Raw genomic sequence first — 54819 nt, 5'->3', positions numbered from 1 at the left:
CTGCGCGCCGAAATCAATTATGCGGTGTGCGAAAAGCTGTGCATTCCCGTCGAGGCCCGCGCCGAGCTCGGCTTCAACAGCGTCGCCTCGACCGAGGACGCCAATCTGCGTGCAGCGCTCGACACCGTGCCCAAGCCTGCCACCATCGGCGATCCCAACCCGCTCACCATCCGCGACGTCAAGCGTGACGGGCCCAAGAATGTCGTGGTCGACGTGGTCGCGCCCGATGCGCGCACCGTCAATCTCTACGTGGAAGGCCCGACGCCTGATTGGGCGTTGCCCATCCCGGCACCGGTCGAGCCCAGCCCACCTGGCGTGAAGCGATTTTCTTTCGAGCTCGACGGACTGCCGCCGGGCGCCAAGCCCGACGGCGCAGCGCTGAAGTTCACGCTGGTCGGACCGGAGAAGTCGTACGAGTTCAATACCAATTTGGAGTGATTGTCGTCCTGGACAAGCGGAGCGTAGATCCAGGACCCATTACCCCCAAGGCGTAGTGGTGGCGCGAAACTGCTAACCTCGAATCTTCGCCAAACCTCTCCCTGGGGTAATGGGTCCTGGCTTTCGCCAGGTCGACGTTGGAGTTGCAACACACTCCACCCAACCGAATCTTAACGAATGGTTGCTAATCCCCAAGGCTAGCGCAGAAGCCTTCCGCGGCATGCGCGTGTGCGCCTCGGGGACCCTTCGAATTGGCCGTGATGGATGCAGAACCCGCAACGACCGGACCTGCCGGCCTCATCGCGCGGCTGCGCGACAAATTGACGGGCGGGTCGAGCGAGGCATCGCTGACGCGGCGGCTGGCCGGCACCATCTTCGTCATCCGCATGATCAGCGCCGGTCTTGCCTATTTCTCGCAGGTCCTGCTCGCGCGCTGGATGGGAACGTCGGACTACGGCGTCTATGTCTATGTCTGGACCTGGGTGCTGCTGCTCGGCAGCATGATGGACTTTGGCATGTCGGCCTCCGCGCAAAAAATCATTCCGGAATACCGCGGCCGTGGCGAGCATGCGCTGCTCCGCGGCTTTCTCTCGGGCAGCCGCTGGCTGACCTTTGCCGTTTCCGCACTGGTGTCGCTCGGCCTTGCCGGTATCGTCAAATTGCTGTCGCCCTGGATCGATCCGGCCGAAGAGCTGCCGCTCTATATCGGCTGCATGACGCTGCCCGCTTTCGTCGTCGCCAACACCCAGGACGGCATCGCGCGTTCGCATGACTGGATGCAGCTCGGCCTGATGCCGCAATTCATCATTCGCCAGGCGCTGATCATCGTCATCACGGCCTGCGCCTTCCTGCTCGGCTATCATCTCGGCGCGGTCGCCGCGATGGTCGCGAGCGCCGGCGCGGTGTGGATCGCGATGACCGGGCAGATGGTGGTGCTGAACCGCAAGCTCGGCGGTCATATCGAGCCGGGCCCCAAGGCCTACGACATCGGCGGCTGGCTCGCCGTGTCGCTGCCGATCCTGCTGGTCGAAAGCTTCTACCTGCTGCTGTCCTACACCGACGTGCTGGTGCTGCAGCAGTTCCGCCCCTCCGAGGAGGTCGGCGTCTATTTCGCCGTGGTGAAGACGCTGGCGCTGGTCTCCTTCATCCACTACGCGATGTCGGCGACAACAGCGCATCGCTTCGCCGAATACAACGCTGCGGGCGACAAGGCGCGGCTGTCGGCCTACGTGGCGCATGCCATCAACTGGACGTTCTGGCCGTCGCTGGCGGCGACCATCGTGCTGCTCGCGCTCGGCAAGCCGCTGCTCTGGCTGTTCGGACCGCAATTCGTGGTCGGCTACGACATCATGTTCGTCGCCGCGATCGGCCTCGTGGTCCGTTCCGCGATCGGCCCGGTCGAACGGCTGCTCAACATGCTCGGCCAGCAGAAGATCTGCGCGCTGGCCTATGCGCTGGCGTTTGCGATGAACCTGGTGCTCTGCATCGCGCTGGTGCCGCGCTTCGGCGGCCACGGTGCTGCGGCCGCGACCTCGATCTCGCTCAGTTTCGAGACGGTGCTGCTGTTCTGGATCGTGCGACAACGGCTCGGCCTGCACGTGCTGGCGTTCGGACGCTAGCCATCGGCTCAAGGCGATTGGAAAGCCATCCGCCGCCTGATATAGTCGGATCCATGGCTGCAAGCGATCTGCGAAACCTTCTGGAACGTGCCCAGACTTGGCCTGAAGAGGCCCAGAAGGAGTTGGTTGCCATTGCAAGCGAAATCGAGAGTGAGCTGCTCGGCGGCGAGTATCTTGCAACGCAAGAGGAATTGCGAAGCATCGACGCGGCCTTGGCGTCGATGGATCGCGGCGAGGTCGCTACGGATGCCGAGGTTGCGGAGGCCTTCGCGAAATTTGGGCGCGGATGAAGGTCGTCTGGACGCGAGAGGCGCTTGCTGATCTCGCGGACATCGCGACCTATTATGCCAGCAACGCCAGCCCTGTGATCGCGGAAGCTGTCGGCCAGAGATTCGTTGACGTCGTGGAACGTGTCCGTGTCGCGCCTTTCTCGGCGCCACGCGTTGCGCACCGTTCCGAGGTTCGTGTCGCAGCGGTCGTCCGCTACCCATTCCGGATGTTTTACCGTGTCCGTGGCGACGTCATCCATATCGTCCACATCCGCCACACGTCACCGCGACCGGTCGCGGGGCTGAATGAGCCCGGAAAGCAATATGCCTAGTCTAGAGCGTTATCGGTTCTGATTGAATGAGAACCGAAGCTCTGGATTCCGGTTTTGACGTCTAACCGAAATGTCCGTTTCGCGAGAGGGCGATGAATTGGAGAAAACGCCTCCGCTCCGCCCCCCTGCAGGAGGATTTTTCTTATTCGGTGCAAGCGGTTGCGCCGCAGGGAAAGTTTATTCTACGTCATATTGCCCAACTGACGAGATAAACCTAAGATTCCCTGGACATGATCGATCCACTCTACGTCGCCTCCGGTTTCGGCGTCGGCCTGCTGGTCGGGATGACCGGCGTCGGCGGCGGTTCGCTGATGACGCCGCTGCTGATCCTGCTGTTCGGGATTCATCCATCGACCGCGGTCGGCACCGACCTGCTCTATGCCGCCGCCACCAAGACCGGCGGCAGCGTGGTGCATGGCTGGTCGCGCAGCGTGCACTGGCCGGCGGTGCTGCGGCTCGCCTGCGGCAGCCTTCCGGCGAGCGCGCTGACGCTGCTCGTGCTGTGGAAGCTCGACCTCAAGAGCGATTCCGAGCGCAATCTCGTCAACCTCGTGCTCTGCTTCGCACTGCTGCTGACTGCGACCTCGCTGATCTTCCGCAGATCGATCATGGAGCGCTATCGCCGGCGCCTGGAGCAGGTCGATGACCGCACCACGGCGATCGCGACCGTCGTCACCGGAATCGTGCTCGGCGTGCTGGTTTCGATTTCATCGGTCGGCGCCGGCGCGGTCGGCGTCACCGTTCTGCTGCTGCTCTATCCGCGACTGCCGGTGGCGACCATCGTCGGCTCCGACATCGCCCATGCGGTCCCGCTGACGCTGATCGCCGGAATGGGGCATTGGGCGCTTGGCGACGTGGATTGGGCGCTGATGGGCGTGCTGCTGTTGGGCTCGCTGCCCGGCATCGTCGTCGGCAGCTTTAGCGCGACACGCGTGCCCGAGACGGTGCTGCGCCTGACACTTGCCTGCGTGCTGTTCGTGGTCGCCGGCAAGATCATGTTCGCGGAGCTGCACCTGTCCTCGGCATTCGAGACGGCGCTGGCCTGGACGCACTGAACGGAGAACGGCGTCGTCCGATATCATCTTGTAGGGTGGGCAAAGCGAAGCGTGCCCACCACTTTTTTCCTCATTCGAACAAACAATGGTGGGCACGGCGCTGACGCGCCTTTGCCCACCCTACGGCACCGCCGAACTACTCCGCGGTCCAGCCGCCGTCGATCGACAGGTTGGTGCCGGTGATCTGCGCGGCATCGTCGCCGCACAGGAACAGCGCGAGGGCCGCGACCTGCTCGGAGGTGACGAACTCCTTGGTCGGCTGCGCGTCGAGCAGCACGTCGTTGATGACCTGCTCGCGCGTGAGATTGCGGGCCTTCATGGTGTCGGGGATCTGCTTCTCCACCAGCGGCGTCCAGACATAGCCCGGGCTGATGCAGTTGCAGGTGATCTTGCTGGTCGCGACCTCCAGCGCCACGGTCTTGGTCAGGCCGGCGATGCCGTGCTTGGCCGACACATAGGCCGACTTGAAGGGCGAGGCGACCAGCGAGTGCGCGGAAGCAGTATTGATGATGCGGCCCCAACCCTTCTTCTTCATGCCCGGGACGGCGGCGCGAATGGCATGGAAGGCCGAGGACAGGTTGATCGCGATGATCTGGTCCCATTTCTCCGGCGGGAATTCCTCGATCGGCGAGACGAACTGGATGCCCGCATTGTTGACGAGGATGTCGACCGAACCAAAACTCTTCTCGCCGAGCGCGATCATCCCGGCGATTTCGGCGGGCTTGGTCATGTCGGCGGGCGAATAGACCGCCTTCACGCCGAAATCGGACTCGATCTTGGTGCGCTCCTTCTCGATGTCCTCCGGCGAGCCGAAGCCGTTGATGACGACGTTGGCGCCGGCGGCGGCGAAGGCGCGCGCATAGGCGAGCCCGATGCCGCTGGTCGACCCGGTCACGACGGCGTTCTTGCCTGACAGACTTCCCATATTACTCGCTCCTTTTTGGCGGGGGCGCAGTGACGTCCCCCGTGAGATCGTAGGTCACCATGGTCTCGCCGGATTGCGGCCGCTCGAGCCAGTCCTTGTGGCGCATCGACAGATGCACGTCACGCACGCCGGCTTCCCAATGCTCGACCATGGCGACATGCGAGAAATCGTAATCCTTGGACGAGGATTCGTAGTTCTTGCTGCGGTAGATCAGGTGCACCACAGTCACAGTGCTTTCGCGCGATACCTTGGCAAGGAATTCCACGGAAGGGTCGTTCTTGAGATAATCGGGCAATTTGGAAATCAGGTCGCGCACGGCCCTGCGGGCGTTGTGCACCTGCTTGTTCTTGTCGGTGTTCATCCGCGTGCGGCTCGAGAAGCGGATGTCCTTCTCGCGCTCGGTCGCCTCGAGCAGCGAGGTCGGCAGATCGCCGCGAGCGCTGAAAAGGTCGATCTGGAAGATGAGAAGATCGCGGTCGGTCTCGGCGTCCAGCACGTAGTCGAGCGGCGTGTTGGAGGCGATGCCGCCATCCCAATAATGCTCGCCCTCGATCACAACGGACGGAAAGCCGGGCGGCAGCGCGCCGGAGGCCATGATGTGCTCGGGGCCGATTTTCTTGCCGAGCTTCCTGAACTCGAAATTGTCGAAATATTTGAAGTTGCCGGAAGTGACGCCGACGGCACCGACCGACAGCCGCGTCTTCAGATCATTGATGCGGTCGAAATCGACCAGACGCTCCAGCGTCTTCTTCAGCGGTGCGGTGTCGTAATAGCTCTCGGCCTGCGGGCTGCCGGGCGGCCAGAGCGGCGCGGGCGGAATGCGCGGCGTGAAGAAGCCGGGCACGCCGAAGGTCGCGATCAATGCGGCGCTGGTCGAGTTGAACAGCTCGCGGCTGTGGTCGCTCTTGCCGATCGGCTTCCACGGCACCGGCGCGGAGACCATCTCCCAGAATTCCTTGAGCCGCTTGACGCGCGTCTGCCCTTCGTTGCCGGCGATGATCGCGGCATTGACCGCGCCGATCGAGATGCCGGCGACCCAGTCCGGCTCGAAGCCGGCATGGCAGAGCGACTGAAAGGCGCCGGCCTGATAGGAGCCGAGCGCGCCGCCGCCCTGGAGGACCAGGACACGTTGCGCGTTCGCGGGGATTGTTGCGACTTCTGGACTATGATCAATCATGCGGGAACAGTAGCAGATGGCGAGCGACCGTGGCGACAGTCTGCCGCGGCGTCAATGCATCCCGGGATCAAGTCTGGCTTATCGGGCGTCCGTCGAGGCCAGGATCATGGTCCAGAACACCTTGTATTTGGTGCCGGGAGCATAGCCCGCCGCGATGCCCAATTTTGTGACACCGCTCTTGAGCATGTTGGCGCGGTGCGGGGGCGAGTCGCGCCAGCCGGAAAACGCTTCCGCCAGCGTATGATAGCCGGCCGAGACGTTCTCGACCGCAACGGTCGCCGGATAGCCGCCGGCGCTGAGGCGCTTGGCCAGCGGCGCGCGGACGTCATGGTCCATCTTGTTGGCGGCAGCCATGGCCTGGGACTGGGATTCGGCGAGACTCATCAGGGCAGGATCGATCACGACGGTCCCGAGCCCGTTATTCTGGCGGTATTGCGAGATCATGATCGCGGCCGCCTGCGCATCGAGCTTGGAGCCCGGAACGGACATATCGGCATACATGGACGGCTGCTGGACCGGTGCCTCGTTGCCGGCGCAGCCGGCGAGCAGCAAAAGAATGAGTATCGCGGCCGCGGCGCGCATGAACAGGAGCCCCCAAATCAGGGGCCGTTGTTGCATACCAACCGTGGCTGAAAGGTGAATATTGAGGAAAAATTGATCCGTCGCGCCTGCTCAGGTGCCCGCAAAGATCCGGTAGCGGCGGGGCTCCAGGCCGATCGTGTCGCCGGCGCGCAGTTCCCTGTCGCGGGGAGCGTCAATCTCGATGGTTTCTCCGCCTGATAGTGCCACCTCGGCTCGCTGCACGGGACCGAAATTCCGGACATGCCGCACGGCGCCCTCAAAGGCACCGCTGCCGGGCGGGCCAACCAACATGTCGTGTCGCCGCACGAACAGTCTTGACGCGCCAGGCGCATGCCCGTCTGCCGCGAGCCGAAGCGGCCGGTCGCCAAGCCTGACGACGCCCTCGGCGATCAGGACCGGAAGCTCGATGGATTCGCCGATGAAGCTGTGGACGAAGGCGGTCGCCGGGCTCTCATAGACGTCATCGGGCGAGCCGATCTGCTCGATCTTGCCCTTGTCCATCACCACCACGCGGTTGGCGACTTCGAGCGCCTCCTCCTGATCATGGGTGACGAAGATCGAGGTGACGTTGATCTCGTGGTGCAGCGAACGCAACCATTTGCGCAGCTCCTTGCGCACCTTGGCATCAAGCGCGCCGAAGGGTTCGTCGAGCAGCAGGATGCGCGGCTCGATCGCGAGCGCGCGGGCCAGCGCGATGCGCTGGCGCTGGCCGCCGGAGAGCTGGCTCGGATAACGGTCGGCGAGCCAGTCGAGCTGCACGAGATCGAGCAGCTCCTTGACGCGCGCGCGGATGGTCGCTTCGTCCTTGCGGATCGCGCGCGGCTGCACGCGCAGCCCGAAGGCCACGTTCTCGAACACCGTCATGTGGCGGAACAGCGCGTAGTGCTGAAATACGAATCCGACGTGCCGCTCGCGCGCGCCCTGCGCCAACGCATCCTCGCCGTTGAAGGACACCTCGCCGGAATCGGGCCAGTCGAGCCCGGCGATGATCCGCAGCAGCGTTGTTTTGCCCGAGCCAGACGGCCCGAGCAGCGCCAGCAGCTCGCCGTCATTGACCTTGAGGTCGACGCCGTCGAGGGCTTTGAAACTGCCGAACTTCTTGACGAGATTCCTGACTTCAATGCTCACTTGCGTCATGTCCTTCGTCGAGGTGATTTTCCAGAACGGTCTTGGCGATCAGCGTGATCAGCGCCAGCATCGCCAGCAGCGAGGCGATCGCGAACGCCGCGACGAACTGGTATTCGTTGTAGAGAATCTCGACCAGCAGCGGCATGGTGTTGGTCTCGCCGCGGATATGGCCGGAGACGACGGAGACCGCGCCGAACTCGCCCATCGCGCGCGCGTTGCAGAGCAGGACGCCGTAGAGCACGCCCCATTTGATATTGGGCAGCGTGACGCGGAAGAAGGTCTGCAGGCCCGAGGCGCCGAGCGAGATCGCGGCCTCCTCCTCCTGCGTGCCCTGCTCCTGCATCAGCGGGATCAACGCCCGCGCCACGAAGGGGAAGGTCACGAAGGTGGTCGCAAGCGCGATGCCGGGCACCGCGAACAGGATCTGGATGTCGTGATCGCGCAGCCAGCCGCCGAAATAGCCCTGCGCGCCGAACAGCAGCACGAAGACGAGACCCGAGATCACCGGGCTGACCGAGAACGGCAAATCGATCAGCGTGATCAGGAAGGTCTTGCCCGAGAATTCGAATTTTGCAATCGCCCAGGCCGCGACGAGACCGAACACGAGATTGAGACCAACCGAGATGGCCGCCACCACGAGCGTCAGCTTGATCGCGGACAACGCTTCCGGGTCGGCGAGCGCGGAGAGATAGGCGAGGACGCCCCTTGAGAAAGCTTGTGCGAAGACCAGGGCCAGCGGCAGCACGACGAACATGGTGAGAAAGATCACCGCCAGCGCGATGATGACGATGCGGACCGCCTTTGGCTCGGTGCGGAGATTGTTGCGTGCGGCCGCGGCATGCGCGCGTGCCCTGGCGTCCGGAGCCGAAAGTGAGACGGAATCTGCGATCTGCATCGTCATCGCATCCTCCTCAGCGCACAGGTATCCGGCTCTGCGCCCAGCGCTGGAGCCGGTTGACGGCGAAGATGATGACGAAGGAGACGACGAGCATGACGACGGCGATCGCGGTCGCGTCGGCATAGCGAAACTCCGATAGCCGGATCACGATCAGGAGCGGCGCGATCTCGGAGACGTTGGGCAGATTGCCGGCGATGAAGATCACCGAGCCGTATTCGCCGACGGCGCGGGCGAAGGCGAGCGCGAGGCCCGTGAGCAGCGCCGGCCCCAGCGAGGGCAGGATCACGCGAATGATGGTCTGCCAGCGACTGGCGCCGAGACTGCCCGCGGCTTCCTCAATCTCGGGGTCGATATCCTGGAGCACCGGCTGCACCGTACGCACCACGAAGGGGATGCCGATGAAGATCATGGCGACGAAGATGCCGACCGGCGTAAACGCCACCTTGATGCCGAGCGCGGCAAGCGGCGCACCCAGCCAGCCCTTCTCGGCGAACAGGGCGGTCAGCGCGACGCCGGCAACGGCCGTCGGCAGTGCGAACGGCACATCAACGATGGCATCGAAGATGCGCCGGCCCGGAAAGCGGTAGCGCACCAGCGCCCAGACGATGATGCTGCCCATTACCAGATTGACGCAGGCCGCCGCGAAAGCGAGTCCGAACGACACCCGCAGCGCGTTCAGGGTGCGGCGGCTGGAGAGGATGTTCCAGAATTGCTCGGGGCTCAGCTCAAGCGATTTCAGGAACAGCCCGGCGAGCGGAATCAGGATGATCAGGGTCAGCCAGGAAAGCGTCAGTCCCATGGTGAGACCAAAGCCCGGCAATGTCCGGCGTCGTGCTGCGATTACGCTCACCAGGCCCCCTGCTAAAGCCCCTCCGACGGCGCCCGATCAGTTCTTGTAAATCTGATCGAAGACGCCACCGTCGGCAAAATGTTCCTTCTGCGCCTTGGTCCAACCACCAAAAACGTTGTCGATCGTGAATAGTTCGACCTTGGCGAAGGCGTTTTCGTATTTTTTCGCGATCTCGGCATCGCGAGGACGATAGAAATTGCGCGCGGCGATCTCCTGACCTTCCTTGGTGTACCAGTACTGAAGGTAGGCGTCGGCAGCGTTGCGGGTGCCTTTTTTATCGGCGACCTTGTCGACAATCGTAACCGGCGGCTCGGCGAGGATCGACAGCGGCGGCGCGACGATCTCGAACTTTTCGGGGCCGAATTCCTTAAGCGCGAGATACGCCTCGTTCTCCCAGGCGAGCAGCACGTCGCCGACGCCGCGCTCGACGAAGGTCACGGTGGCGCCGCGCGCGCCGGTATCCAGCACCGGAACCTGCTGGTAGAGTTTTCCGATGAAGTCCTTGGCCTTGTCGGCCGAGCCGTATTTCTTCTGCGCAAAGCCCCAGGCGGCAAGATAATTCCAGCGCGCACCACCCGACGTCTTCGGGTTCGGCGTGATCACGGCAACGCCCGGCTTGAGCAGATCGTCCCAGTCCTTAATAGCCTTGGGATTGCCCTTCCGCACCAGGAACACGATGGTGGAGGTATAGGGCGATGAATTCTGCGGCAGTCGCTTCTGCCAGTCGGCTGCGGTGAGCCCTTTCCCGGCGATGGCGTCGATATCGTAGGCAAGCGCCAGCGTCACCACGTCGGCCTGCAATCCGTCGATCACCGCGCGCGCCTGCGATCCGCTGCCGCCATGCGACTGCTTGATCTCGACGCTCTTGCCGGTTTCCTTCTGATAGGCAGCCGCGAACGACTTGTTGAACTCGGCATAGAGCTCGCGCGTCGGATCGTACGACACGTTCAGCAGATTGATGTCAGCAGCGAGAGCCGAGCTTGCCAAAGAAGCCGTCACGAGGAGGCCTGCCGCGAGCGGGACGATACGGCGCATCATGTCCATCTCCATTTACCTCGACGACATCTGTGTCATCGATGGCATGCGGGCATAACTCGGGTCGAAACGCGCTCAAGTCAACGGAACCGGATTTCCTTGTTCGTAGCCGGGCAGCGCGACTGTGCTACGAAATCTTCATCGTATGGATGCCGCATTCTGTCTTCGCTCGGCCGCGCCAGCGACCGGCGCGTGCGTCCTCGCCTTCGGCCGTTCTGCTGGTGCAAGGCATACACCCAACCGACAGAAAACCGGAGGCGGCCAGTGGATGACGCGGCAATTTGGCGCGGACGAAAATCGCTTCGAGTTCCTCACGCGAGACATTGGCGAAGGGGTTGAACTTCAACCTTGTGCCATCGTCTTCGACCACAGGAATGTCGGCGCGGGTACTGCCCTGGAAGCGCTTGCGACCGTTGAGCCATGCATCGAACGGTTTCAGCGCACGCGCCAGCGGCTCGACCTTGCGAATACGGCAGCAGGCATCCGGATCGGAGAACCAGAGGTCGCGATCGCCATCCTCGCGCGCCAGCGTCTCCTCCGCCGGCTTGATCGAGCGGACATCCTTCAGGCCGAGCATCGCAATCAGCGTATCGCGATAGGCAAGCGTCTCCTCAAACAGCCAGCCGGTGTCGAGAAAAATCACCGGGATCGCCGGATCGACGTCGGCCATGACTTTCAACAGCGTCGCCGATTCCGTACCGAAGGACGACACCAGCGCGAGCTTGTCGCGACCGACCGCCTTCAAGGCCGCTGCGATGACCTCCGCGGGCGAGGCATCGCGCAAGGCACGATCAAGTTCCTGCGCCGAAGGCGGCGCAGAGCCGGATATGGGCGAAACCTGAGGCGCGATGACGCTCATGTGCCGACACCTTCGGAGTGGCGCAGCTGCATGCGCCGGTGCAGCGCGGTGATGCGGCCATCGCCGGTCGGCTGGTAGAACACCGAATAGCGCTTCGCGGTCTGCATGAAGGCTTCCGCGTCGGCCTGCTTCTTGACCTCGAAGGAATCGAAGCCGGCGCGCAGCATGAACACGAACTGGTCGCGCAGCACCTGGCCCGTGGCCCGCAATTCGCCGCGGTAGTTGTAACGCTCGCGCAGCAGCCGCGCCTGGCTGTAGGCGCGCCCGTCGCGGAAGGTCGGGAAGACCAGCGCGACCACGGCGATCTTGCCGAGGTAGGGCACCAGTTCGGCGATGTCGCGATTGTTCGGCCAGATCACGCCGACCTTGCCGGCCCGCTTGAGCAGCGTATCCACCTCGCCGATGAAACGCTCGGCCGGGACCAGGACATCGCCGCTCTCGGGTAGCGGCGTGTCGACGGCGAGCTTGACGAAGCTGTCGTCGGCGATCTTTCCGCCGTTAACGAGTGGCATAGACGCGCTCCTTGAAGGGTTCGACGCCGAGGCGCTTCACCGTGTCCATGAACAGCTCTTCGGGCCGCTCGCGCAGCGCCAGATAAGCTTCCACGATGTCCTCGACCACGTCGGCGACCTCGTCGAACTTGACGCCTGGACCGATCAGATTGCCCAGCGCGGCGCTCTCGTCGGCGCGGCCGCCGATGGTGATCTGGTAGACTTCCTCGCCGTTCTTCTCGACGCCGAGAATGCCGATATGGCCGACATGGTGATGGCCGCAGGCATTGATACAGCCGGAGATGTTGATGTGGAGCCGGCCGATCAGATTGGCGAGTTCGTGGTTGGCGAAGCGCCGCGTCAGCTCCTGCGCGATCGGAATCGAGCGCGCATTCGCCAGCGAGCAATAGTCGAGGCCCGGACAGGCGATGATGTCGGTGATCAGATTGACGTTCGGGGTTGCCAGCCCGAGCTTGTCGAGCGCCTTCCACAAGCCCGGCAGGTCGCGCTTGGCGACATGCGGCAGCGCCAGGTTCTGCTCGTGGCCCACGCGAATCTCACCGAAGGAATATTTGTCGGCGAGATCGGCGAGCGCATCCATCTGCTCGGCGGTGGCATCGCCCGGAGGCGCGCCGATCGGCTTCAGCGAGATCGTGACGATGGAATATCCCGGGTTCTTGTGCGGGGCGACCGAGTTCTTGCGCCATGCCTCGAAATCCGGATCGGCCGCGGCCTGGCGCAGTTCGTCCGGATTGTGCGGCAGCTTCTCGTAAGCGGGGTAGGTGAAACGCGAGCGGATGTCCTCGATCACCTCGTCGTCGATCTGGAGCGAGGAGTTGCGGATATGCTGCCACTCCTCCTCGACCTCGCGCGAGAATTTTTCGATGCCGAGCTCGTGCACCAGGATCTTGATGCGCGCCTTGTAGATGTTGTCGCGGCGGCCGTACTGGTTATAGACCCGCAGGATCGCCTCGATGTAGCTGAGGATGTCGCGGCCGTGGACGAAGTGCTTGATGGTCTTGGCGATGAACGGCGTGCGGCCGAGACCGCCGCCGACCAGCACCTCGAAGCCGGTTTCGCCCTTCTCGTTCTTGATCAGACGCAGGCCGATATCGTGGATCTTGATCGCGGCGCGATCGTGATCCGACGCGGTGATCGCGATCTTGAACTTGCGCGGCAGGAACGAGAATTCCGGATGCAGCGTGGTGTGCTGGCGGATCAGCTCCGACCAGATACGGGGATCCTCGATCTCGCCGGGCGCGACGCCGGCCCACTGGTCCGAGGTGACGTTGCGCATGTTGTTGCCGGAGGTCTGCATCGCATGGATGCCGACCTCGGCGAGATCAGCCAGCGCGTCCGGCAGTTCGGCGAGCTTGATCCAGTTGAACTGGATGTTCTGCCGCGTGGTGAAATGGCCGTAGCCGCGGTCGTATTTGCGCGCGACGTGGGCCAGCGCCCGCAACTGGTTCGACGCCAGCGTCCCGTAGGGGATCGCGACACGGAACATGTAGGCGTGCAGTTGCAGATAGACGCCGTTCTGAAGCCGCAGGATCTTGAACTCGTCTTCGGTGAGCTCGCCGGAGAGGCGGCGCTTCACCTGGTCGCGGAATTCCGAGACGCGCTCGTTGACGAGCGTGCGATCGATTTCGTCGTAAGCGTACATGAGAGAATGCCTTAAACCTGGACCGGCTGTCCGATGGTCACGCCGGTGCGGCGGATCTGTTCGCGCAGATTGCCGGGTTCGACCTTGCCGTCGGCGCCGACCTGTACCGGGGCGATATAGGGACCGATCGCGCCGACGTCATCGGCCACGGACTCGGCAAGCAACGCTTTCGCCTCGTCGGAGTTGCGCACGATCGCAGCTTCCGACAGGTCCGCGGACCAGCTCTTGGCGGCGGTACGGTACACCACGATGCCGTCCCAGGTGCGATTGGCGGTCACGACCGAGGGGCCGGCGATCTTGATCTTCTTCTGTTCAAGCGGGGAGGTCATTCGGCTGCATCCAATAGGTCAGAGATGATTTGCTTTGGGGTTTTCTCGGCGGTTTCGCGGCGAAGCGAGCCGGCATGCCGGACCACGTCGCCGATGATGAGAATGGCGGGACCGCCATGGGTCCGGCGCACCAGTTCGGGCAGGTCGCGCAGCGTGCCGATCGCGCCTTGCGCATCGGGACGCGTGACGCGGGCGAACACGCCGACGGGCGTCTCCGGCGAACGGCCGGCGGCCAGGAGACCGGCGCGTATGGCCGGCGCAGCCGTCATGCCCATGTAGACCACGACGGTCATCCTGGTGTCGGTCAGCGTCGACCAGTCCACGACTTCCGCGTCGCGCGCCTTGTGCGCGGTGAGGAAGGTGATGCGGGTGGCTTCATGACGGTAGGTGAGCGGCACCTCGAAATCGGCGGCGCCGCCGAGCCCTGCGGTGATGCCGGGAATGATCGAATAGGCAACGCCGGCGGCACGCAGGGCTTCGACTTCTTCGCCGCCGCGACCGAACACGAAGGGATCCCCGCCCTTCAGCCGCACCACGCGCTGGCCGGATTGCGCGGCCTCAATCATGCGCTTGTTGATGGCGTCCTGCCCGATGCCGGGCTTGCCGACGCGGCGTCCGACCGGCACGCGCGTGGTGTCGCGGCGGATGCGATCGAGAATCTCGGGCGAGACCAGCTCGTCATGGAAGACGATATCGGCGTCCTGGAGCGCGCGCAGCGCCTTGATGGTGAGCAGATCCGGATCACCCGGACCGGCGCCGACCAGCGCGACCGAGCCTTCCGGCTTGTCGGCCCGCGCGAACGCGGATGGATCGGAGATCGCCTTGAGCGCAGCGTCCGCCTCGCTTTTGCGGCCGGCCAGAACGGCGGCGCCGATCGGGCCGTCGATGATGCGCTCCCAGAAGCGGCGGCGCAGCGGAAACTCGGCAATACGTTCGTTGATGGATTTGCGGAAGCCGCCGATGAATTCGGCCAGCTCGCCGATGCGCGCCGGCAGCAGCGCCTCGATCTTTTCGCGCACGCGCCGCGCCACCACCGGCGACGTGCCGCCGGTGCCGACGGCGACGACGACATCGCCGCGATCGACGATCGCCGGGAAGATGAAGCTCGAATGCGCGAGATCGTCCATGACATTGACCGGCAGGCCGAGTGCCTTGGCGCGGGCCGACATCGCCACGCCGACATCGCCGGCGCCGGCGCAAACGACGGCGATGATGCCCGAGAGATCGGCGGTCAGCGGGTCGGCGGCCGCGATGTTGATACGCGCCGCGTCCTCGGAGCTCAGACCCAGGTCCTGATTGCCGTCGATCGCATGCACGCGGATGCGCGCACCGGCAGCGGCCAGAACGCGCAGCTTGGCGCGCAGAAGCTCACCCGCACCGATGAGGACCACCGGACCGGCCTTGAGATCGAGGAACACCGGCAAGAACCGCATACGATACTCGCTCCCCCCAGATCCGGGGTTGACTGGAATTATTTTCTATATATGTGTCGTTTCTAGCGCGCAAAGAGAAAATTTTTTCTTCTCTCTTGCACCGCAACTATAGAATTTTCGCCTCCAAACGCAAAGTGGCAGAGATGCATCTTCTCAAGGACAATTCCACCGCTGGCGGGCTGAGCAGCCCCGCTCTCGCCGAGCGCGTGCCCGCGCAAGAATTTTCTGCCGACCTGGCACCGAGCATGGACCATCTCGACCAGCTCGAGGCCCAGAGCATCTATATCTTCCGCGAAGCCTTCGGCCGCCTCAAGAAGATTGCCCTGCTGTGGTCGCTCGGCAAGGACTCCAACGTCATGATCTGGCTGGCGCGCAAGGCGTTCTTCGGCCGTCTGCCGTTCCCGGCCCTCCATGTCGACACCGGCAAGAAGTTTCCGGAGATGTATCGCTTCCGCGATCACTACGGCAAGAAATGGGATCTCGATCTACGCGTCGAGCCCTGCCCGCCGATTGATGCCGTCGACCCAACGTTGCCGCCGGCTGCCCGTTCCGCCGCGCGCAAGACCGAGGGCCTCAAGATGGCGCTCGCCAAATACGGTTTCGACGGACTGATCGCCGGCATCCGCCGCGACGAGGAGGCAACGCGCGCCAAGGAGCGCGTGTTCTCGCCGCGCGGCTTGGAGGGCAATTGGGACGTGCGCGATCAGCCGCCGGAGTTCTGGGACCATTTCAATGCGTCGCCGCCGCAAGGCGCGCATTTGCGCATCCATCCGATCCTGCATTGGACCGAGTCCGATATCTGGGCCTACACCAAGCGCGAGAACATCCCGATCATCCCGCTGTATCTGTCGCAAAACGGCAAGCGCTATCGCTCGCTGGGTGATCAGGACATCACCAATCCGGTCGCCTCAAACGCGTCGACCATCGACGAGATCCTGATCGAACTCGAGCAGACCAAGGTGCCGGAACGTTCCGGCCGCGCGCTCGATCACGAGACCGAGGACGCTTTCGAGCGCCTGCGTGTCGCCGGCTATCTCTGATCAAGGACGCGAGCGTCGTATGAACATGATCGTCACCCCCGCTTCGCCCGCCACCCCGAACGGCACCACGCGTCCGCAGGTCCGCATCGTCATCGTCGGCCATGTCGACCACGGCAAGTCGACGCTGGTCGGCCGCCTGCTGCACGAGACCGGCAGCCTGCCCGACGGTAAGCTCGACATGCTCAAGGCCGTCAGCGCGCGGCGCGGCATGCCGTTCGAATGGTCGTTCCTGCTCGACGCGCTCCAGACCGAGCGCGACCAGGGCATCACCATCGACACCACGCAGATCCGCTTCCGCACCAATTCGCGCGACATCGTGCTGATCGACGCACCCGGCCACGCCGAATTCCTGCGCAACATGATCACCGGCGCCTCGCAGGCCGACGGCGCGGTGCTGATCATCGACGCGCTCGAAGGCGTGCGCGACCAGACAAGGCGGCACGGCTATCTCCTGCATCTGCTCGGCGTGAAGCAGGTCGCTGTCGTCGTCAACAAGATGGACCGCGTCGACTTCTCCGCCGAACGCTTCAAGGAGATCAGCGACGAGATCTCGGCGCATCTGCAAGGCCTCGGCGTGAAGCCCACGGCCGTGATCCCGATTTCCGCCCGTGACGGCGACGGCGTCGCCGAGCGCACCGACCGCATCGACTGGTACAAGGGTCCGACCGTGGTCGAGGCGCTCGACCGGCTCGAGCCGGCGCGGCCGCTGGAAGCGCTGGCGCTGCGCCTGCCGGTGCAGGCGATCTACAAATTCGACGATCGCCGCATTGTTGCGGGCCGGATCGAATCCGGCAGCCTGGTTGCCGGCGACGAAATCGTGATCATGCCGGCCGGCAAGATCGCCAGGATCAAGACGGTCGAGAGCTGGCCGGTGACGCCGGTCGCAGGACGTCAGGGCGCAGGCCGCTCGGTCGGCATCACGCTCGACCGCGAGCTGTTCCTCGAACGCGGCGATATCATCGCGCATACGAACAGCGCGCCGCGCGAGACGCGACGGCTGCGCGCGCGGATCTTCTGGCTGCACGACAAGCCGCTGGCCAAGGGCGACCAGCTCCTGGTTCGCTGCGGACCGAAGGAAAGCCGCGCCACTGTCGTCGCAATCGAGAAGGCGGTCGATCCCGGCGAGCTGTCGAGCGTCGAGAACAAGGCGATCGGGCGCAACCATGTCGGCGAGATCGACATTTCCCTTTCGAATCCGATTGCCACCGATCCCTACACCGAGAATCCGCGCACCGGCCGTCTCGTGATCGAGGTGTCCGGGCGCATCGCCGGCGGCGGTCTCGTGCTGTCGGTCGACGCCGGTCAGCGCGCTCTGCCCGTCGACATCGTGCCGGTGGAATCCGCGCTGCGGCCCGACGAGCGCTCCGCGCGCTATCGTCACAACGGCGCCGTGGTCTGGCTCACCGGCCTCCCCGCCTCCGGCAAGTCGACTCTCGCAAAAGCGCTGGAGCGGCGGCTGTTCAGCAATGGCGGCTCGCCGATCCTGCTCGACGGCGATACGCTACGCGCCGGGCTCAACAGCGATCTCGGCTTCTCGGCCGCCGATCGCAGCGAGAACATCCGCCGTCTCGCCGAAGTCGCGACGCATCTCGCCCGCAACGGCCACATCGCCATTGTCGCCGCCGTCTCGCCCGCCCGCGAGGACCGCGCCACCGCGCGCCGCATCGCCGACACTGCGTTCCGCGAGATTCACGTCGCGACGCCGGCGGAAATTTGCGAGGAGCGCGACCCCAAGGGCCACTACAAGAAGGCCCGCGCCGGCACGCTCGCGTCGTTCACCGGCATCGGCAACGACTACGAGACGCCGCAAGCCGCTGAGCTCGTGATCGACACCTCGACGCGGACGGTCGCCGAGGCGGCGGACGAGATCGAACGGATGCTCAAGACGACCGGCGTGCTGTTCGACGAACTCGTGGACCTCGCCGCGAATATTTGAGCCGGGCTGCTGCCCCGACCCGTGCTGTCGTCCTGGCGAAGGCCAGGACCCATACCGCGTGATTTATCGGTTGGGACGGCAGCAGTACCGGGACGAGTCTTCGCCTAACTCCTCCCTGGGGTAATGGGTCCTGGCTTTCGCCAGGACGACGCCGGGGAGAGATCGCGCCGAATGCTTCAGCAGCGGGCATCAAGGGCACGGCGCGTCCGCGCTCCCCACCTCGTCTTGACATTTTGACAACTTTTGGGGGCCTTCTCACGGCCCCGATTTTGGGGCTAATAAGACCCCGAAAGCCGCTCCTTGGAGCGCATTTTGCTGCTGTCGGGTCAAAAGCAGCCAAAAACAGCCATTTCCAACAAGAAAGCCCATCATGAAACGCGTCGACGCCCACGGATTGAAGATCGCTCCCGTCCTGTTCGATTTCATCGCCAAGGAAGCGGCCCCGAAGACGGGGATCGCGCCGGATGCGTTCTGGGCCGGGCTCGCCGCCATCATCAAGGAGTTGGGGCCGAAGAACCGCACGCTGCTCGCGGTGCGCGACACGTTGCAGGCCAAGATCGACGACTGGCACCGCGCCAACAAGGGCAAGGCGTTCGACCTCAACGCCTATACGGCCTTCCTGAAGGAGATCGGCTATCTCGTCCCGGAGCCGGCGACGCAGAAGGTCGAGACCGAAAATGTGGACGAAGAGATCGGCAAGATCTGCGGCCCGCAGCTCGTCGTGCCCCTGACCAACGCACGCTACGCGCTGAACGCGGCGAATGCGCGCTGGGGCTCGCTCTATGACGCCTTCTACGGCACCGACGCGATCCCGCACGATTCATCCGAGAGCGGCAAGGGTTACAACAAGGCGCGCGGCGACAAGGTGATCGCCAAGGCCAAGGCCTTCCTCGATGCCGCCGTGCCGCTGGCGACCGGCAGTCACACCGACGTCACCGCCTATAGCGTGGTCGCGGGCCAGCTCGCGGTGAAGCTGAAGAGCGGCAACGCCACCGCGCTGAAGAACGCCGCGCAATTCGCGGGCTTCCAGGGCGACGCAGCCGCACCGAGCGCGGTGCTGCTCGCCAACAACGGCCTGCATGTCGAGGTGAAAATCGACCGCACCAGCGCGATCGGCAAGGACGATCCGGCCGGCGTCGCGGACATGGTCATGGAGTCCGCGGTCTCCACGATTCTCGACATGGAAGACTCGGTCGCGGCCGTCGATGCCGAGGACAAGGTGCTGGTCTATCGCAACACGCTCGGCCTGATGAACGGCACGCTCTCGGCCGATTTCGAGAAGGGCGGCAAGACGCTGACGCGCTCGCTCAACGACGACCGCAGCTACAAGACGCCTGACGGCAAGGGCGAAGTGAAATTGCACGGTCGCAGCCTGCTCCTGATGCGCAATTGCGGTCACCACATGTTCACCGACGCGGTGCTGGACGAAAAGGGCGAGGAGATTCCGGAAGGCCTGCTCGACGCTGCCGTCTCCGGGCTTCTTGCTGTCCATGACTTGAAAGGCAACTCCAAGGTCAAGAACAGCCGCACCGGCTCGGCCTATATCGTCAAGCCGAAGATGCACGGCCCCGACGAGGTGTCGCTGACCTGCGAGATCTTCGACCGCGTCGAGAAGATGCTGTCGCTGCCCGAGAACACGCTCAAGGTCGGCATCATGGATGAGGAGCGGCGCACCACCGTCAACCTCAAGGCCTGCATTCAGCGCGCCTCCAAGCGCATCATGTTCATCAACACCGGCTTCCTCGACCGCACCGGCGACGAGATCCACACCTCGATGGAGGCGGGTCCGATGATCCGCAAGAACGAGATGAAGGCGCAGCCCTGGATCAAGTCCTATGAGGACTGGAACGTCGATATGGGCCTGACCTGTGGCCTGCCCGGCCATGCCCAGATCGGCAAAGGCATGTGGGCCGCGCCGGACAAGATGGCGGACATGCTGGCGCAGAAGCTCGCCCATCCGCAGGCCGGTGCCACCACCGCCTGGGTGCCCTCGCCGACCGCCGCGACGCTGCACGCGCTGCACTACCACCAGGTCAACGTCACCGCGCGCCAGCAGGAGCTCGCCAAGGGCGGCCCACGCGCAAAGCTTTCCGACATCCTCACCATCCCGGTGTCGAAGTCGAACTGGGCGCCCGACGACGTCAAGCAGGAGATCGACAACAATTGCCAGGGCATCCTCGGTTACGTCGTGCGCTGGATCGACCAGGGCGTCGGCTGCTCCAAGGTGCCTGACATCCACGACGTCGGCTTGATGGAGGATCGTGCCACCTTGCGCATTTCCAGCCAGCACCTCGCCAACTGGCTACACCAGGGCGTCATCACCGAAGCGCAGGTGATGGAATCGCTCAAGCGCATGGCGGTCGTGGTCGACAAGCAGAACGCGGGCGATCCCCTCTACAAGCCGATGGCGCCCGCCTTCGACGGCACGGCCTTCAAGGCGGCTAGCGACCTCGTCTTCAAGGGGCGCGAGCAGCCGAACGGCTACACCGAATACATCCTCACCGCCCGCCGCCGCGAGGCCAAAGGGGCGGGATAGGCCCGAATAGGCGAGCACCAAAAGCCCCGGCTCACGCCGGGGCTTTTTTGTTGGCGCAGCAGCCCGGATGGAGTGGAGCGTAATCCGAAGCCGCTATCGATTGGGGCAAGACCCGGATTGCGCTGCGCTCCATCCGGGCTACGAAAGCGCGGCTAGAACACGGCCAGATATTTCAGTAGCGACACGATGCCGATGATGATGACGACGACGCGCGCGATCTGCTTGGCGCGGCCGTCCATCGGCAGCATGTTGATGAGATAAAGTACGAGAATGACGACGAGAAAGGTGACGAGTACGCCGACCAGCATCGCTAGGACCCCCCTTTAGGCAAAATTGCTGACCCTCTCCTAACGCGCAACTCCCGGCTTGGTTCCATCGACGCAACCCTCTGCAACTTCTAGTAAATACGTACTTCTACGATCAGCCGGCCGGCCTAAAACTTTACCCTTTTCCTTTGAGATGCGGAAACCGTTTGGGCCGTGAGCCGCAAACGGCATGCGATTGCCTCGTCTTACGGGCCCCTTTTTCTGTTGTTGCCGGGGCGACTTCACGAACTTTGTATTGGGAATTGGGGGGACTTCGATGCTGAATCGTCTGACCGTATCCGCGCTGCTGAAGGCGGTGATCGCGATCACGTCGGTCTGCGTGGTGATCGTGCTCTCCCTTACCGCCTACGAGTCCTGGGATCGCCTGAAGACCGCCAATCGCATCTCGCAGATCGCCGACACGTCCGCCGATCTGTTCAAGGCGATGCACAATCTGCGCACCGACCGCTCGACCACGGTCCGCCTGCTGAACGCGACCGAGCCGATGGACGGCGAAATCGAGAAATATCTGCGCGCCCTGCGCGATGCCCAAATGCCCGCCATGGCGCGCTCGCGCTGCTGCCGGCCATGGACTTTCCGCAATCGGGCACTCTGGTACCGGAGCTCGCGCGCCTCTATAAGCTGCTGATCGAGGAGCAGAAGCAGTTCTGGGAGGATGTCGCCAAGCCGAAGGACCAGCGCCGCGCCAGCCTGCCCAAGGAATACATGGAAACGACGCAGGGCCTGCTCGACACGCTCGACAAGCTCTCGAACACGTTGGCCGCCACCGTCAATCACCTGGACGCCGCGATCGACCAGTTGCTGTCGATCAAACAGAACGCCTGGCTGCTCCGCAACACAGCAGGCGAAGCTTCGCTGATCGTCTCGACCGGGCTGGCCGCCGGCAAGATCACGCCGGAGGGCCGCTACGCCTATACCCAACATGTCGGCGGCACGAGCGCGATGTGGAAGGCGCTGGAGTTGTCGACGGCCGGCATGCAGTTGCCGGCGGGGCTCGCCTCCGCGATGGCCTCCGCCAAGACCTCCTATTTCGAGCCGCAGTATCTGGCCTTGCGCGACCGTCTCGCGGACGCGCTGGTCAAGGGTGAGAAGCCCGAGATGACGGCGAACCAATGGAGCCCGCTCACGGTCGGCCGGATGGCGAGCGCGGTCGCAGTGGCAGAAGGTGCGCTCGATGCTGCCAAGATCCACACCCAGGAGCAGCGCGGCGCCGCAGAGCGCGCACTGATCGTACAGCTTACGCTGCTGGCGCTCGCCGTGGGGCTTGCCGTCGGCGCGATCATGCTGGTCAGCCGCCGCGTCATCACTCCGCTCAACACCATCCGCGACGCCATGCTGAAGGTCGCCGGCGGCGACCTTGCTGTCGACAGCGGCTATCTCGATCGCAACGACGAGATCGGCGCGCTTGCCGGCGCGCTGGAGACCTTCAAGCAGCAGGCCAACGAGAAGCTCACGATCGAGGCGCAGGAGCGCGAACGCAATGCGGGCGCCTCCGCGCGCCAGCGCGCCGTCGAGACCTATGTCGGCGAGTTCGAGGGCGCGGTGCGCAAGACGCTCGGCGAGTTGAGCGAAGCCTCCGGCGAGATGCGCAAGACCTCGGGCGATCTCTCCGCGGTGTCGCGGCAGACCAACGACCGCGTTCAGGTCGCGGGCAAGGCCTCCAACGACGCCTCCATGAGCGTCGACAGCGTCGCCGCCGCAGCGGAAGAGCTCAGCGCCTCGATCAACGACATCAGCCAGCAGGCCGCGCATGCCGCGGGTATCGCCAGCCGCGCCGTGACCCAGGCACGCGAGACCGACGGCACGGTGCAGGGACTTCAGAAGTCGGCCGGTCGCATCGGCGAGGTCGTGGGCCTGATCAACACCATTGCGCAGCAGACCAATTTGCTCGCGCTCAACGCCACGATCGAGGCCGCCCGCGCCGGAGAAGCCGGGCGTGGCTTTGCCGTGGTCGCCTCCGAGGTGAAGTCGCTGGCGAGCCAGACAGCCAAGGCGACCGAGGAGATCTCCGAGCAGATCGCCGACATCCAGAAGGTCGCGGGCGACGCCATCAGCGCGATCCAGACCATCGGTGGCATCATCGGCGAAGTGAACGAGGTCGCGACCGCAATCGCTGCCGCCGTGCAGGAGCAGGGTGCGGCCACGCAAGAGATCACCCGCAGCACTCAGTTTGCGGCGCAGGGCACCAAGAACGTCTCGGACAACATCACCGGCGTCAAATCCGATGCTGACGCTGCTGCCGCCGCCGCCGACAACGTGAAGCATGCCTCCGAGATGCTGGAGAGCCAGAGCCGCCAGCTCGGCCATGAGGTCAGCGACTTCCTCGGCAAGATTCGCGCAGCGTAGCGTGGGTATATGGGAACGACGAGCCACACATGCCGGTGTCGTCCTGGCGAAAGCCAGGACCCATAGCCACCCCACTCTGCAAGGGGCAGGCTGGTGGTCAGCGGTGTGGGGGCAACACCGGCATTTGGGGTAATGGGTCCTGGCTTTCGCCAGGACGACCTTGAGGGCTACTCCTTCGCCACCACCGGCACTTGGCGGAATCTTGCGCGCACCGAATCCGGCAGCGGGGAGAAATTCATCGCGACACCGCGGCGGTCGTTGGCATTGCGGCTGGCGACCACCAGGCCGTCGGCGCCCGCGACGATGTCACCCTTGCGCAAGGTGGGATCGTCGTCGACCTTGACCTGAGCGAGCCCGACCGGATCCTTGCCGTTGCAGGTGCAGCCTGAGACAATCTCATTGCGATAGCGGAACGCGTTAGGCAGGTCGGAATAGGATTTCCCCTTCTCCGTGGTCGCGTCGTCGATGTTGCCGCCATAGACCAGCGACGTCTCCGAGGCCGGGCAGAAGCTCTTGCAGGATTGCGCCTTGCTCTCGGAATCGTTTCCCTGCGCCGGGAAGTAACGTCCGTCGCAGCCGCGCACGCAATAGGCCGTGCCGCCGCCATAGGACGCCCGTTGACGCGGCGCGTCGTAGCGTGGCGTGTCATCGGTCTGGAACGGCATGCGAATCTCGGGCGCCGGTCGCCCGCGGAAGCCGCCGAACAGCGCCGAGAAAAAGTCCTCCGCATGGGCCGATGGCGTCAGCGCGAGGCCGACGGAGGCAACGGCGACGAACGCCACCGCGCCACCGGCGAGTTTGCCGATCGAACGTCTCTTCATGTGACCTCACACGATCCTTAGTTCACGGCCGAATTCGAAACGTTCAGCGCCTGCCGGCCCGAGGGCAGCGCCGTCACGGCCGGGCGCTTGCGCACGGAATCGCTACCTTTCGCCATCAGCGGCGCGTTCTTCGGCAGCACAACGACCTTGGCGCCGACATTGACGCGGCCGAACAGGTCGGTGACGTCCTCATTGGTCATGCGGATGCAGCCGGACGAGACGAACTTGCCGATCGTGGTGGGATCGTTGGTGCCATGGATGCGGTATTCGCTCGACCCGAGATACATCGCACGCGCGCCGAGCGGATTGCCGGGGCCGCCAGCGACGAAGCGAGGCAGATAAGGTTGTCGCGCAATCATCTCAGCCGGCGGATGCCAGTCCGGCCATTCCGCCTTGCGGCTGACGCTCTGCACGCCCGACCAGGTAAAACCCTCGCGCCCGACGCCGACGCCATAACGGATGGCGCGGCCCTGGCCGAGCACGTAATAGAGATAAGTATTGTTGGTATCGATGACGATGGTACCGGCCGGCTCGCTGCGGTCGAAGCTGACAATCTGCCTGCGCAGGCGATCGGGCAGCGCGGCATCCTCGTCGGCGGCCTGCGCGTTCGGGCTTGCATAGCCCTGATTCGCATAGCCTTGGTTCGCATAGCCTTGGTTTGCATACCCTTGGCTCGCATAACCCTGCGAATAGCCCTGGTCCTGCGGGTAGGGCTGATGCGGATAGGTGTAGCCCAGCGTCTGTGCGCTCGCGGCGCCGAACGGCACTGCCAGCAAAGCGGTTGCGAACGCGAATGCGGTGATGCGGCGCGGCGATATGCGGCGTCGGACTGCAGAGAACTTCGTCATGTGCTGCCCCGTTGGATGCCTGCATCAGGGTGATGCGCTGGTTCGATCAACGCGGCCGAGCCGATACAAGTTCCGCTGCGGGATGCAGCAGCAACGTCACAGTCAAGCGAGCACCTCTTCACGAAGCCGCGATGGAACCCGCAGGGCGCTTGGACGTTCTCCCGTGATCACAGGCGCGAGGACCGAAGACTCCGTGCCGGAGAGGTATTGTGCGCGTCCTTCCCAGTGAACGTATAATTCCCGGCAACGGCGAAGGCACTCCGCTTCCCGAGAGCCACGGCGAACTCCCCCCGGTGATCCGCCGCACAGAGCTCGTCGCCTTCTCGCTCGCCGGGCTGCTCCTCATCGCAATCGTCGCGGTACTCTATGTCGGTAAGGCGTTCTTCCTGCCTGTCGTGATGGCGTTCGTCACCGGCACGATGCTCTCGCCGGCAGCGACCTTTCTGGAGAACCGGAAAGTGCCGCGCGGGCTTGCCGCCGTCTTGATCGTGTTCGCGGTGACCGCCGTGGTCGGCTTCATCGTCGCGCTGATCGCCTCGCCGGCGATGGAATGGAGCTCGCGCCTGCCCGAACTCGGCACCCAGCTGAAAGACAAGGTCCACGTGTTCGACCGGCCGCTGGCGCTGTGGCGAGAGCTGCAGACGATGCTCGGCGGCTCGGAGGGATTGCCGAGCTTCCAGATGCCGAAATTCGATTGGGTGCAGCCGACGATCGAATTCCTGTCACCGACCTTTACCGAATTCCTGCTGTTCTTCGTCACGCTGATCCTGTTCATCGCCAGCTGGCGGGACCTGCGACGGGCGATGATCATGACCTTCAGCGATCATGAGGCACGGCTGCGCACGCTTCGCATCCTCAACGAGATCGAGGTCCATCTCGGCAACTATCTCTTGACCGTGACCCTCATCAATGTCGGCGTCGGCGTCGCCGCCGGCATCGTCTGCGCGCTCACCGGAATGCCCAATCCGGCTGGCCTCGGCGCGCTCGCGGCCACCCTCAATTTCATTCCGATCATCGGACCGGTGGCCATGTTCGCCATTCTGGTCGTGGTGGGACTGGTCACCTTCCCGACCGTCAGCGGCGGCCTGATGGCGGCGCTCGCCTTTGGCGGCATCACCTTCCTGGAGGGACATTTCGTCACGCCGACCATCATCGGCCGGCGGCTGGCGCTCAATGCGCTCGCGGTGCTGCTGGCGCTGGCGTTCTGGACCTGGCTGTGGGGCCCGATGGGCGCGTTCCTGTCGTCGCCGCTGCTGATCGTCGCCCTGATCCTGAAGGAGCATCTGTTGCCGCAGGATTCGCCGCAGCTCCCGCAGGACTGACCGGTTTCCGTGAACGGAACTTACCCGACGACGAAACGTTTCCCGGCTGTCTCAACCGTCAACAGCTCGGAGCCCCCGATGTCCACCACCAATGCCGAAGCCGGGATGAGAGACTGGACCGACAAAGCCACCCGAGAACGCCTCGAGAAGGATGTAGCAGCCGTGAAAAGCGATATCGCCGCCCTCACCGATCAGATCACCGACGCGCTCAATACTTTTGCCAACTCCTCCGGCAAGCAGGCCCGCCGCGGCTATCGCCAAGCGCGCGAAAACGTGGATTCCGCGATCGACGACATGTCGGAGCGCGGCAGCGCGATGATGGGCGCGGCACAGGAGGCCTACGGCTCGATCGAGGAGACGCTGGAGGACGCGATCAGCCAGCGGCCGCTCGCGACCGTCGGGCTCGCGCTCGGCATCGGCTTTCTGATCGGCGCGGCCTGGCGCCGCTGAGGTCGCGAATGGGTATCGAGACGGTGGCGCAGCGGCGCCGCCGGCGCCGGCTTGTGGGGATCTGAGGAGCAAGACCATGTTTCAGCGCATCATCGACGGGATCAGCGCATCCACCGGCAGCGCTGTGCGGCTGACCTCGTTGGCGGCAGGCGCGGCGTTCGCGCTCTTCATCACCACCTGCTTCCTGTGCGCAGCGGCGTTCATCTCGGTGCTCGAGAAATATGGTCCGGTGCAGGCCTGCCTTGCCGGTGCAGGCGTTTTCTTTCTCCTGACCCTGACCGCGGCGGTGAGCTATTGGGTCTACAAGCGGCAGCTGCGCAAGCAAGCTTATATCGCGGCCGAGCGCGCCACGAAGTCGGCGGCCTCGAGCATGCTCGCGGACCCCATGCTGCTCGCCACCGGACTCCAGATCGTTCGCGCCATCGGGATCAAGCGGCTGTTGCCGATCCTGGCGATCGGCGGTGTCGCCCTCGGAATCATGGCGAGCCGCGCCGGCGTACCCGACGAGGCCTCGGCCGAACCTGCCGAGTAGCAGCTACGGCGGGTTAGAAAATTTCGTCAGAAGTCCCGCGAACGCATCTATCGAATCGGCACCAGTGGCCCCGCGCCGATTTTGCGCCGTTGCCTGCGCCATCACGCAAACGCTACTCGGATAGGCAGGCGGTTGCCGGTAAAAGCAGCGCCCCTGATTCCAAAAAGCCATTTTTTCGATGAAACCGTCCGTCCAGGCGAACCTCGCCGCATTCCATCACGACCCTCGTCTCTATTTGACGCTCGGCATCGCCAACTGGTCGGTTTTCGTCGACCACATCCCGAACAACGTCGTCAATTTGCTGACGCTGCGCAACTTCGGCTTCAGCGGCGCCGCAGACTTGTTCGTGTTCGTGGTGGGCTATGGCGTCGCGATCATTCACGGCAGGATCGCACTGGAGCGCGGCTACGTGGTCGCGGCGACGCGCATCTTTCGCCGCGTCTGGCGGCTGTATGCCGCTTATGTCGTGCTGTTCGTGATCTATATCGACACCATCGCCTATGTCGCCTCGCAATCGAAGGCGCCCGAGATCATCCACGAATACAACATATCGGGAATTCTCGAGCACCCGCTGCGCATCCTGGTGCGTGGCCTCGTGCTCCAGGAGGAGCCGCTGAATCTCGACCTGTTACAGCTGATGATCCCGCTGATGGCCTTCTTTCCGTTCGCGCTGTGGGGCCTGTTGCGGCGTCCGAACCTGATGCTTGCGGCATCGGTCGCGCTGTACGTTGCGGCGCGCTGGTTCGACTGGAATTTCCGGGTCTATCCGGACCAGGAGTGGACCTTCAACCCGTTCTGCTGGCAGATGCTGATGGTGCTGGGCGGCTGGTTCGCCGTGACCGGTGCGTCGGGCCGCGCGCTGCATGGCCTGTCCTGGCTGCGCGTGCTTGCGGGCGCCTATCTCGTATTCGCAATGGCGATCACGCTGATGCGCCACTCGCCGGCGCTTGCCGCCTACTTGCCGAACATCGTGCTCGACAATATCACGCCGACCGACAAGGAAAACCTCGCACCCTATCGCGTGGTCCACTTCCTCGCGCTCGCTTTCCTCGCGACATATCTCGTCCCGGCCGATCATCCCGCCCTGCAATGGAGACCGTTACGGGCGGTCATCAGATGCGGCGAGGAATGGCTCGCGGTGTTCTGCGTCGGCGTGTTCCTGTCCCTCGCCGGCCATCTCGTCCTGATCACCGGCGCCAATCTGGTGGTGATGCAGATCGCCGTGAGTCTGGCCGGCTTCGCGGCGATGGCCGCGGTCGCATATTACATCGGCTGGTCGAAGCGGCAGGACCTGCCCGCGGCCTTGCGGCAGCAGACCTAACTCGACACCTTCCGATTCCGCTAGGCCGGCCGTCACGGCTGGGCTATGCGGAGCGGCAGCGGATTGCGCGAGGAGGCCGGCGTGGTGATGGCGAATGGCGGGAGTGAGGGAGCCGACAGCGCGCCCCGGCGCGGCCGGCCGAGGTCGATCGAGACCACCAACGCCATTCTCCAAAGCGCCTATGCGCTGATGGCCACCACCGGCCTTGCCGCCACCACCATCGACGCAATCGCGCGCCACTCCAGCGTCTCCAAGATGACGATCTACAAATGGTGGCCGTCCCGCGAAGCCTTGCTGATCGACGCCTTCCTTCACCATGCCGCGCAGATGCTACCGCTGCCGCCTGCAAGCTCGGGCAGCCCCGCCGCGCGCGCACGCCGCCATGCCGCGGCCTACGCCGAAGCGCTCCAGGGCGAGTTCGGCAAGGTCCAGCTCGCCGTCATCTCCGAATGCATCTCCAAGACCGGCTCGGCGGAGCTGTTCTACGCCCGCTACCTGCAATTCCGCCGCGACGCACTGATCGAGATGATCGCCGCAGGCCAGAACGACGGCAGCATTCTGGCGGAAGCGCCGCCCCAGGATCTCTACGACGCGATTTATGGCAGCCTGTTCTACCGCTACGTCTTCGGCATCGCGCCGATCACGCCGGCCTACGCGCGGACTCTGGTTGACCTCGTGCTGCGCCCGAAGAGTTAGGGCGTTTTCCGCGCCGGCCGGATCGGTGCTGACAGCTTGTCGGTGCGGTCGCGCTCGGTCATGTCCTCGACCGTCTCCATCGGCGCGGTCAGCTCGTAGACATAGGAAACGTCGGTGAAATAGCGCTTGGCGGTGCCGCCGAGCGCCTCGGGCGCGACGCGGTCGAGCAGGATCAGGCCGAAATCGGAATCGGGGCGGCGCGTCGCTTCGCTGGTGTTGAACTCCTCCCAGCGGAAATAGAAGACCTCGCCGGCCCCCTCGTTCGTCACCGTCCAATTGGCCGTGATGTGCGGATGCTTGCCGACCAGCGACAGGCCCTCGTCGGAGTGCGAGGCGAGCTCGAAGAACAGCAGCGACAGGCTCTGCGCTGCACGCGCGCTGACTGCGATATCAGGACCGGTGACGGCGATTCGGTCGGCATGCGGGATGGCGCGCGCCTCGAACAGGCCCTTCAGCTTGACCCCCTGCCACTGGCTCTCGCTGAGCAGTGAGACGACGTTGGACATGGCGTGGATGCGGCCGATCAGGAGCTCGCGCGCGACATCGATGTCCGAGCCATGGCGCAGCGTGCGGGTCACGATCGACTGGATCACTGCCAGGATGTTTTTGACCCGGTGGTTGAGCTCGTCGATGACAGCAGTCAACCGGCGCTCGAAGCCGATTCTGACCTGGATTTCCCGGCTGAGCCGCAAATTGTTGTAGGCGACATAGCCGAACAGGCCGCACACCATCGCGGTGATCGCAAAGCCGATCGCCGCCACGATGATCGCAGTCTGCTCGGCGCGGCGCGCCGAATTGGTCTTGGCGTAATAGCCGAGCTGCCAGTCGCGCCCCCCAAAGCTCACCGTGCGCGTCGCCGACGGCGCCGGCCCATCGGCCGCCGTCGTTCGGGCCGAGACGACGCCTTGATCGTTGGCGACGAGTTCGCCACCCTCCCGGCGCGGATCCTTCAGTGCGACTGCGAACAACGACATGTCGTCGTTGGTCAGCATCAGGGAAGAGAGCTCGTAGGAAAATGTGATGAAGCCCGCCGGCTCCGTCGCGCCCTCGGGGATGACGGGAGCGGCCACAATGATGCCGATCGGCCCGCCGCTGCGCAGGAGGGCAACCGGTTCTGAGGCAACCGATCTCTTCTCCACTCTGGCGCGCGCCAGCATGGCGCTGCGCACCTGATCCTGGTCGTAGCTGCGGCCGGGCAGCCCCTTGGTCTCGTTGCTGCGCGGCTCGAGATCCATCAGCACGTCGATCGGCTGGGTGACACCTGCGGGATCGATCGGCTTGTCGTCATAGGTGCGGATTCGCGGATTGGGGAAGCCGGCGCTCGCGATGGCGGCCTGTGCTGCGGCAAGTTCGTTCGGCTTCAGGCGGGCGACCCAGCCCGCCACCACGAAATCGGTCTTGAAGGCGTAGATGGCCGAGCGCAGCGGCTCGAGCATGTTTGGCTTGAGCACCGACGGCGCCCGGAACAGGCCGGAGGCAACCCGCGCGAGCAGTTCGCGCTCGGTGAGCCGGTCCTGGACGAGGCTCGCATGGACGTCGATCGCGCGCGCCAGCGCGATCCGGTCCAGCGCCAGCTCCTGGTCGTGGACGCGATAGGCCGCAAGCCCGGAGAGCAGGGCTCCGAGAAGAGCAATGAAGCCGATGATGAAACCCAGCCGGACCACGCGACTACTCAGGCGAAAGCAGGAGGTCGGCAATAAACACGGAGCATATGGACGCCGCTCGAACGGGCACGTGCCGAAACAGGGTGGACCCCAATGGCCGGGATAATGAAGGAGGAGACATCGGTACGCAACTTGGTCGCCTGAGAAGCTTAAATCGGCCCGCCGCTGGTCCGGCCGGGACGGATTTGCTCCGGGCACCGGAGGTAATCAATTGCCGTGACCGAAATTTGTTCCGTGGACACGGCTCTGCCCATGGCGTTAACGGGGGGAAACGCCTGCGTTAGGTGGTCGCGCCGGTCAGCCGGCCCGTTTCAAGCCGCCTTTGGCCTCAATGAAGCCGATGATGCGGTCCAGCCCCTGGCTCTTCTTCAGGTTGGTCATGACGAACGGCCGCTCGCCGCGCATGCGCCTGGCGTCCGTCTCCATCTTTTCCAGGGAGGCGCCGACATGGGGCGCCAGGTCGATCTTGTTGATGACAAGGAGGTCGGACCGGGTGATGCCGGGGCCGCCCTTGGACGGGATCTTGTCGCCGGCCGCCACGTCGATGACGTAAATGGTGAGATCGGCGAGCTCGGGGGAAAAGGTGGCAGCGAGGTTATCGCCGCCGGATTCGATCAGCACGAGATCGAGCCCGGGAAACTTGGCGCGCATATCCGCCACCGCGGCGAGATTCATCGAGGCGTCCTCGCGGATCGCGGTGTGCGGACAGCCGCCGGTCTCGACCCCGGCAATGCGATCCGGCGTCAGCGAACCCGAGCGCACGAGAAATTCCGCATCCCATTTGGTGTAGATGTCGTTGGTGATCGCCGCGATGTCGTAGCGCTCGCGCATGGTCTTGCAGAGCAGGTCCATCAGCGCGGTCTTGCCCGATCCGACCGGACCGCCGATGCCGACGCGCAAGGGACCGTGAGATGTAGGCATTGAGTCTTTCCTATCGTCGTCCTGGCGAAAGCCAGGACCCATTACCACTGAACCCGATTGTCACGGCACGCTGGAGCCGCATCTGTGCATAGCCACGCGCACTCGTGGTTATGGGTCCTGGCTTTCGCCAGGACGACGGCGGAGAGCAACTCACCCTGCTCATGACCGAAACAGCCGCGTATATTGCGTCTCGTGCCGCAGGCTGGCGAGGTCGGCGCGAAACGTCGCGCCGCCGACATCGTCCAACGTCGCATTCAGCGCACGATGTGCCGTCGTGGCAACCGCGGCTTCCAGCTTCACCAGCACGCGCTGGCTGTCGGTCTGGCCGAGCGGGATGAGCCGGCTGGCCGCGGAAATCCAGTTCGAGACCAACGCATGCAGGAAGGCGTGCAGCGTCGGTGCCAGCGGCACGCCGTGCATCGCGGCGACCACGCCAACGGCAACGGGATAGACCAGTGGCGTGCGGCATGCCGCAACCATGGCATCCAGCCCGTCGGCATCCCACGCTGCGCGGGCCATGTCGATGAAGGCACGGCCCTGCGATGTCGTCTCCAGTTGCCGCTCGCGCGACGGCACGAAGGCCGCGGCGAGCTCGGCGATATCGCTCAAGGTGTCGCCCTCGCCCGCTTCAGTGGCGCGATAGGCGTGGACCAGAAAAATCGCATCGCAGAAGCCCGAGCCATCGCGAAGCATCGCGTCGAGCCAGTCCGCCAGCGACGCGACGTCGGTGATGTCGCCGGCCTCGACCGCCCATTCGATGCCGCTGGAGTAGGAAAAGCCGCCGACGGGAAACGCGGGCGACAGCCAGGTCATCAGCCGGTACAGCGCCGCCGCCTCGCGCTCCGCGAGGTCGCGGGCCGCGACCGGCTCATTTGTGGTCATGAGCATGCTTGTGGCCGTGGTGATGATCGGGGTGATCGCAGTGCTCGTCGTGCTGGTGATCGTGACCGTCGCCATGTGCGGCATGATCATGATGGTGATCATGATGGTGATCATGATGATCATCGTGGCCATGATCGTGATGCGCGTGGTCGTCGTGTCCATGCGCATGACCGGCATCGGCATAGGCGCCGCCCTCGGGATCGAACGGCGCCTCGATCTCGATCACGCGCGCACCGAGGCCCTTCACCATGGCTTCGATGACGTGGTCGCGGCGGATGCGCAGGCCCTTGGCCATGATCTGCGTCGGCAGATGGCGATTGCCGAGATGCCAGCCGACGCGAATAAGGTGGTGCGGATCGTGGCCGCGAATCTCGAGCAACGGCTCGGGCGCGGCGACCACCTCGACCAGTCGGCCGTCCTCCAACACCAGTGCATCGCCGCCGCGCAGGGCGACGGCATTCTCCAGGTCGAGCAGGAACTCGAGCCCCCGCGTTCCCGTCATCGCCATCCGGCGGCGGTGTCGATCGTCGAAATCGAGCACGACCGTATCCGCCGGCGCTTCCGCGAAGCGGTGTTGTCCCCTGACCTGCGTCGCCCGGATCATGCGCTTTTACCCCGTTAGCGTGTCTCGACCTTCTCGGGCGTGATCACTTCGATCTTCGGCGGCGCCGTAAAACACTTCACCGCGACGCGGCCGAACGTCTTCATGTGCTCCATGGCGCGATGCGGCACCAGTGCTTCGGCATTCTCCCACTGCTCGACGAACACCATCTTGGCGGGATCGGTGACGCTCTCATGCAGATCATAGGCGATATTGCCGGGCTCTTTCCGCGTCTCCTTGATGCAGGCGGTGGCAGCTGCAATGAATTCGGCGCGCGTTTCAGGCTTGATGGTCAAGGTGGCGACGACGTAGATCACGAGAAATCCTCCCGGCTTTTCTTCTGGGCTTCAGATACCCGGCGGGACCTTAGACCAGGCGGGATCGAACGCAAAACCCGGAAAAGCTGCCCCCGGATATGCGACCAGGACATGTTCCTGAGACATGCGTTGAGGCGCTATTTCAGTACATGAAATATCGCTGCGCCATCGGCAGCACCTCGGCGGGGGCGCAGGTCAAAAGCTCGCCGTCGGCGCGGACCTCATAGGTCTCCGGATCGACTTCGATATTGGGCGTGGCGTCGTTGTGAATCATGCTCTTCTTCGAGATCCTGCCGCGGGTGTTCTGGACCGCATAGAGCTTCTTGTCGATGCCGAGCTTACGCGCGAGGCCGCCGGTGATCGCGGCCTTCGAGGTGAACACCACTGAGGATGCGGTTATCGCCTTGCCGAAGGCGCCGAACATCGGCTGATAATGCACCGGCTGCGGGGTCGGGATCGAGGCGTTGGGATCGCCCATGGGAGCGGCGACGATCATGCCGCCCTTGACGACACAATCGGGCTTGACGCCGAAGAAGGCCGGCGACCACAGCACGAGATCGGCGAGCTTCCCCTTCTCCACCGAGCCGATCAGCTTCGAAACGCCATGGGCGATCGCGGGATTGATCGTGTATTTGGCGATGTAGCGCTTGACGCGGAAATTGTCGTTGTCCTTGCCCTTATCCTGCGGCAGCGAGCCGCGCTGCTTCTTCATCTTGTCGGCGGTCTGCCAGGTCCGGATGATGACCTCGCCGAGGCGGCCCATGGCCTGGGAGTCCGACGAGATCATCGAGAGCGCGCCGAGATCGTGCAGGATGTCCTCGGCCGCGATGGTCTCCTTGCGGATGCGGCTTTCCGCGAACGCCAGATCTTCCGCGATCGAGGGATCGAGGTGGTGGCACACCATCAGCATGTCCAGATGCTCGTCGATGGTGTTGCGCGTGAAGGGCCGCGTCGGGTTGGTCGAGGACGGCAGCACGTTCTTGAGCCCCGCGACCTTGATGATATCGGGGGCATGACCGCCGCCGGCGCCCTCGGTGTGGAAGGCGTGGATGGTGCGGCCCTTGAAGGCTTTGATGGTATCCTCGACGAAGCCGGATTCGTTCAACGTGTCGGTGTGGATCATCACCTGGATATCGTAGTCGTCGGCGACCGAGAGGCAGGTGTCGATCGCGGCCGGCGTCGTGCCCCAGTCCTCGTGCAGCTTCAGCGCACAGGCCCCGGCCTTGATCATCTCGACCAGCGCGGCGGGCCGCGAGGCGTTGCCCTTGCCAGAGATGCCGAGATTGACCGGGAAGGCGTCGAACGACTGGATCATCCGCCCCATGTGCCACGGCCCCGGCGTGCAGGTCGTGGCGAACGTGCCGTGCGAGGGCCCGGTGCCGCCCCCTAACATCGAGGTGACCCCAGACATCAGCGCGTGCTCGATCTGCTGCGGACAGATGAAGTGGATGTGGCTGTCGAAGCCGCCGGCGGTGAGGATCTTGCCTTCACCCGCGATTACGTCGGTGCCCGGGCCGATGATGATGGTGACACCCGGCTGGATGTCGGGATTGCCGGCCTTGCCGATGCCGGCGATCATGCCGTCCTTGATCGCGACGTCGGCCTTCACGATGCCCCAGTGATCGACGATCAGCGCATTGGTGATGACGGTGTCCGCCGCGCCCTGCTTGTTGGTGACCTGCGACTGACCCATGCCGTCGCGGATCACCTTGCCGCCGCCGAACTTCACCTCCTCGCCGTAGGTGGTGAAATCCTTCTCGACCTCGATGATGAGGTCGGTGTCGGCCAGCCGCACCTTGTCACCGGTGGTCGGGCCAAACATGTCGGCATAGACCGAACGCTTTATTTTGACGGACATCACAAGCCCCGTTTGCGTTTGAATTTTGGACCGGTGCTCACAGCGAGGTCCTCGCTGTGAGCACCGTGTCGTCGAATGTCGTATCGAGCCAAGAGTTGCCGCCCCGGCAACCGGCGACAACCTGCTCGGCCCAGTCGGTGTAGTCGACGAGATCGTCACGTTCCTCGGCCGTCGGATCGGAATGCACGCGCGCGCCGATATTGCTGATCTTGTCGGCGATCTTGATCAGCCTGGCGCCAGCCGATTTCTTCGGTGCGTCGAGCACCTGACGCCGCCGCCGCTCCGGCTTAGGCAGGCTCATATCGTCGGTGCATTCCTCGACAAGCGACGCGACACGGTCGGAGAATTTTTGCGCGAGCTCCTCGCGCGTGGTGTCGGTGTCCTCGATCGCATCGTGCAGCCAGCCTGCGGCAACGAGTTCGGCGTCGGCGCCGTCGGTCGCGGTGGCAAGCAGGTTCGCGACCTCGGCGAGGTGGTTGATGTAGGGCTCATGACCACGGCCCTTGCGCGCCATGCCGTTGTGACGGCGCGCGGCGAGCTCGGCGGCTTCGGAGACGAGGCGGACAGGTGACAGCATGGCAAAGTCCTCCGTTTTCGCCTCAACCATGCCGCGCCACGCTCGTTCCTGTGGATTTCACAGCTTCCCCATCACGTCGCCGCGGAAGCCGTAGATGGTCTTCTTGCCGGCCACCGCGACGAGCTGAACGTCGCGGGTCTGGCCGGGCTCGAAGCGAACGGCGGTGCCGGCGGCGATGTCGAGGCGCATGCCGCGGGCTTTCTTGCGGTCGAACTTCAGCGCCGGGTTGGTCTCGAAGAAATGGTAGTGCGAGCCGACCTGGATCGGGCGGTCACCGGTGTTGGCGACCGTCAGCGTCACGGTCTTGCGGCCGGCATTGAGCTCGATCTCGCCGTCCTGGATGAAGAGTTCGCCGGGAATCATTCTATCCTCCTCGTCATTCCGGGGCCCGCGCAGCGAGAACCCGGAATCTCGATCAACAATCTTTGGATTCCGGGTTCGCCCTTCAGGCGCCCCGGAATGACGAATTCAAAACTACCTGATCGGCTCGTGCACGGTGACGAGCTTAGTGCCGTCCGGAAAGGTCGCCTCGACCTGGATGTCGTGGATCATCTCGGGAATGCCCGGCATCACCTGGTCGCGCGTGAGGACCTGCGCACCCGCTTGCATCAGCTCGGCGACGGTGCGGCCATCCCGCGCGCCTTCGAGGATGAAATCGGAGATGAGCGCGATCGCCTCCGGATGGTTGAGCTTGACGCCGCGATCCAGCCGGCGGCGGGCTACGATCGCCGCCATCGAGATCAGAAGCTTGTCCTTTTCGCGCGGAGACAGGTTCATACGAAATCTCTTCCGTTCACTTCGTCAATTCAGCCAGAGCCGCGGCAGCGCCGCACCGGTGCGCGCCAATACGGCCATCATGTCGCCACGCAGGCGCGCCGCATCTTGGGCACAGAACCGCGCCATTGCAAAGCCATTCCAGGCGGACATCCCGACCTCACCGGCGAAGGATTCCGAGGCCTCGCGGAGACGCTCGATCAGGGCCTCGTCGCCGGGCACGATCAGCGCCGTCCCGATCGCAGCGCCGCCCTTCGCCACCGCCGATCGCGCAAGCTTTGCGCCGATATTGCCGTCGAGCCTGACGGTCTCGGCGAACACTAGCTTGCCGCCGCGACGCAGTCGCCAGCGGTCGACGAACTCGCCCTGCTCCATCCGCTCACCCATCGCGGTACGGCCGAACACCACGATCTCGCACAGCAGGAGCGAGGCAGTCGCATCGAGGTCTATGTCGAAGCGACGGCGCACGCGCGCCCGGTCGAACAGGATCGTCTCCTGCGGCAGCCAGCCGAGATGTGCGCCTGCGGCAACCTTCAGCGCTATATTGAGCTCCGCCGCCTGCCCTGGCGCGCGATAGACCTTTTCCGCGGCCGCCGTCGTCAGCGTCAGCTTCGCACCATCTGCGGCCGCGATTTCGATGTCGAAGCGATCGCCGCCGGCGACGCCGCCGGCCGTGTTGACGAACACGCCGGAGAGCCCCTCGTCCTCCGGCGAAGGGAAGCGCACGCGCAGGGAGCCGGACTCATGCAAGATCCCGCGACGTGTCACACCGTCGCGCGCGTGGACGTCGAAGCGCACCGCTCCGCGGGCACGGTTGGCGTCGAACACCGAAGATGTCGCTAAAACGTCGCTGCGCATCCGCCTCCCCAGCCGGTCGCGGCAGAATGGCCTACAGCGCCATCTGGCGGCTGATTTCGCTCGCGTCGAGATTGGAGCGGTCGCAGGTGAACTTCACCGCGCCGCGATCCATCACCGCAAAACTGTCGCCGAGTTCGCAGGCAAAGTCGAGATATTGTTCGACCAGCACGATGGCGATGTTGCCGAGATTGCGCAGGTACGAGATGGCGCGGCCGATATCCTTGATGATCGAGGGCTGGATGCCCTCCGTCGGCTCGTCGAGCAGCAGCAGCTTTGGCCGCATCACCAGCGCACGCCCGATCGCGAGCTGTTGTTGCTGGCCGCCGGAGAGATCGCCGCCGCGCCGGCCGAGCATGGATTGCAGCACCGGGAACAGCGAATACACGTCGTCCGGAATGTGCTTGTCCTCGCGCCTGAGCGGGCCGAAGCCGGTCTTGAGATTCTCCTCGACCGTCAGAAGTGGGAATATCTCGCGCCCCTGCGGCACGAAGCCGATGCCCTTGCGCGCGCGCTCATAGGGCTTCAGGCCCGTAATATCGTTGCCGTCGAGCACGATCGCGCCCGATGAGATCGGGTACTGCCCGACCATGGCGCGCAAGAGCGAGGTCTTGCCGACGCCGTTGCGCCCGAGCACGCAGGTCACCTTGCCGGGCTCGGCCGCGATCGACACGCCGCGCAGCGCCTGCGCCGCGCCGTAGAACAGGTTGATGTCCTTGACCTCAAGCATCGCTCACCGCCCCAGATAGACTTCGATGACCCGCTCGTTGGACGAGACCTGGTCGATGGTGCCTTCGGCGAGCACGGTACCCTCGTGCAGGCAAGTGACCTTGACGCCGAGTTCGCGCACGAACGTCATGTCGTGCTCGACCACCATCACGGTGTGGGTCTTGTTGATTTCCTTGAGCAGCTCGGCGGTGAGATGCGTCTCGACGTCGGTCATGCCAGCGACGGGCTCGTCGACGAGAAGCAGTTTTGGATCCTGGGCGAGCAGCATGCCGATCTCAAGCCACTGCTTCTGGCCGTGGCTGAGGCTGCCGGCGAGACGGTTGCGGGCCTCGGTAAGGCGGATCGTTTCCAGCACCTTGTCGATCTGCTCGGATTCCGCCCGGCTGCCGCGCCAGAACAGCGTAGCCTTGACGCTGTGGTCGACATTGAGCGCGAGCAGCAAATTGTCCTGCACGGTCTGGCTCTCGAACACGGTCGGCTTCTGGAATTTGCGGCCGATGCCGAGCTCGGCGATGCGGGTCTCGTCAAGCCGCGTCAGGTCCGTGACGCCGTCGAACAGCACGGTGCCTTCGTCGGGCTTGGTCTTGCCGGTGATGATGTCCATCATCGTGGTCTTACCGGCGCCGTTCGGGCCGATGATGGCGCGCATCTCGCCGGGCTCGAGCGTCAGCGAGAGGTTGTTAATGGCGTGGAAGCCGTCGAACGAGACGTGCACGCCGTCGAGATACAGCATTGCGGAGGTCGCGCGGGTGTCCATGACGTTCATTGCGCCTCCTCCGCCATTTTGGGTTCGGCGACGCCATCTTCGGCCGCGGCGCTCGCAATGGTCGCGGCGTCGCGCCTTTCCTTCGACGAGTCCCACCAGGCGTTGAAAGTGCCGACGATGCCCTTGGGCAGCAGCAGCGTCACCAGAATGAACATCGCACCCAGCATGAACAGCCAGTACGGCGCGAGCATGCCGGAGGTGAAGAACGTCTTTGCGTAATTGACGACGACGGCACCGAGCGCAGCGCCGACCAGCGTACCGCGGCCGCCGACCGCAACCCAGATCACCGCCTCGATCGAATTGCCGGGCGCGAATTCGCTCGGGTTGATGATGCCGACCTGCGGCACATAGAGCGCGCCGGCGACGCCTGCCATGCAGGCCGACACCGTGAACACGAACAGCTTGTAGGATTCGACGCGGTAGCCGAGGAAGCGCGTGCGCGATTCGGCATCGCGCACCGCGATCAGCACCTTGCCGAGCTTGGACGAGACGATGGCGCGGCAGATCAGGAAGCCGGCGATCAGCGCCAGGCAGCTCAGCGCGAACAGCGCAGCACGGGTGCCTTCGGCCTGCACGTTGAAGCCCAAAATGTCCTTGAAGTCGGTCATGCCGTTGTTGCCGCCGAAGCCGAAATCGTTGCGGAAGAAGGCCAGCAGCAGCGCATAGGTCATCGCCTGGGTGATGATCGACAGATACACGCCCGTGACGCGGGAGCGGAAGGCGAGCCAGCCGAAGCAGAAGGCGAGCAGGCCCGGCACGATCAGCACCATCAGCGCGGCAAACCAGAACATGTCGAAGCCGTACCAGTACCAGGGCAGCTTCGAATAGTTCAGGAACACCATGAAGTCAGGCAGGATCGGGTTGCCGTAGACGCCGCGGCTGCCGATCTGCCGCATCAGGTACATGCCCATCGCGTAGCCACCGAGCGCGAAGAAAGCACCGTGGCCGAGCGAGAGGATGCCGCAATAGCCCCAGATCAGGTCGATCGAGAGCGCCAGGATGGCGTAGCAGACATATTTGCCCCAGAGCGCGACGAGATAGGTCGGCACTTGCAGGAACGAACCCGCGGGCAGCAGCAGGTTGGAGAGCGGGATCAGGATGCCGCAGGCCACGACGACCGCAAGGAAGATCGTCGCGCCGCGGTCCAGCGATCGCGTCAGCATGTGAGGGGTCATGCTTCCACCGCACGGCCCTTGAGCGCGAACAGGCCGCGCGGCCGCTTTTGAATGAACAGGATGATGAGAACGAGGATGGCGATCTTGCCGAGCACGGCGCCGGCGACCGGCTCCAGGAATTTGTTGGCGATGCCGAGCGTGAAGGCGCCGACCAGCGTGCCCCAGAGATTGCCGACGCCTCCGAACACGACGACCATGAAGCTGTCGATGATGTAGCTCTGGCCGAGATTGGGGCTGACATTGTCGATCTGCGACAGCGCCACGCCGGCGATGCCGGCAATGCCCGAGCCGAGGCCGAAGGTCAGCGCATCGACCCGCGAGGTCGCGATGCCCATCGAGGCCGCCATGCGGCGGTTCTGCGTCACCGCGCGCATCTCGAGCCCTAGCGCCGTGTAGCGCAGCATCGCGAGCAGAATGACGAACACCGCGAGCGTGAAGACAAGGATCCAGAGCCGGTTATAGGTAATCGTGATCTGGCCGAGCTCGAACGCGCCGCTCATCCAGGAGGGGTTGCCGACCTCGCGGTTGGTCGGGCCGAACATGGTGCGCACCGCCTGCTGCAGCACCAGCGACAAGCCCCACGTCGCCAGCAGCGTCTCCAGGGGACGGCCATAGAGAAAGCGGATGATGCTGCGCTCGATCACGACGCCGAGCGCGCCCGCCACCAGGAAGGCGAGCGGCACCGCGATCAGCAGCGAATAGTCGAACAGGCCGGGATAGCGGGTGCGGATCACCTCCTGCACCACGAAGGTGGTGTAGGCCCCGATCATCACCATCTCGCCATGCGCCATGTTGATGACGCCCATCACGCCGAACGTGATGGCAAGCCCGATTGCAGCAAGCAGCAGCACCGAACCCAGCGAGAGGCCGTACCAGGCATTCTGCACCATCGACCAGACCGCGAGCGAACTCTGGATCGAGCCGATTGCGCTCGCGGCAGCCTTGGTCACCGAGGCCGGCTGGTCGCCCATGCCGGTAAGCAGCGCCATCGCCTCCTGGTCGCCGCGCGCCTTGATGGTGGCAACGGCTTCGAGCTTCTCGACCTCGGTGGCATCAGGCTTGAACAACAGGATCGCCGCGCGGGCGTCGCCCAGCGCAGCTTTGACGGATCGGTTGGTTTCCTTGGCGAGCGCGCCATCGACGGCTTCGAGCGACGTCTCCTCATGCGACTTGAAGACGGATTGCGCGGCCTGCAGCCGCGCTCCGATGTCCGGTGACTGCAGCGTCAGGCTGCCGATCGCGGCATCGACGCTGCGGCGCAAGCGGTTGTTGAGGCGGACCGCGCTTGCACTGTCGGGCACGCTCGCCACAGCCAGGCCGGTCGCGGCATCGATCGACTTGCCGTCGGTGCCGGTGACGTAAACCTTCTTGCTATCCGGGTCGGCCATGAGTCGGCCGTCCTGAAGCGCGCTGATGATGGGGAAAGCCAGCTTGTTGCCGCTGCCCGCGACCACGCCGATCGCCTCTTCCGTGTCGGAATAATCGTCGTTGGCGAATTTGGCGACCGCATCCTCGAACGGGCCGGCCAAGGCCGGCAGTGCGAACGCGATCAGGAACAACGAGAGCAGGAGCGAACAGAGGCGGGCGGACAAATTGGCTGGCACTGTGAAAGACCCCGGCAGAAAAGGGTGGAGAAGGCGGCGGGATCGCCGCCTTCTCCGATCGTGCAATGGAGCGTCAGATCCGGATCAGGAGCCCGAACCGAGGCACTTGTTGGTCTTGGTGTTGAAGTTGCCGCACTTCTTGCCGACCCAGTCGCCGACCAGGTCCTTGGAGCCATCGAGCTCCTTCGACCAGGCGTCGCCTGCGACAAGACCCGGGGTCTTCCACACCACGTCGAACTGGCCGTTGGCTTTGATTTCGCCAATGAACACCGGCTTGGTGATGTGATGGTTCGGGAGCATCTTGGAGGTGCCGCCGGTCAGGTTCTTGGCTTCGATGCCCGGGAGCGCATCGATCACCTTGTCCGGATCGGTCGACTTCACCTTCTCGACCGCCTTGACCCACATGTCGAAGCCGATCACGTGCGCTTCCATCGGATCGTTGGTCACGCGCTTCGGGTTCTTGGTGTAGGTCTGCCACGCCTTGATGAACTTCTCGTTCTCCGGCGATTTGATCGACTGGAAGTAGTTCCAGGCGGCGAGATGGCCGAGCAGCGGCTTGGTGTCGATGCCGGCGAGTTCTTCCTCACCCACCGAGAACGCGACGACCGGGATGTCCTTCGCCTTGATGCCCTGGTTGCCGAGCTCCTTGTAGAAGGGAACGTTGGCGTCGCCGTTGATGGTCGAGACCACCGCGGTCTTCTTGCCGGCCGAGCCGAACTTCTTGATGTCGGCCACGATCGTCTGCCAGTCGGAATGACCGAACGGCGTGTAGTTGATCATGATGTCTTCCTGGGCGACACCCTTGGACTTCAGATAGGCTTCCAGGATCTTGTTGGTGGTGCGGGGATAGACGTAGTCGGTGCCCGCGAGCACCCAGCGCTTCACCTTCTCGTCCTTCATCAGATAGTCGACGGCGGGGATCGCCTGCTGGTTCGGCGCGGCGCCGGTGTAGAACACGTTGCGCTCGCTCTCCTCGCCCTCGTACTGCACGGGGTAGAACAGGATGCTGTTCAGCTCCTTGAACACCGGGAGCACCGACTTGCGCGACACGGAGGTCCAGCAGCCGAACACCACCGAGACCTTGTCCTTGGTGATCAGCTCGCGCGCCTTCTCGGCGAACAGCGGCCAGTTCGAAGCGGGATCGACGACGACGGCTTCGAGCTTCTTGCCGTTGACGCCGCCCTTCTTGTTCTGCTCGTCGATCAGGAAGAGGATGGTGTCCTTCAGCGTGGTTTCGCTGATGGCCATGGTGCCGGAGAGGGAGTGAAGCACGCCGACCTTGATGGTGTCGTCCGCGGCTTTCGCACCAGAAATGGAAGCCAGACCAAGCATCAGTCCGGCGGTCGCGGCGAGAACGCCACGGCGGCTAAATGGCGCCGCTATATCGTGAGTGGATTTGCTATGCATGAGTGTCTCATCTCCCTGACGCAGACGTGAAAAACGCTGCGAAACGGCCCCAACGGCCGCCTGCGATTAACGGATTCGCAAGAACCGTGCCATGGATTAGACACCAACTAAGCCATTGGCTTTGTTGCTAAAATGGACGGAAAACAAAGCCTCGCCATGACCGCGCCGCCTAAACACTGAGCAAATCGAATGTATGCGAATGTGGCAGACGGGCTATTTTTTGAGCAAATTTGCCACTCTGGCTAAATTTCCGGCATAACTATTTCTGCACCGCGATCGCCATTTGGGGTGAGCCTGCCTTGAAAGCGCCGCCTCAATGTTCCATATGGAGGGCGAGGTCTCTTGCGAATCAGAGACCGTTGCGAGCCGCGTGTTCTTAAGCCCTTACGGGCGTCTGGCTTGCCCCATCCCATCAAGCCATCCGACACCCCAAACACGCAGGTGTCCCTCTCGACACCCTTTTGCGCGCGCCGCGCCGAATGCGCCGGGCGCCCGCTTTTGACATGGAAAGAACCCATCTTTTGACTTCGTTTCAGGATTTCGGCCTCGCCGAACCCATCGCTCGTGCTCTCACCGAAGAGAACTACGTCACCCCCACCCCGATCCAGGCCCAGACGATTCCGACCGCGCTGACCGGCCGCGACGTCGTCGGCATCGCCCAGACCGGAACCGGCAAGACCGCGTCCTTCGCGCTGCCGATCCTGCACCGCCTGCTCGAGAATCGCATCAAGCCGCAGCCGAAGACGACCCGCGTCCTGGTGCTGTCGCCGACGCGCGAGCTGTCCGGCCAGATCCTTGACAGCTTCAACGCCTATGGCCGCCACATCCGTTTGTCCTCGACACTCGCCATCGGCGGCGTGCCGATGGGCCGTCAGGTCCGCTCGCTGATGCAGGGCGTCGAGGTGCTGGTCGCCACCCCCGGCCGTTTGCTCGATCTCGTGCAGAGCAACGGACTGAAGCTTGGAAGCGTCGAATTCCTCGTGCTCGACGAGGCCGACCGCATGCTTGACATGGGCTTCATCAACGACATCCGCAAAATCGTCGCCAAGCTGCCGATCAAGCGGCAGACGCTGTTCTTCTCGGCCACCATGCCGAAGGACATCGCCGAGTTGGCCGACGCCATGCTGCGCGACCCCGCCCGCGTCGCGGTGACCCCGGTCTCCTCGACCGTGGAGCGCATCCAGCAGCGCATCATCCAGGTCGACTTCTCCGCGAAGCCGGCCTTACTGGCCAAGCTGCTGAAGGACGAGCCGGTCAACCGAGCCCTGGTCTTCACGCGCACCAAGCACGGCGCCGACAAGGTCGTAAAGACACTCGAGAAGGCGGGAATCCCCGCCAGCGCCATCCACGGTAACAAGTCGCAGAACCATCGCGAACGGACGCTAGCCCAGTTCCGCACCGGTGAAATCCGCACGCTAGTCGCCACCGATATCGCCGCTCGCGGCATCGACGTCGACGGCATCACCCACGTCATCAATTTCGACCTCCCCAACGTGCCCGAGACTTACGTGCACCGCATCGGCCGCACCGCGCGCGCCGGCGCCGAGGGCACCGCGATCTCGCTGGTCGCGGGCGGCGAGGAACTTGCCTATCTCCGCGACATCGAGCGGTTGATCAAAGTGACGCTGCCGCGCGAAGACCACCGCACCGACGCGGGCCGCCGCGATGCGGGTCCTCCCCCGTCCCAGCAACGTCAGGGCCGGCCCAGCCGCCCAGGCCAGCGTCCGCACGGCGCACGGCATGGCGACGGGCGGCGTGCCGACGAAAGGCATGCTGACGGTCGTCACCACAGTGCCGCCAAGCAGGGCGACGGAAGGCCCGGCGAGGGACGTCATGGCGACGCCAGGCGTGCTGACGCACGGCCCGGCAGTGGCCCGAAGGCTTCGAAGACTCCTCGTCGCGACCACACCGGAGGCAAGGCGCATTCTTCGCCAAACGGCCGTCCGGAACAGCGTTCCGCGCATAGCGCCGGGGCGTCTGATGGGATACAAGGCGTTGCCTTTTTGCGCCGCGAGAGTCGGCCGAACGGCCAACCGAACCGCAAACCCCATTCGCACTAGCCGTCCACGACCTGGAGAAATTCATGGCTAAGGAAGAGCTGATCCAGTTCGAAGGACTGGTCACCGAAATCCTCCCCGACGCGCGCTACCGCGTGCAGCTCGACGCCGGACACGAGATCGTCGCCTACACCGCCGGCAAGATGAAGAAGAACCGCATCAAGACTCTGGCGGGCGACCGCGTGACGGTGGAGATGTCGCCCTATGACCTCGAAAAGGGCCGGCTGATTTTCCGCCACAAGGACGAACGTCCGAGCGGGATGGGCGGACCTCCGCGTCCCGGACAGCGCGGCGGCCAGTTCCGCCGCCGCTAGGGGCTCGGCGCGCGAGCGCGAACCTAAGATTCCGACCTGCATGCTGATCCGCCGTGACCATCACGGCGGATCAAAAAATCGTGCACGTCAGCATTGTTTTGGAGCTCTGTTTCCAATAAAATGAACTAATCGATTTTCGGCCGGACGACATTAGCATCCACCGGTACAGCCGGTTCAGACACGCTGACGACCCTTCCAAAAATTCGATCTAACCTGTCCGCGCAAGCGGGCTCTGACATTGTGTTATCTGAGAAGGGACTACCCCCATGAGCATGGGAACCGTGAAGTGGTTTAACGCGACCAAAGGCTTCGGCTTCATCCAGCCCGACGATGGCGGCCAGGACGTGTTCGTCCACATCAGCGCTGTGGAACGTGCGGGCCTCGGCACGCTGCGCGAAGGTCAGAAGATCTCCTACGAGATCGTGGCCGACCGCCGTTCCGGTAAGTCGGCAGCGGACAACCTTCGTTCCGCCGGTTGAGCCTACCGCTTACGGCCCCGATCGGCTCGAGCGAACAAATCAAAAGAAAAGGCCGGGCGCGATGCCCGGCCTTTTTTCTAGTTTAGGGGGCACGGCGACGGTACACCGTCGTAAGGAACGCAGGTGACCTGGCGCGGCCGCGTGTAGGAGACATCGCTCAGCGTGATGCCCGACTTCAGGACGAATTTGACGGAAGGCGTGTAGAGGTAACTCGCCTCACTGTAAATGAGGTAGGTCTTCGCGATCAAGAGCGTCGGCGGAATCATCGAGGTGACCGTGGTATCAGGCGCCAGAGACGGAGGCGCGTCCGTCACCGTGGCCTGCGTCGCGCCGTTCGCAATGGTGGCGGACTTGCTCCATTTAATCGTGGCGACTTTGCTTGAGTCGATATAGATCTGGGCAACCGTACCGTTCACGAGCGTAGCGTCATACGGCATGATCATCGATATGCTTGCCGTGAACGTGTCCTGCATGGCCGGACCGTTGGTCGCGATCGACTGCGACGTCAAGTCGGACAGCGTCCGTGCAATCATCGTAACTTTGCGATCGATCGCCACGGCCGATGAAAATTCGACGGTACCGAAGAACATCACCAGCATCAGCGGCACGATGACCGCGAATTCGGTCGCCGCGATCGCGCGCCTGTCGGCGACGAAGTCGCGGACGGAACTACTGGCATTTTTCCAGATATTTGCAATCGCCTGCATCGGTGGGCTCGGATCCATCTGTCTCAGAAGGGTTCATTCTTGAAGGCCGCAGTCGCAATCAGCAGCCGCTTGTTGCTGCAGCCCATGTTGAAGCCAAGGCCCGTGACGAAGAGCGGCCACTGATAGAACAGCCGCACCACGACGACCTGGTTGGCGGCCCCGGCACTGTACTGCACGCCGGTTGGATTGAAGCTGCAGGAATCGCCATAGTTGGTGAGGCTTAGCGCTCCGAACGAGCTTGTACTCACGACGTCGACGTAGAGCTTGGTGCAATCAAACAGCGCCGGGATCTGATTGCAGACGTAAGCCTTGAACGTCGTTTGCGAGCAGGGTGTGCTCACGCCGGACACCGCGCAGGCTGTTAGCGTGCCGGTTTGCGCCTGCCCGGTCAGCAACACGCGTGCAGAATTCTGCGCGGCACTCTCGAGCACCTGGCTCGCCAAGAACATCAGCGCCGACTCGATGATGGCGAACAGCAATGCGAAAAACATCGGCGCGACGAGCGCGAACTCGACGGCTGCGGAGCCGCGGCGGCTGCCGCGAAACCGGCGCAACGTGGCGAGGAGCGTGAATCTCGTAGGTGCAGGCGAAGGCATCAAATTCCCCAGCAGCAGCAGCAATCATCTGCCATGTTCAATAGCGGAAACTGATTGTTTAAGTGTTCAGGCGATCCGCACCCGGCGGCCCGGGCCGTTAACGGCGGGTTAACCGCAAACGACCCAGGGCACGGAGACGAGGGCATGGGGCGGGGCATGGAGACGAGGACGCGGAGAGAGAAACTCGCGCGCGTGCGTCGGGCGAGGACGATCCTTGCCCCGGCAAACCTGCCAATCAAACTCGCTGGTTGGTCTTACTTGGTTAGTCTTGCTCAGTTCGTCTTGGTCAGTTCGTCTTGGTCAGTTCGTCTTGGCGCCCGCACCGGCATTGCCGCTGGCCGTGCTGCTCAACGAACCGGCCTGACTCATCGTGTTGTTGAAGTAGGTGTCGCTGTCGCCGAGCGTCACGCGACGCTGGCAAATCGGCATGCAGCTGTAGGACTCGCGGTCGATCCCGCGATAGACGGTGACGAGCCGATCGCTCGGACCTTCGACCTGGATCTGGCGATCGACCAGGATCTCGCCGCCCCGATCGAGCGCGATGAAATTGGTGGCGCCATAGCCCTTTCCGGTCACGACGATCATGCCACCGGGCTGGAGCGTGACGTCGGCGATCATGGGATTGCCGACCACGATGGTCGCCACCTTGCCGGGCAACCGCACCAGCTTGGCCTGGTCGACATTCACGGCAATGGCATCTGCGGTCGGCTCGGCAATGACGACAGCCGGCGATGCCAGCACCGCGGCCGCAACCAGAAGACAGACGCGCGCACGACGGCGCAGCAATTGTTTACGCATACTCTTACCCCCGGGACGTCACAAACCGGCAGAAGCAATCACATAACAGCCGAGCCGGTGCCCGACCCGGCTAACCTGCCCTCAATTCGTGAACGTTCCGCAAATTCGCCGACTATTGTTTGAACGGACTGGCGTTTCGCGGCCCTCGAGAACCTAGCGGCGGAACGGATAGGCAAGCTGCCCTCCGATTTCCTTCGGCATGGTGGCTTCATCCTTGCCGTAATCCTGCGGCAGTTGCCCCTCGGGCATGCGGAAAGTGCCGAACAGCACATCCCAGATCGGGAACGTGCCGGCAAAATTGGTGTCCCCGCCCTCTGCGAGCGCGGTGTGGTGCCAGCGGTGGAACACCGGCGTCGCCAGCACATATTTGAACGGCCCGAAGGTCCAGTTCAGGTTGGCGTGCACGAAGGCCGAATGGAAGGTCGTGAACGGGGCGAGCCAGACCATGGCGTTCGGCGAAATGCCGGCCATCAGCAGCACGACGTCGACCGCGATCGTACCAAGCACGAGATTGACTGGATGGAAGCGGGCCGCAGAAATCCAGCTGATCTCCTCCGAAGAGTGATGGATCGCGTGGTACTTCCAGAACCCCCCGCCGTGGAACAGCCGGTGCAGCCAGTACAGCATGAAATCGGACAGCACCAGGAACAGCATGGCCTGGACCCAGAGCGGCAATAGCGCCAGCGGGCCGTGGCCATTGTCGTAGAAGGCGATGAGCTCGTCGGCATCATGGATGTTGAAGACGAAGCTCGCACCGACGATCAGAAGGCCGATCCGCATGACGCGTGCGAACACCGGAACGACAAACCAGTAGCAGATGTCCGTGACGATCTCCCGCTTGCGCCACCAGGGTGCGCCGGGATTGCAGGCCCAGACATGCTCGAGCACGGTGAAGACCACCGCGAGCGCGAAGGTCGTGGGGATCACCTTCGCGATGGTCTCGCCGAGCATCAGGGCGATTTCCATGGGCAGGCTCGACATCGTCGCCTCTCTTGCGAATTGCTGGTCGTACCTACGCGTACTCCCCTAAATTTAAGGGACGGTGAAGCCGGTGCCGCGCTTGCTGCGCATCCGGAACCGGAACGAATTGCAGATTGTGGCCTTAAGGCGAAATTCACTCTGGCCAGCGGCAAGCGCGTTTGCCCGACCTAATTAACTCTCCCGAAAGAGCTCGGATCTCATGGTCATTGCGTCAAGCACAACGCCGAACGAGGCGATCCCACCCCAGATGGAGTTTTGTTCATGAAGAACCTCATTGCGCGTTTCGCGAAAGATGAATCCGGCGCCACCGCCATCGAATACGGTCTGATCGCCGCCGGCATCGCGCTGGCCATCATCACCGTCGTCAACAATCTCGGCACCACGCTGAACGCCAAGTTCACCTCGATCAGCAGCTCGCTGAAGTAAGCGATCGACGAACGACGGCAAAAGCCCCGGGCCTCCGGGGCTTTGTGTTTCAGACGGCGAGTTCCAGTGGCGTTGAGCAAGTACAGAACCGATGCCGCGGTCGCGGCAAATGCGGCGGAGGCCACGCAGACCGGCTCGCCGGTCTACTGGGTCTGCCTTGCCCTGCTGCTTGCGACCGTCGCGCTCGCCGCACGCATCGCCTCCCTTTGGTGAGCACGCCTTCGGCTGGTTCCACCCCTCGAGCCGCTGCCGCCGTTTTCGGTTTGTTTAGCACTGCCGGCTAGAATCCGGCGACGCCAGCTCCGCGGCGAACCCAGGCCTCAAGACGCAGCCCATGATCCTCGACCTTGCGCGCCTTCTGCTCTTCCCGGCCCTGATGGCGTTTGCCGCCGCAAGCGACCTCTTCACGATGACGATCTCCAACCGCGTATCGCTGGCGCTGGTCGCCGGCTTTTTCGCGCTCGCTCTCGCCGGTGGCATGGCACCTTACGAGATGCTGAGCCATGTCGGCTCAGGCACGCTTGTCCTGGTCGTGGCCTTCACCTGTTTTGCGATGGGTTGGGTCGGCGGCGGCGATGCCAAGGTCGCGGCCTCCGTCGCACTTTGGTTCGGTTTCGCACAGCTGATGAACTTCCTGCTCTACGCCTCGCTGTTCGGCGGGGCGCTGACGCTGCTCCTGCTCCAGTTCCGGCAGTGGCCGCTGCCTTACGGGCTCGCCGGCCAAGCCTGGCTCGCGCGGCTGCACGCCAAGGAGAGCGGCATTCCCTATGGCATCGCGCTCGCACTGAGCGCGCTGATGGTCTACCCGGAGACCGAATGGGTGAAGGCGATCGATCTCGCTCACCTCGCATTGCGCTGAACGCATCGGGTAAACCCGGCGTTAAGGCGATTTAGATACGCCTCATTAACCATGCTTTGACGAATAGCTGGTCAACTGCCGATTACGGCGGCGTCAGCGTCGCGGCGTTTGGTGGAAAGTGAAGCGTATGAATAGGGCACGCATTGTCGTCCTGACGGTCGCCATCTGCGCCGGCGGTGTCGCCGCGTATCTGGCGAGCGGCTCGGACAATTCTGCGCCGCCTCCGGCTCCGGTCGCGCAGCTTCCCACCGTCGACGTCCTGGTCGCCAAGAACGACATCGGCCTCGGCCAGACCGTCAAGCCGGAAGACGTGCAATGGCAGACCTGGCCGTCCGCGACCGCCAGCGCCACCTTCATTCGCCGCAACGAGCGCCCCGAGGGCGTAACCCAGGTCACCGGCTCGATCGCACGATCCCCCTTCATCCAGGGTGAGCCGATCCGCGACCAGAAGCTGGTCAAGGCGGAAGGCTCCGGCTTCATGGCAGCAATCCTGCCCACCGGCATGCGGGCGATCTCGACCGAGATCTCGCCGGAAACCGGCGCAGGCGGCTTCATCCTCCCCAACGACCGCGTCGACGTGCTTCTGACGCGCCGTCTCAAGAACCCGGACCAGAACAGCGGCGCTCCCGATGTGGTCACGTCCGAGATCATCCTGGCCAATATCCGCGTCCTGGCCATCGACCAGGCGCCGAAGGAGAAGGACGGGCAGAACGCGGTGGTCGGCAAGACCGTCACCCTCGAGCTCAATCCTGCGCAGACTGCGACGCTCTCCTCGGCACGCCAGAGCGGCACGCTGTCGCTGGCGTTGCGCAGCATCGTCGACGTCAAGCTGAGCGAGATCACGCTCGATGATTCCGCGCAGAAGCGCGATGGCGTCTCGATCATTCGGTACGGTATCCCAAGCTCGACGGCGAAGGCACGATGAGGACTGTCGACATGAAATGCAGGGCGAATTTGGCGACGATGCGAACCTCTGTGGTCCGCGCCCTGTCGTTTTCGGCCGCCGTCGCGCTCGCGCTCAACCCGGTGCTGACCCCTGTGGTCGCCGCCGATTATCGCCCTGTGGCGCAGGCTGCGGCCGACGGTCAGATGAACGCGCGATTCCTCTCGCTCGGCATCGGCAAGTCGATCGTGATCGACCTTCCGCGTGACATCAAGGACGTGCTCGTCGCCGATCCCAAGATCGCCAATGCGGTCGTCCGCTCGGCGCAGCGCGCCTACATCATCGGCGCCTCGATCGGCCAGACCAACATCGTGTTCTTCGATTCAGCCGGCCAGCAGATTGCGGCCTATGACATCGCGGTCAAGCGCGACCTCAACGGCGTGCGGGCCGCGCTGAAACAGGTCCTGCCGAATTCAGACATCCAGATCGACGGCCTAGGCGACGGCATCATCCTGACCGGTTCGGCCGCGAATCCAGCCGAAGCCCAGCAGGCCAACGACCTCGCTGCGCGCCTCGCCGGCGGTCCCGAGAAGGTCGTGAACTCGATCGTGGTCCGCGGCCGCGACCAGGTCATGCTCAAGGTGACAGTCGCCGAAGTGCAGCGCAGCATCATCAAGCAGCTCGGAATCGACCTCACCGCCAACCTCAGCTACGGCACCTCGGTCGTCACCTTCAGCAACTCCAATCCGTTCACGGCTCTCGGCCATAACCTCGTCGACAGTAACAACCTGACCACCAAATTCGGCGGGGCGCCGTCGGTGCAGGCCACCCTGCGAGCGATGGAAACCGCGGGCGTGATCCGGACGCTGGCCGAACCGAACCTGACCGCGATCTCCGGTGAATCGGCAACATTCATCGCCGGCGGTGAATTCCCGGTGCCCGCCGGCTACGCGTGCGACCCCACCACGCACGTTTGTACCACCCAAATCAGCTTCAAGAAGTTCGGCATCTCGCTCAACTTCACCCCCGTCGTTCTCACCGAGGGCAAGATCAGCCTGCGGGTGATGACCGAGGTCTCTGAGCTCTCGAACGAGAACGCGATCACGCTGTCCCAAGCCGTGACCTCGACCTCGGTCAACTCGCTTACGGTGCCCTCGATCAAGACCCGCCGCGCAGAAACCTCGCTGGAAATTCCCTCCGGCGGCGCGATGGCGATGGCCGGCCTGATCCAGCAGCAGACCAAGCAGGCGGTCAGCGGACTGCCGGGTCTGATGCAGCTCCCGGTCCTCGGCACGCTGTTCCGCAGCCGCGACTTCGTCAACAACGCGACCGAGCTGGTCGTGATCGTGACGCCCTATATCGTTCGCGCAGTTGCGCAAAAGGATCTGTCGCGGCCGGATGATGGCTTCTCCGCGCCTGCGGATCCGCAGGCCGAACTGCTCGGCAACATCAACCGCATCTACGGCGTGCCCGGCCGGAGCGAACCGGCCAAGAACTACCGTGGCACCTACGGCTTCATCACCGACTGAGGCGGAACGGGGACTTCATGAAGATCACTAGACCACCCCAGATTCGCAGGCGCGCCATCCACCTCGGCGGCGCGCTCGTCGGCATGGCGCTCGCCCTTGGCGGTTGCCAGCACGACGAAGCGGTCACGGCCTCCATTCCCGACGACTACAAGCAGCGCCATCCGATCGCCATCGAGGAGCAGAATCGCTCCATCGTCGTCTTCGTCGGCCATGCCCGCGGCGGCTTGACCGCGGCCCAGCGCGCCGACGTGATGGGCGTCGCTTCGGCCTGGATGCACGAAGGCACCGGCGCGATCCGGATCGACGTGCCGTCCGGCACGCCCAACGCGCGTCCGGTCGCGGACACCATGCGTGAAATCCAGGCGATCCTGTCGGCGGCGGGCGTTCCGCCGCGCGGCGTCAGCGCCCGCTCTTACCAACCGGAGGACAAGCGCTTCCTGCCGCCGATCCGGCTCACCTATTCCAAGATCGCGGCGGTCGCGGGCCCCTGCGGCCTGTGGCCGGAAGACATCGGCCCTTCGATGAAGAACAAGAGCTGGTTCGAGAACAAGGACTATTACAATTACGGCTGCGCCTATCAGCGCAACCTCGCGGCGATGGTCGACAATCCGTCGGATCTCGAGCAGCCGCGGCCCGAAACGCCGTCCTACACGCCGCGGCGGACCGCCGCGTTCGAGAAGTATCGCAAGGGAATGCCGACGGCGGTCGCCTATCCCGAGGCCGACAAGGCCAAACTCAGCGACACCGGCAGATGATCAGCTACGCTCGCCAGCCCCAAGAAGAACAGTCCGAGGCATCGCTCCCGCCGGTCGAGGAGCATATTGCGCCGGCGCCCCGCGTTTCCGTCCAGGCTTTCTGCGAGACCGTGGAAACGGCGGCCGCCGTGCAGTCGGCCGGCGAAGATCGCCGTCTCGGCAAGGCCCATCTGAAGATCCAGATGGGCGGTATGGCGGCTGCGGTGGAAGCCTACCGCTCGGCACCCACGCCGAACGTGATCGTGCTCGAAAGCGACGGCCGCAACGACCTCCTGGGCGGGCTCGACCATCTCGCGACCGTCTGCGACGCCGGCACCCGCGTGGTCGTGATCGGCCGCATCAACGACGTCACGCTCTACCGCGAGCTGGTGCGCCGCGGCGTCAGCGACTACGTGCTCGCGCCGGTCGGCGCGATCGACGTCGTGCGCTCGATCTGCAACCTGTTCTCGGCGCCGGAAGCCAAGGCCGTCGGCCGCATCATCGCGGTGGTTGGCGCCAAGGGCGGCGTCGGCGCGTCAACTATCTCCCACAATGTCGCCTGGGCGATCGCCCGCGATCTCGCGATGGACGCGGTCGTCGCCGACCTCGACCTCGCCTTCGGCACGGCCGGGCTCGACTATAACCAGGATCCGCCGCAGGGCATTGCCGACGCCGTGTTCTCGCCCGATCGCGTCGACACCGCCTTCATCGACCGCCTGCTGTCGAAATGCACCGACCACCTCAGCCTGCTGGCGGCGCCGGCGACGCTCGATCGGGTCTATGATTTCGGCGCCGACGCTTTCGATGCCGTGTTCGACACGCTGCGCTCCACCATGCCCTGCATCGTGCTCGACGTTCCGCACCAATGGTCGGGCTGGACCAAACGCGCCCTGATCGGGGCGGACGACATCCTGATCGTGGCGGCGCCCGACCTCGCCAATTTGCGCAACGCCAAAAACATGTTCGATCTCCTGAAAGCCGCGCGCCCCAACGACCGGCCGCCGCTCTACTGCCTGAACCAGGTCGGCGTGCCGAAACGGCCCGAAATCGCCGCGGCGGAGTTCGCCAA

57 protein-coding genes and 1 pseudogene (2 of these 58 only partly in view) are annotated in these 54819 nt (G+C 64.1%); 24 read left to right on the top strand and 34 right to left on the bottom strand.

The genetic code is table 11. The annotated features are described in order from the left end of the window. The 5 genes from BRA1253DRAFT_RS27715 to BRA1253DRAFT_RS27695 all read left to right on the top strand — a co-directional run. Positions 1-438, top strand: the 3' portion of a protein-coding gene (locus BRA1253DRAFT_RS27715) for a protein-disulfide reductase DsbD domain-containing protein (RefSeq protein WP_007599865.1). 402 nt of this gene lie to the left of the window's left edge; 438 of the gene's 840 nt are visible here — the last part of the coding sequence; its start codon lies off the left edge, out of view; its stop codon occupies positions 436-438. A 251-nt stretch (positions 439-689) separates the two neighbouring features. Beyond that, positions 690-2057, top strand: coding sequence for a flippase (locus BRA1253DRAFT_RS27710; RefSeq protein ID WP_035994027.1), 1368 nt, complete (start codon positions 690-692; stop codon positions 2055-2057). A 53-nt stretch (positions 2058-2110) separates the two neighbouring features. After that, positions 2111-2347 carry a hypothetical protein gene (locus tag BRA1253DRAFT_RS27705; RefSeq protein WP_007599863.1) on the top strand — a complete coding sequence of 79 codons (237 nt, stop codon included), beginning with the start codon at positions 2111-2113 and terminating at the stop codon, positions 2345-2347. After that, a complete protein-coding gene (locus BRA1253DRAFT_RS27700; protein WP_007599861.1) occupies positions 2344-2658 on the top strand; it encodes a type II toxin-antitoxin system RelE/ParE family toxin in 315 nt (104 codons plus the stop codon). Before BRA1253DRAFT_RS27705 ends, BRA1253DRAFT_RS27700 begins: the two co-directional genes overlap by 4 nt. Positions 2659-2888: 230 nt before the next feature. Beyond that, a complete protein-coding gene (locus BRA1253DRAFT_RS27695; RefSeq protein ID WP_007599859.1) occupies positions 2889-3713 on the top strand; it encodes a sulfite exporter TauE/SafE family protein in 825 nt (274 codons plus the stop codon). Positions 3714-3849: 136 nt separating this feature from the next. Here the strand turns inward: BRA1253DRAFT_RS27695 and BRA1253DRAFT_RS27690 are convergent, their stop codons facing one another. The 12 genes from BRA1253DRAFT_RS27690 to cysG form a co-directional block, all read right to left on the bottom strand. After that, positions 3850-4638: a 3-hydroxybutyrate dehydrogenase gene (locus tag BRA1253DRAFT_RS27690; RefSeq protein WP_007599857.1), complete on the bottom strand. Its 789-nt coding sequence runs from the start codon at positions 4636-4638 to the stop codon at positions 3850-3852. A 1-nt stretch (position 4639) separates the two neighbouring features. Next, positions 4640-5815, bottom strand: coding sequence for a patatin-like phospholipase family protein (locus BRA1253DRAFT_RS27685; protein ID WP_007599855.1), 1176 nt, complete (start codon positions 5813-5815; stop codon positions 4640-4642). 78 nt (positions 5816-5893) lie between these two features. Further along, positions 5894-6397: a CAP domain-containing protein gene (locus BRA1253DRAFT_RS27680; RefSeq protein WP_007599852.1), complete on the bottom strand. Its 504-nt coding sequence runs from the start codon at positions 6395-6397 to the stop codon at positions 5894-5896. A 90-nt stretch (positions 6398-6487) separates the two neighbouring features. Further along, positions 6488-7525, bottom strand: coding sequence for a sulfate/molybdate ABC transporter ATP-binding protein (locus BRA1253DRAFT_RS27675; RefSeq protein ID WP_007599851.1), 1038 nt, complete (start codon positions 7523-7525; stop codon positions 6488-6490). Then, entirely contained in the window at positions 7515-8426 is a 912-nt protein-coding gene (gene cysW / locus BRA1253DRAFT_RS27670) for a sulfate ABC transporter permease subunit CysW (protein ID WP_007599850.1), read from the bottom strand. The genes BRA1253DRAFT_RS27675 and cysW overlap by 11 nt, the downstream gene beginning before the upstream one ends. Before the next feature lie 10 nt (positions 8427-8436). Beyond that, positions 8437-9222, bottom strand: a complete 786-nt coding sequence (gene cysT / locus BRA1253DRAFT_RS27665) for a sulfate ABC transporter permease subunit CysT (protein ID WP_007599849.1) — start codon at positions 9220-9222, stop codon at positions 8437-8439. 87 nt (positions 9223-9309) lie between these two features. Beyond that, complete coding sequence (locus tag BRA1253DRAFT_RS27660) at positions 9310-10323, bottom strand: sulfate ABC transporter substrate-binding protein (RefSeq protein ID WP_088941139.1); 1014 nt, start codon at positions 10321-10323, stop codon at positions 9310-9312. Between the two features lie 112 nt (positions 10324-10435). Further along, complete coding sequence (locus BRA1253DRAFT_RS27655) at positions 10436-11167, bottom strand: phosphoadenylyl-sulfate reductase (protein ID WP_007599847.1); 732 nt, start codon at positions 11165-11167, stop codon at positions 10436-10438. Next, the gene (locus tag BRA1253DRAFT_RS27650; RefSeq protein WP_007599845.1) at positions 11164-11679 is read right to left on the bottom strand and encodes a DUF934 domain-containing protein; all 516 of its coding nucleotides are present in this window, start codon (positions 11677-11679) and stop codon (positions 11164-11166) included. The genes BRA1253DRAFT_RS27655 and BRA1253DRAFT_RS27650 overlap by 4 nt, the downstream gene beginning before the upstream one ends. Then, a complete protein-coding gene (locus BRA1253DRAFT_RS27645; RefSeq protein ID WP_007599843.1) occupies positions 11666-13321 on the bottom strand; it encodes a nitrite/sulfite reductase in 1656 nt (551 codons plus the stop codon). Before BRA1253DRAFT_RS27645 ends, BRA1253DRAFT_RS27650 begins: the two co-directional genes overlap by 14 nt. An 11-nt stretch (positions 13322-13332) precedes the next feature. Then, positions 13333-13650, bottom strand: a complete 318-nt coding sequence (locus BRA1253DRAFT_RS27640; protein WP_007599842.1) for a DUF2849 domain-containing protein — start codon at positions 13648-13650, stop codon at positions 13333-13335. After that, complete coding sequence (gene cysG, locus BRA1253DRAFT_RS27635; protein WP_007599840.1) at positions 13647-15083, bottom strand: siroheme synthase CysG; 1437 nt, start codon at positions 15081-15083, stop codon at positions 13647-13649. Before cysG ends, BRA1253DRAFT_RS27640 begins: the two co-directional genes overlap by 4 nt. Positions 15084-15328: 245 nt before the next feature. Here cysG and cysD point away from each other — a divergent pair, with 245 nt between their 5' ends. The 3 genes from cysD to BRA1253DRAFT_RS27620 all read left to right on the top strand — a co-directional run bounded on the left by cysD (position 15329) and on the right by BRA1253DRAFT_RS27620 (position 20595). Further along, positions 15329-16123: a sulfate adenylyltransferase subunit CysD gene (cysD, locus tag BRA1253DRAFT_RS27630; protein ID WP_035995422.1), complete on the top strand. Its 795-nt coding sequence runs from the start codon at positions 15329-15331 to the stop codon at positions 16121-16123. A 19-nt stretch (positions 16124-16142) separates the two neighbouring features. Then, positions 16143-18059: an adenylyl-sulfate kinase gene (gene cysC, locus BRA1253DRAFT_RS27625; RefSeq protein ID WP_007599836.1), complete on the top strand. Its 1917-nt coding sequence runs from the start codon at positions 16143-16145 to the stop codon at positions 18057-18059. A 370-nt stretch (positions 18060-18429) separates the two neighbouring features. Beyond that, a complete protein-coding gene (locus BRA1253DRAFT_RS27620) occupies positions 18430-20595 on the top strand; it encodes a malate synthase G (RefSeq protein ID WP_007599834.1) in 2166 nt (721 codons plus the stop codon). A gap of 152 nt (positions 20596-20747) precedes the next feature. Here BRA1253DRAFT_RS27620 and BRA1253DRAFT_RS42975 read toward each other — a convergent pair whose 3' ends face one another. After that, on the bottom strand, positions 20748-20903 hold the full coding sequence (locus BRA1253DRAFT_RS42975; protein ID WP_007599832.1) for a Thivi_2564 family membrane protein: 156 nt from the start codon (positions 20901-20903) through the stop codon (positions 20748-20750). 274 nt (positions 20904-21177) lie between these two features. On the opposite strand from BRA1253DRAFT_RS42975, the pseudogene BRA1253DRAFT_RS27615 reads away from it, so the two are divergent. After that, a pseudogene (locus BRA1253DRAFT_RS27615) lies at positions 21178-23267 on the top strand (methyl-accepting chemotaxis protein). A gap of 167 nt (positions 23268-23434) precedes the next feature. Here the strand turns inward: BRA1253DRAFT_RS27615 and BRA1253DRAFT_RS27610 are convergent. Together BRA1253DRAFT_RS27610 and BRA1253DRAFT_RS27605 are read right to left on the bottom strand one after the other, a co-directional pair. After that, the gene (locus tag BRA1253DRAFT_RS27610; RefSeq protein WP_007599831.1) at positions 23435-24088 is read right to left on the bottom strand and encodes a DUF2865 domain-containing protein; all 654 of its coding nucleotides are present in this window, start codon (positions 24086-24088) and stop codon (positions 23435-23437) included. 17 nt (positions 24089-24105) lie between these two features. After that, positions 24106-24936 carry a L,D-transpeptidase gene (locus BRA1253DRAFT_RS27605; protein ID WP_007599830.1) on the bottom strand — a complete coding sequence of 277 codons (831 nt, stop codon included), beginning with the start codon at positions 24934-24936 and terminating at the stop codon, positions 24106-24108. A 209-nt stretch (positions 24937-25145) separates the two neighbouring features. Here BRA1253DRAFT_RS27605 and BRA1253DRAFT_RS27600 point away from each other — a divergent pair, with 209 nt between their 5' ends. The 5 genes from BRA1253DRAFT_RS27600 to BRA1253DRAFT_RS27580 all read left to right on the top strand — a co-directional run bounded on the left by BRA1253DRAFT_RS27600 (position 25146) and on the right by BRA1253DRAFT_RS27580 (position 29257). Next, the gene (locus tag BRA1253DRAFT_RS27600; protein ID WP_007599829.1) at positions 25146-26258 is read left to right on the top strand and encodes an AI-2E family transporter; all 1113 of its coding nucleotides are present in this window, start codon (positions 25146-25148) and stop codon (positions 26256-26258) included. Positions 26259-26336: 78 nt separating this feature from the next. Beyond that, the gene (locus BRA1253DRAFT_RS27595) at positions 26337-26708 is read left to right on the top strand and encodes a YqjD family protein (protein ID WP_007599824.1); all 372 of its coding nucleotides are present in this window, start codon (positions 26337-26339) and stop codon (positions 26706-26708) included. A 76-nt stretch (positions 26709-26784) separates the two neighbouring features. Continuing rightward, positions 26785-27240 carry a hypothetical protein gene (locus tag BRA1253DRAFT_RS27590; protein WP_007599822.1) on the top strand — a complete coding sequence of 152 codons (456 nt, stop codon included), beginning with the start codon at positions 26785-26787 and terminating at the stop codon, positions 27238-27240. A 178-nt stretch (positions 27241-27418) separates the two neighbouring features. Continuing rightward, on the top strand, positions 27419-28561 hold the full coding sequence (locus tag BRA1253DRAFT_RS27585) for an OpgC domain-containing protein (RefSeq protein ID WP_007599820.1): 1143 nt from the start codon (positions 27419-27421) through the stop codon (positions 28559-28561). Positions 28562-28648: 87 nt separating this feature from the next. Further along, positions 28649-29257, top strand: coding sequence for a TetR/AcrR family transcriptional regulator (locus tag BRA1253DRAFT_RS27580; RefSeq protein ID WP_198288318.1), 609 nt, complete (start codon positions 28649-28651; stop codon positions 29255-29257). Here the strand turns inward: BRA1253DRAFT_RS27580 and BRA1253DRAFT_RS27575 are convergent. The 15 genes from BRA1253DRAFT_RS27575 to urtA form a co-directional block, all read right to left on the bottom strand. Next, the gene (locus tag BRA1253DRAFT_RS27575) at positions 29254-30921 is read right to left on the bottom strand and encodes an HWE histidine kinase domain-containing protein (protein ID WP_007599818.1); all 1668 of its coding nucleotides are present in this window, start codon (positions 30919-30921) and stop codon (positions 29254-29256) included. The two genes, BRA1253DRAFT_RS27580 and BRA1253DRAFT_RS27575, sit on opposite strands and share 4 nt — an antisense overlap. Before the next feature lie 297 nt (positions 30922-31218). Then, positions 31219-31842, bottom strand: coding sequence for an urease accessory protein UreG (gene ureG / locus BRA1253DRAFT_RS27570; protein WP_007599817.1), 624 nt, complete (start codon positions 31840-31842; stop codon positions 31219-31221). A gap of 159 nt (positions 31843-32001) precedes the next feature. Continuing rightward, positions 32002-32730 (bottom strand): urease accessory protein UreF, encoded by a 729-nt coding sequence (locus BRA1253DRAFT_RS27565; protein WP_083869919.1) that lies wholly within the window; start codon positions 32728-32730, stop codon positions 32002-32004. Further along, positions 32711-33328 (bottom strand): urease accessory protein UreE, encoded by a 618-nt coding sequence (locus tag BRA1253DRAFT_RS41775; RefSeq protein ID WP_083869916.1) that lies wholly within the window; start codon positions 33326-33328, stop codon positions 32711-32713. The genes BRA1253DRAFT_RS27565 and BRA1253DRAFT_RS41775 overlap by 20 nt, the downstream gene beginning before the upstream one ends. 14 nt (positions 33329-33342) lie before the next feature. Further along, a complete protein-coding gene (locus BRA1253DRAFT_RS27555; protein WP_007599815.1) occupies positions 33343-33642 on the bottom strand; it encodes a putative quinol monooxygenase in 300 nt (99 codons plus the stop codon). Between the two features lie 142 nt (positions 33643-33784). Then, entirely contained in the window at positions 33785-35500 is a 1716-nt protein-coding gene (gene ureC / locus BRA1253DRAFT_RS27550; protein ID WP_007599814.1) for an urease subunit alpha, read from the bottom strand. Between the two features lie 37 nt (positions 35501-35537). Beyond that, positions 35538-36077, bottom strand: coding sequence for an HD domain-containing protein (locus tag BRA1253DRAFT_RS27545; protein ID WP_007599813.1), 540 nt, complete (start codon positions 36075-36077; stop codon positions 35538-35540). A gap of 57 nt (positions 36078-36134) precedes the next feature. Continuing rightward, positions 36135-36440: an urease subunit beta gene (locus tag BRA1253DRAFT_RS27540; RefSeq protein WP_007599812.1), complete on the bottom strand. Its 306-nt coding sequence runs from the start codon at positions 36438-36440 to the stop codon at positions 36135-36137. A gap of 111 nt (positions 36441-36551) precedes the next feature. Continuing rightward, positions 36552-36854, bottom strand: coding sequence for an urease subunit gamma (locus tag BRA1253DRAFT_RS27535; RefSeq protein ID WP_007599811.1), 303 nt, complete (start codon positions 36852-36854; stop codon positions 36552-36554). Positions 36855-36878: 24 nt separating this feature from the next. Continuing rightward, positions 36879-37709, bottom strand: coding sequence for an urease accessory protein UreD (locus tag BRA1253DRAFT_RS27530; RefSeq protein WP_007599808.1), 831 nt, complete (start codon positions 37707-37709; stop codon positions 36879-36881). Between the two features lie 31 nt (positions 37710-37740). Next, entirely contained in the window at positions 37741-38436 is a 696-nt protein-coding gene (gene urtE, locus BRA1253DRAFT_RS27525; RefSeq protein ID WP_007599806.1) for an urea ABC transporter ATP-binding subunit UrtE, read from the bottom strand. A gap of 3 nt (positions 38437-38439) precedes the next feature. Continuing rightward, complete coding sequence (urtD, locus tag BRA1253DRAFT_RS27520) at positions 38440-39201, bottom strand: urea ABC transporter ATP-binding protein UrtD (RefSeq protein ID WP_007599801.1); 762 nt, start codon at positions 39199-39201, stop codon at positions 38440-38442. Beyond that, positions 39198-40376, bottom strand: coding sequence for an urea ABC transporter permease subunit UrtC (gene urtC / locus BRA1253DRAFT_RS27515; protein ID WP_007599799.1), 1179 nt, complete (start codon positions 40374-40376; stop codon positions 39198-39200). The genes urtD and urtC overlap by 4 nt, the downstream gene beginning before the upstream one ends. Further along, positions 40373-41980, bottom strand: a complete 1608-nt coding sequence (gene urtB / locus BRA1253DRAFT_RS27510) for an urea ABC transporter permease subunit UrtB (RefSeq protein ID WP_007599798.1) — start codon at positions 41978-41980, stop codon at positions 40373-40375. Before urtB ends, urtC begins: the two co-directional genes overlap by 4 nt. An 84-nt stretch (positions 41981-42064) precedes the next feature. Next, positions 42065-43387 carry an urea ABC transporter substrate-binding protein gene (gene urtA, locus BRA1253DRAFT_RS27505; protein ID WP_007599797.1) on the bottom strand — a complete coding sequence of 441 codons (1323 nt, stop codon included), beginning with the start codon at positions 43385-43387 and terminating at the stop codon, positions 42065-42067. A gap of 479 nt (positions 43388-43866) precedes the next feature. Between urtA and BRA1253DRAFT_RS27500 the strand changes: the two genes are divergently transcribed. The 3 genes from BRA1253DRAFT_RS27500 to BRA1253DRAFT_RS27490 all read left to right on the top strand — a co-directional run bounded on the left by BRA1253DRAFT_RS27500 (position 43867) and on the right by BRA1253DRAFT_RS27490 (position 46237). Then, entirely contained in the window at positions 43867-45447 is a 1581-nt protein-coding gene (locus BRA1253DRAFT_RS27500) for a DEAD/DEAH box helicase (RefSeq protein WP_051058446.1), read from the top strand. Positions 45448-45470: 23 nt separating this feature from the next. After that, on the top strand, positions 45471-45758 hold the full coding sequence (infA, locus tag BRA1253DRAFT_RS27495; RefSeq protein ID WP_007599789.1) for a translation initiation factor IF-1: 288 nt from the start codon (positions 45471-45473) through the stop codon (positions 45756-45758). A 266-nt stretch (positions 45759-46024) separates the two neighbouring features. Further along, positions 46025-46237, top strand: coding sequence for a cold-shock protein (locus BRA1253DRAFT_RS27490; RefSeq protein WP_007599788.1), 213 nt, complete (start codon positions 46025-46027; stop codon positions 46235-46237). 77 nt (positions 46238-46314) lie between these two features. Here BRA1253DRAFT_RS27490 and BRA1253DRAFT_RS27485 read toward each other — a convergent pair whose 3' ends face one another. The 4 genes from BRA1253DRAFT_RS27485 to BRA1253DRAFT_RS27470 form a co-directional block, all read right to left on the bottom strand. Then, complete coding sequence (locus BRA1253DRAFT_RS27485; RefSeq protein WP_007599787.1) at positions 46315-46944, bottom strand: TadE/TadG family type IV pilus assembly protein; 630 nt, start codon at positions 46942-46944, stop codon at positions 46315-46317. Positions 46945-46967: 23 nt separating this feature from the next. Beyond that, entirely contained in the window at positions 46968-47540 is a 573-nt protein-coding gene (locus BRA1253DRAFT_RS27480) for a TadE/TadG family type IV pilus assembly protein (RefSeq protein WP_007599786.1), read from the bottom strand. Positions 47541-47840: 300 nt separating this feature from the next. After that, positions 47841-48338 carry a pilus assembly protein N-terminal domain-containing protein gene (locus tag BRA1253DRAFT_RS27475; protein WP_007599785.1) on the bottom strand — a complete coding sequence of 166 codons (498 nt, stop codon included), beginning with the start codon at positions 48336-48338 and terminating at the stop codon, positions 47841-47843. 153 nt (positions 48339-48491) lie between these two features. Beyond that, positions 48492-49319 carry a sterol desaturase family protein gene (locus BRA1253DRAFT_RS27470; RefSeq protein ID WP_007599784.1) on the bottom strand — a complete coding sequence of 276 codons (828 nt, stop codon included), beginning with the start codon at positions 49317-49319 and terminating at the stop codon, positions 48492-48494. A gap of 261 nt (positions 49320-49580) precedes the next feature. Between BRA1253DRAFT_RS27470 and BRA1253DRAFT_RS27465 the strand changes: the two genes are divergently transcribed. The 7 genes from BRA1253DRAFT_RS27465 to BRA1253DRAFT_RS27440 form a co-directional block, all read left to right on the top strand. Next, the gene (locus BRA1253DRAFT_RS27465; RefSeq protein ID WP_007599783.1) at positions 49581-49745 is read left to right on the top strand and encodes a Flp family type IVb pilin; all 165 of its coding nucleotides are present in this window, start codon (positions 49581-49583) and stop codon (positions 49743-49745) included. 72 nt (positions 49746-49817) lie between these two features. Continuing rightward, positions 49818-49958: a hypothetical protein gene (locus BRA1253DRAFT_RS44580; RefSeq protein ID WP_198288341.1), complete on the top strand. Its 141-nt coding sequence runs from the start codon at positions 49818-49820 to the stop codon at positions 49956-49958. Positions 49959-50079: 121 nt separating this feature from the next. Beyond that, the gene (locus BRA1253DRAFT_RS27460; RefSeq protein ID WP_007599781.1) at positions 50080-50604 is read left to right on the top strand and encodes a prepilin peptidase; all 525 of its coding nucleotides are present in this window, start codon (positions 50080-50082) and stop codon (positions 50602-50604) included. Between the two features lie 127 nt (positions 50605-50731). Continuing rightward, positions 50732-51529, top strand: coding sequence for a Flp pilus assembly protein CpaB (gene cpaB / locus BRA1253DRAFT_RS27455; RefSeq protein WP_007599779.1), 798 nt, complete (start codon positions 50732-50734; stop codon positions 51527-51529). Between the two features lie 11 nt (positions 51530-51540). Then, positions 51541-53016, top strand: a complete 1476-nt coding sequence (locus BRA1253DRAFT_RS27450; RefSeq protein WP_007599778.1) for a type II and III secretion system protein family protein — start codon at positions 51541-51543, stop codon at positions 53014-53016. 17 nt (positions 53017-53033) lie between these two features. Continuing rightward, positions 53034-53771: a CpaD family pilus assembly protein gene (locus BRA1253DRAFT_RS27445; protein ID WP_007599776.1), complete on the top strand. Its 738-nt coding sequence runs from the start codon at positions 53034-53036 to the stop codon at positions 53769-53771. Then, positions 53768-54819 carry the 5' portion of an AAA family ATPase gene (locus BRA1253DRAFT_RS27440; RefSeq protein WP_007599774.1) on the top strand. Its footprint extends 217 nt past the window's final position, so only the first 1052 of its 1269 coding nucleotides appear in the window; it begins with the start codon at positions 53768-53770; its stop codon lies off the right edge, out of view. The genes BRA1253DRAFT_RS27445 and BRA1253DRAFT_RS27440 overlap by 4 nt, the downstream gene beginning before the upstream one ends.

This window comes from Bradyrhizobium sp. WSM1253 (genome assembly GCF_000244935.1).
GTDB classification, from domain to species: domain Bacteria; phylum Pseudomonadota; class Alphaproteobacteria; order Rhizobiales; family Xanthobacteraceae; genus Bradyrhizobium; species Bradyrhizobium canariense.
This window is presented reverse-complemented; position numbering and strand designations above follow the sequence as displayed.

What these genes read in the sequence shown, in the direction of transcription:
- BRA1253DRAFT_RS27705 (WP_007599863.1), top strand. Translation starts at nt 2,111, where the DNA reads ATGGCTGCAAGCGATCTGCGAAACCTTCTGGAACGTGCCCAGACTTGG.
- BRA1253DRAFT_RS27700 (WP_007599861.1), top strand. Translation starts at nt 2,344, where the DNA reads ATGAAGGTCGTCTGGACGCGAGAGGCGCTTGCTGATCTCGCGGACATC.
- BRA1253DRAFT_RS27695 (WP_007599859.1), top strand. Translation starts at nt 2,889, where the DNA reads ATGATCGATCCACTCTACGTCGCCTCCGGTTTCGGCGTCGGCCTGCTG.
- BRA1253DRAFT_RS27690 (WP_007599857.1), bottom strand. Translation starts at nt 4,638, where the DNA reads ATGGGAAGTCTGTCAGGCAAGAACGCCGTCGTGACCGGGTCGACCAGC.
- BRA1253DRAFT_RS27685 (WP_007599855.1), bottom strand. Translation starts at nt 5,815, where the DNA reads ATGATTGATCATAGTCCAGAAGTCGCAACAATCCCCGCGAACGCGCAA.
- BRA1253DRAFT_RS27680 (WP_007599852.1), bottom strand. Translation starts at nt 6,397, where the DNA reads ATGCGCGCCGCGGCCGCGATACTCATTCTTTTGCTGCTCGCCGGCTGC.
- cysW (WP_007599850.1), bottom strand. Translation starts at nt 8,426, where the DNA reads ATGACGATGCAGATCGCAGATTCCGTCTCACTTTCGGCTCCGGACGCC.
- cysT (WP_007599849.1), bottom strand. Translation starts at nt 9,222, where the DNA reads ATGGGACTGACGCTTTCCTGGCTGACCCTGATCATCCTGATTCCGCTC.
- BRA1253DRAFT_RS27660 (WP_088941139.1), bottom strand. Translation starts at nt 10,323, where the DNA reads ATGGAGATGGACATGATGCGCCGTATCGTCCCGCTCGCGGCAGGCCTC.
- BRA1253DRAFT_RS27655 (WP_007599847.1), bottom strand. Translation starts at nt 11,167, where the DNA reads ATGAGCGTCATCGCGCCTCAGGTTTCGCCCATATCCGGCTCTGCGCCG.
- BRA1253DRAFT_RS27650 (WP_007599845.1), bottom strand. Translation starts at nt 11,679, where the DNA reads ATGCCACTCGTTAACGGCGGAAAGATCGCCGACGACAGCTTCGTCAAG.
- BRA1253DRAFT_RS27645 (WP_007599843.1), bottom strand. Translation starts at nt 13,321, where the DNA reads ATGTACGCTTACGACGAAATCGATCGCACGCTCGTCAACGAGCGCGTC.
- BRA1253DRAFT_RS27640 (WP_007599842.1), bottom strand. Translation starts at nt 13,650, where the DNA reads ATGACCTCCCCGCTTGAACAGAAGAAGATCAAGATCGCCGGCCCCTCG.
- cysG (WP_007599840.1), bottom strand. Translation starts at nt 15,083, where the DNA reads ATGCGGTTCTTGCCGGTGTTCCTCGATCTCAAGGCCGGTCCGGTGGTC.
- cysD (WP_035995422.1), top strand. Translation starts at nt 15,329, where the DNA reads ATGGACCATCTCGACCAGCTCGAGGCCCAGAGCATCTATATCTTCCGC.
- cysC (WP_007599836.1), top strand. Translation starts at nt 16,143, where the DNA reads ATGAACATGATCGTCACCCCCGCTTCGCCCGCCACCCCGAACGGCACC.
- BRA1253DRAFT_RS27620 (WP_007599834.1), top strand. Translation starts at nt 18,430, where the DNA reads ATGAAACGCGTCGACGCCCACGGATTGAAGATCGCTCCCGTCCTGTTC.
- BRA1253DRAFT_RS42975 (WP_007599832.1), bottom strand. Translation starts at nt 20,903, where the DNA reads ATGCTGGTCGGCGTACTCGTCACCTTTCTCGTCGTCATTCTCGTACTT.
- BRA1253DRAFT_RS27610 (WP_007599831.1), bottom strand. Translation starts at nt 24,088, where the DNA reads ATGAAGAGACGTTCGATCGGCAAACTCGCCGGTGGCGCGGTGGCGTTC.
- BRA1253DRAFT_RS27605 (WP_007599830.1), bottom strand. Translation starts at nt 24,936, where the DNA reads ATGACGAAGTTCTCTGCAGTCCGACGCCGCATATCGCCGCGCCGCATC.
- BRA1253DRAFT_RS27595 (WP_007599824.1), top strand. Translation starts at nt 26,337, where the DNA reads ATGTCCACCACCAATGCCGAAGCCGGGATGAGAGACTGGACCGACAAA.
- BRA1253DRAFT_RS27590 (WP_007599822.1), top strand. Translation starts at nt 26,785, where the DNA reads ATGTTTCAGCGCATCATCGACGGGATCAGCGCATCCACCGGCAGCGCT.
- BRA1253DRAFT_RS27585 (WP_007599820.1), top strand. Translation starts at nt 27,419, where the DNA reads ATGAAACCGTCCGTCCAGGCGAACCTCGCCGCATTCCATCACGACCCT.
- BRA1253DRAFT_RS27580 (WP_198288318.1), top strand. Translation starts at nt 28,649, where the DNA reads ATGGCGAATGGCGGGAGTGAGGGAGCCGACAGCGCGCCCCGGCGCGGC.
- ureG (WP_007599817.1), bottom strand. Translation starts at nt 31,842, where the DNA reads ATGCCTACATCTCACGGTCCCTTGCGCGTCGGCATCGGCGGTCCGGTC.
- BRA1253DRAFT_RS27565 (WP_083869919.1), bottom strand. Translation starts at nt 32,730, where the DNA reads ATGCTCATGACCACAAATGAGCCGGTCGCGGCCCGCGACCTCGCGGAG.
- BRA1253DRAFT_RS41775 (WP_083869916.1), bottom strand. Translation starts at nt 33,328, where the DNA reads ATGATCCGGGCGACGCAGGTCAGGGGACAACACCGCTTCGCGGAAGCG.
- ureC (WP_007599814.1), bottom strand. Translation starts at nt 35,500, where the DNA reads ATGTCCGTCAAAATAAAGCGTTCGGTCTATGCCGACATGTTTGGCCCG.
- BRA1253DRAFT_RS27545 (WP_007599813.1), bottom strand. Translation starts at nt 36,077, where the DNA reads ATGCTGTCACCTGTCCGCCTCGTCTCCGAAGCCGCCGAGCTCGCCGCG.
- BRA1253DRAFT_RS27540 (WP_007599812.1), bottom strand. Translation starts at nt 36,440, where the DNA reads ATGATTCCCGGCGAACTCTTCATCCAGGACGGCGAGATCGAGCTCAAT.
- BRA1253DRAFT_RS27535 (WP_007599811.1), bottom strand. Translation starts at nt 36,854, where the DNA reads ATGAACCTGTCTCCGCGCGAAAAGGACAAGCTTCTGATCTCGATGGCG.
- BRA1253DRAFT_RS27530 (WP_007599808.1), bottom strand. Translation starts at nt 37,709, where the DNA reads ATGCGCAGCGACGTTTTAGCGACATCTTCGGTGTTCGACGCCAACCGT.
- urtE (WP_007599806.1), bottom strand. Translation starts at nt 38,436, where the DNA reads ATGCTTGAGGTCAAGGACATCAACCTGTTCTACGGCGCGGCGCAGGCG.
- urtD (WP_007599801.1), bottom strand. Translation starts at nt 39,201, where the DNA reads ATGAACGTCATGGACACCCGCGCGACCTCCGCAATGCTGTATCTCGAC.
- urtC (WP_007599799.1), bottom strand. Translation starts at nt 40,376, where the DNA reads ATGACCCCTCACATGCTGACGCGATCGCTGGACCGCGGCGCGACGATC.
- urtA (WP_007599797.1), bottom strand. Translation starts at nt 43,387, where the DNA reads ATGCATAGCAAATCCACTCACGATATAGCGGCGCCATTTAGCCGCCGT.
- BRA1253DRAFT_RS27500 (WP_051058446.1), top strand. Translation starts at nt 43,867, where the DNA reads ATGCGCCGGGCGCCCGCTTTTGACATGGAAAGAACCCATCTTTTGACT.
- infA (WP_007599789.1), top strand. Translation starts at nt 45,471, where the DNA reads ATGGCTAAGGAAGAGCTGATCCAGTTCGAAGGACTGGTCACCGAAATC.
- BRA1253DRAFT_RS27490 (WP_007599788.1), top strand. Translation starts at nt 46,025, where the DNA reads ATGAGCATGGGAACCGTGAAGTGGTTTAACGCGACCAAAGGCTTCGGC.
- BRA1253DRAFT_RS27485 (WP_007599787.1), bottom strand. Translation starts at nt 46,944, where the DNA reads ATGCAGGCGATTGCAAATATCTGGAAAAATGCCAGTAGTTCCGTCCGC.
- BRA1253DRAFT_RS27480 (WP_007599786.1), bottom strand. Translation starts at nt 47,540, where the DNA reads ATGCCTTCGCCTGCACCTACGAGATTCACGCTCCTCGCCACGTTGCGC.
- BRA1253DRAFT_RS27475 (WP_007599785.1), bottom strand. Translation starts at nt 48,338, where the DNA reads ATGCGTAAACAATTGCTGCGCCGTCGTGCGCGCGTCTGTCTTCTGGTT.
- BRA1253DRAFT_RS27470 (WP_007599784.1), bottom strand. Translation starts at nt 49,319, where the DNA reads ATGTCGAGCCTGCCCATGGAAATCGCCCTGATGCTCGGCGAGACCATC.
- BRA1253DRAFT_RS27465 (WP_007599783.1), top strand. Translation starts at nt 49,581, where the DNA reads ATGAAGAACCTCATTGCGCGTTTCGCGAAAGATGAATCCGGCGCCACC.
- BRA1253DRAFT_RS27460 (WP_007599781.1), top strand. Translation starts at nt 50,080, where the DNA reads ATGATCCTCGACCTTGCGCGCCTTCTGCTCTTCCCGGCCCTGATGGCG.
- cpaB (WP_007599779.1), top strand. Translation starts at nt 50,732, where the DNA reads ATGAATAGGGCACGCATTGTCGTCCTGACGGTCGCCATCTGCGCCGGC.
- BRA1253DRAFT_RS27450 (WP_007599778.1), top strand. Translation starts at nt 51,541, where the DNA reads ATGAAATGCAGGGCGAATTTGGCGACGATGCGAACCTCTGTGGTCCGC.
- BRA1253DRAFT_RS27445 (WP_007599776.1), top strand. Translation starts at nt 53,034, where the DNA reads ATGAAGATCACTAGACCACCCCAGATTCGCAGGCGCGCCATCCACCTC.